This is a genomic window from Flavobacterium psychraerolatum, from assembly GCF_025960985.1.
Classification (GTDB): domain Bacteria; phylum Bacteroidota; class Bacteroidia; order Flavobacteriales; family Flavobacteriaceae; genus Flavobacterium.
Genome location: NZ_JAOQMX010000001.1, coordinates 114,491 through 172,161, shown reverse-complemented (window position 1 = coordinate 172,161; position 57,671 = coordinate 114,491). Strand labels below are relative to the sequence as shown.

Annotated in this window: 50 protein-coding genes (1 of these 50 cut by a window edge); 34 read left to right on the top strand and 16 right to left on the bottom strand. The window is 32.5% G+C overall.

Annotated features, from left to right (window positions below; genetic code table 11):
* The 24 genes from M2326_RS00830 to M2326_RS17560 form a co-directional block, all read left to right on the top strand.
* Positions 1-2,092, top strand: partial view of a TAT-variant-translocated molybdopterin oxidoreductase gene (locus M2326_RS00830; RefSeq protein WP_264617665.1) — the 3' portion only. The gene continues 965 nt to the left of window position 1, outside the view; 2,092 of the gene's 3,057 nt are visible here — the last part of the coding sequence; its start codon lies off the left edge, out of view; it ends in the stop codon at positions 2,090-2,092.
* Between the two features lie 37 nt (positions 2,093-2,129).
* Positions 2,130-3,533, top strand: a complete 1,404-nt coding sequence (nrfD, locus tag M2326_RS00825) for an NrfD/PsrC family molybdoenzyme membrane anchor subunit (RefSeq protein WP_264617664.1) — start codon at positions 2,130-2,132, stop codon at positions 3,531-3,533.
* Positions 3,526-4,050 (top strand): DUF3341 domain-containing protein, encoded by a 525-nt coding sequence (locus M2326_RS00820; RefSeq protein WP_264617663.1) that lies wholly within the window; start codon positions 3,526-3,528, stop codon positions 4,048-4,050. The genes nrfD and M2326_RS00820 overlap by 8 nt, the downstream gene beginning before the upstream one ends.
* Before the next feature lie 7 nt (positions 4,051-4,057).
* On the top strand, positions 4,058-4,603 hold the full coding sequence (locus M2326_RS00815; RefSeq protein ID WP_264617662.1) for a c-type cytochrome: 546 nt from the start codon (positions 4,058-4,060) through the stop codon (positions 4,601-4,603).
* A 27-nt stretch (positions 4,604-4,630) separates the two neighbouring features.
* Complete coding sequence (locus M2326_RS00810; protein WP_264617661.1) at positions 4,631-5,980, top strand: cation-translocating P-type ATPase; 1,350 nt, start codon at positions 4,631-4,633, stop codon at positions 5,978-5,980.
* A gap of 18 nt (positions 5,981-5,998) precedes the next feature.
* A complete protein-coding gene (locus M2326_RS00805) occupies positions 5,999-7,144 on the top strand; it encodes a cytochrome c oxidase subunit II (protein ID WP_264617660.1) in 1,146 nt (381 codons plus the stop codon).
* A gap of 31 nt (positions 7,145-7,175) precedes the next feature.
* Positions 7,176-8,972 carry a cytochrome c oxidase subunit I gene (locus tag M2326_RS00800; protein ID WP_264617659.1) on the top strand — a complete coding sequence of 599 codons (1,797 nt, stop codon included), beginning with the start codon at positions 7,176-7,178 and terminating at the stop codon, positions 8,970-8,972.
* A gap of 81 nt (positions 8,973-9,053) precedes the next feature.
* Complete coding sequence (gene ruvB / locus M2326_RS00795) at positions 9,054-10,076, top strand: Holliday junction branch migration DNA helicase RuvB (RefSeq protein ID WP_264617658.1); 1,023 nt, start codon at positions 9,054-9,056, stop codon at positions 10,074-10,076.
* A 93-nt stretch (positions 10,077-10,169) separates the two neighbouring features.
* Positions 10,170-11,087, top strand: coding sequence for a tRNA epoxyqueuosine(34) reductase QueG (gene queG, locus M2326_RS00790; protein ID WP_264617694.1), 918 nt, complete (start codon positions 10,170-10,172; stop codon positions 11,085-11,087).
* A gap of 106 nt (positions 11,088-11,193) precedes the next feature.
* Positions 11,194-11,628, top strand: a complete 435-nt coding sequence (locus M2326_RS00785) for a CBS domain-containing protein (protein ID WP_264617657.1) — start codon at positions 11,194-11,196, stop codon at positions 11,626-11,628.
* A gap of 153 nt (positions 11,629-11,781) precedes the next feature.
* Entirely contained in the window at positions 11,782-14,061 is a 2,280-nt protein-coding gene (locus M2326_RS00780; protein ID WP_264617656.1) for an NADP-dependent malic enzyme, read from the top strand.
* A gap of 68 nt (positions 14,062-14,129) precedes the next feature.
* A complete protein-coding gene (gene ruvA, locus M2326_RS00775) occupies positions 14,130-14,711 on the top strand; it encodes a Holliday junction branch migration protein RuvA (protein ID WP_264617655.1) in 582 nt (193 codons plus the stop codon).
* 11 nt (positions 14,712-14,722) lie between these two features.
* Positions 14,723-21,883 (top strand): T9SS outer membrane translocon Sov/SprA, encoded by a 7,161-nt coding sequence (gene sov, locus M2326_RS00770; RefSeq protein WP_264617654.1) that lies wholly within the window; start codon positions 14,723-14,725, stop codon positions 21,881-21,883.
* 80 nt (positions 21,884-21,963) lie between these two features.
* Complete coding sequence (gene gcvH / locus M2326_RS00765; RefSeq protein WP_264617653.1) at positions 21,964-22,344, top strand: glycine cleavage system protein GcvH; 381 nt, start codon at positions 21,964-21,966, stop codon at positions 22,342-22,344.
* On the top strand, positions 22,337-22,726 hold the full coding sequence (locus M2326_RS00760) for a VanZ family protein (protein WP_264617652.1): 390 nt from the start codon (positions 22,337-22,339) through the stop codon (positions 22,724-22,726). The genes gcvH and M2326_RS00760 overlap by 8 nt, the downstream gene beginning before the upstream one ends.
* 174 nt (positions 22,727-22,900) lie before the next feature.
* Entirely contained in the window at positions 22,901-25,000 is a 2,100-nt protein-coding gene (locus tag M2326_RS00755) for a capsule assembly Wzi family protein (protein WP_264617651.1), read from the top strand.
* A 117-nt stretch (positions 25,001-25,117) separates the two neighbouring features.
* The gene (cyoE, locus tag M2326_RS00750) at positions 25,118-26,020 is read left to right on the top strand and encodes a heme o synthase (RefSeq protein WP_264617650.1); all 903 of its coding nucleotides are present in this window, start codon (positions 25,118-25,120) and stop codon (positions 26,018-26,020) included.
* Between the two features lie 2 nt (positions 26,021-26,022).
* Positions 26,023-26,610, top strand: a complete 588-nt coding sequence (locus M2326_RS00745; protein WP_264617649.1) for a cytochrome c oxidase subunit 3 — start codon at positions 26,023-26,025, stop codon at positions 26,608-26,610.
* 42 nt (positions 26,611-26,652) lie between these two features.
* Positions 26,653-27,636 (top strand): cytochrome c oxidase subunit 3, encoded by a 984-nt coding sequence (locus M2326_RS00740; RefSeq protein ID WP_264617648.1) that lies wholly within the window; start codon positions 26,653-26,655, stop codon positions 27,634-27,636.
* A gap of 17 nt (positions 27,637-27,653) precedes the next feature.
* Positions 27,654-28,016, top strand: a complete 363-nt coding sequence (locus M2326_RS00735; RefSeq protein ID WP_264617647.1) for a cytochrome C oxidase subunit IV family protein — start codon at positions 27,654-27,656, stop codon at positions 28,014-28,016.
* A gap of 84 nt (positions 28,017-28,100) precedes the next feature.
* Positions 28,101-28,748 (top strand): hypothetical protein, encoded by a 648-nt coding sequence (locus tag M2326_RS00730; RefSeq protein WP_264617646.1) that lies wholly within the window; start codon positions 28,101-28,103, stop codon positions 28,746-28,748.
* A 4-nt stretch (positions 28,749-28,752) separates the two neighbouring features.
* Positions 28,753-29,439: an SCO family protein gene (locus M2326_RS00725; protein WP_264617645.1), complete on the top strand. Its 687-nt coding sequence runs from the start codon at positions 28,753-28,755 to the stop codon at positions 29,437-29,439.
* A gap of 5 nt (positions 29,440-29,444) precedes the next feature.
* Positions 29,445-29,987 (top strand): DUF420 domain-containing protein, encoded by a 543-nt coding sequence (locus tag M2326_RS00720; RefSeq protein ID WP_264617644.1) that lies wholly within the window; start codon positions 29,445-29,447, stop codon positions 29,985-29,987.
* A gap of 115 nt (positions 29,988-30,102) precedes the next feature.
* A complete protein-coding gene (locus M2326_RS17560) occupies positions 30,103-30,249 on the top strand; it encodes a hypothetical protein (RefSeq protein WP_413603251.1) in 147 nt (48 codons plus the stop codon).
* 10 nt (positions 30,250-30,259) lie between these two features.
* Here M2326_RS17560 and M2326_RS00710 read toward each other — a convergent pair whose 3' ends face one another.
* Entirely contained in the window at positions 30,260-31,669 is a 1,410-nt protein-coding gene (locus M2326_RS00710) for a DUF4403 family protein (RefSeq protein ID WP_264617642.1), read from the bottom strand.
* Positions 31,670-32,259: 590 nt separating this feature from the next.
* On the opposite strand from M2326_RS00710, the gene M2326_RS00705 reads away from it, so the two are divergent.
* The 3 genes from M2326_RS00705 to tsaB are packed head-to-tail and all read left to right on the top strand — an operon-like array spanning position 32,260 to position 35,633.
* Positions 32,260-33,627: a TolC family protein gene (locus M2326_RS00705; protein WP_264617641.1), complete on the top strand. Its 1,368-nt coding sequence runs from the start codon at positions 32,260-32,262 to the stop codon at positions 33,625-33,627.
* Positions 33,628-33,634: 7 nt separating this feature from the next.
* Entirely contained in the window at positions 33,635-34,921 is a 1,287-nt protein-coding gene (locus M2326_RS00700) for an efflux RND transporter periplasmic adaptor subunit (protein WP_264617640.1), read from the top strand.
* A gap of 43 nt (positions 34,922-34,964) precedes the next feature.
* The gene (gene tsaB / locus M2326_RS00695; protein ID WP_264617639.1) at positions 34,965-35,633 is read left to right on the top strand and encodes a tRNA (adenosine(37)-N6)-threonylcarbamoyltransferase complex dimerization subunit type 1 TsaB; all 669 of its coding nucleotides are present in this window, start codon (positions 34,965-34,967) and stop codon (positions 35,631-35,633) included.
* A 10-nt stretch (positions 35,634-35,643) separates the two neighbouring features.
* Here the strand turns inward: tsaB and M2326_RS00690 are convergent, their stop codons facing one another.
* Together M2326_RS00690 and M2326_RS00685 are read right to left on the bottom strand one after the other, a co-directional pair.
* A complete protein-coding gene (locus M2326_RS00690; protein WP_264617638.1) occupies positions 35,644-36,480 on the bottom strand; it encodes a mechanosensitive ion channel family protein in 837 nt (278 codons plus the stop codon).
* 248 nt (positions 36,481-36,728) lie between these two features.
* Positions 36,729-37,622 (bottom strand): NifU family protein, encoded by an 894-nt coding sequence (locus M2326_RS00685; RefSeq protein WP_264617637.1) that lies wholly within the window; start codon positions 37,620-37,622, stop codon positions 36,729-36,731.
* Positions 37,623-37,775: 153 nt separating this feature from the next.
* On the opposite strand from M2326_RS00685, the gene M2326_RS00680 reads away from it, so the two are divergent.
* Complete coding sequence (locus tag M2326_RS00680; RefSeq protein ID WP_264617636.1) at positions 37,776-38,774, top strand: PorP/SprF family type IX secretion system membrane protein; 999 nt, start codon at positions 37,776-37,778, stop codon at positions 38,772-38,774.
* A 16-nt stretch (positions 38,775-38,790) separates the two neighbouring features.
* Positions 38,791-39,309: a gamma carbonic anhydrase family protein gene (locus M2326_RS00675; protein ID WP_264617635.1), complete on the top strand. Its 519-nt coding sequence runs from the start codon at positions 38,791-38,793 to the stop codon at positions 39,307-39,309.
* 2 nt (positions 39,310-39,311) lie between these two features.
* On the opposite strand, the gene M2326_RS00670 is transcribed toward M2326_RS00675, so the two are convergent.
* The 5 genes from M2326_RS00670 to M2326_RS00650 all read right to left on the bottom strand — a co-directional run bounded on the left by M2326_RS00670 (position 39,312) and on the right by M2326_RS00650 (position 43,298).
* The gene (locus M2326_RS00670) at positions 39,312-40,022 is read right to left on the bottom strand and encodes a LytR/AlgR family response regulator transcription factor (protein WP_264617634.1); all 711 of its coding nucleotides are present in this window, start codon (positions 40,020-40,022) and stop codon (positions 39,312-39,314) included.
* 45 nt (positions 40,023-40,067) lie between these two features.
* Positions 40,068-40,877 (bottom strand): sensor histidine kinase, encoded by an 810-nt coding sequence (locus M2326_RS00665; protein ID WP_264617633.1) that lies wholly within the window; start codon positions 40,875-40,877, stop codon positions 40,068-40,070.
* 255 nt (positions 40,878-41,132) lie between these two features.
* On the bottom strand, positions 41,133-41,360 hold the full coding sequence (locus tag M2326_RS00660) for a DUF4907 domain-containing protein (RefSeq protein ID WP_264617632.1): 228 nt from the start codon (positions 41,358-41,360) through the stop codon (positions 41,133-41,135).
* Between the two features lie 121 nt (positions 41,361-41,481).
* Positions 41,482-42,474, bottom strand: coding sequence for a Kelch repeat-containing protein (locus M2326_RS00655; RefSeq protein ID WP_264617631.1), 993 nt, complete (start codon positions 42,472-42,474; stop codon positions 41,482-41,484).
* 14 nt (positions 42,475-42,488) lie between these two features.
* On the bottom strand, positions 42,489-43,298 hold the full coding sequence (locus tag M2326_RS00650) for a DUF6268 family outer membrane beta-barrel protein (RefSeq protein WP_264617630.1): 810 nt from the start codon (positions 43,296-43,298) through the stop codon (positions 42,489-42,491).
* Positions 43,299-43,561: 263 nt separating this feature from the next.
* Between M2326_RS00650 and M2326_RS00645 the strand changes: the two genes are divergently transcribed.
* Both M2326_RS00645 and M2326_RS00640 read left to right on the top strand, forming a co-directional pair.
* On the top strand, positions 43,562-44,884 hold the full coding sequence (locus M2326_RS00645; RefSeq protein WP_264617629.1) for a DUF4270 domain-containing protein: 1,323 nt from the start codon (positions 43,562-43,564) through the stop codon (positions 44,882-44,884).
* Positions 44,885-46,120, top strand: a complete 1,236-nt coding sequence (locus tag M2326_RS00640) for a PorV/PorQ family protein (protein WP_264617628.1) — start codon at positions 44,885-44,887, stop codon at positions 46,118-46,120.
* 1 nt (position 46,121) lies between these two features.
* On the opposite strand, the gene murI is transcribed toward M2326_RS00640, so the two are convergent.
* The 8 genes from murI to M2326_RS00600 all read right to left on the bottom strand — a co-directional run bounded on the left by murI (position 46,122) and on the right by M2326_RS00600 (position 54,756).
* Positions 46,122-46,898: a glutamate racemase gene (murI, locus tag M2326_RS00635; RefSeq protein ID WP_264617627.1), complete on the bottom strand. Its 777-nt coding sequence runs from the start codon at positions 46,896-46,898 to the stop codon at positions 46,122-46,124.
* A 215-nt stretch (positions 46,899-47,113) separates the two neighbouring features.
* Positions 47,114-47,614, bottom strand: coding sequence for an OmpH/Skp family outer membrane protein (locus M2326_RS00630; RefSeq protein WP_264617626.1), 501 nt, complete (start codon positions 47,612-47,614; stop codon positions 47,114-47,116).
* Positions 47,615-47,639: 25 nt separating this feature from the next.
* On the bottom strand, positions 47,640-48,845 hold the full coding sequence (locus M2326_RS00625) for an OmpH family outer membrane protein (protein ID WP_319800817.1): 1,206 nt from the start codon (positions 48,843-48,845) through the stop codon (positions 47,640-47,642).
* 32 nt (positions 48,846-48,877) lie between these two features.
* Positions 48,878-51,622, bottom strand: coding sequence for an outer membrane protein assembly factor BamA (bamA, locus tag M2326_RS00620; RefSeq protein ID WP_264617625.1), 2,745 nt, complete (start codon positions 51,620-51,622; stop codon positions 48,878-48,880).
* Entirely contained in the window at positions 51,555-52,295 is a 741-nt protein-coding gene (locus M2326_RS00615; RefSeq protein ID WP_264617624.1) for an isoprenyl transferase, read from the bottom strand. The genes bamA and M2326_RS00615 overlap by 68 nt, the downstream gene beginning before the upstream one ends.
* Positions 52,296-52,299: 4 nt before the next feature.
* Positions 52,300-52,986, bottom strand: coding sequence for a type IX secretion system protein PorG (gene porG / locus M2326_RS00610; RefSeq protein ID WP_264617623.1), 687 nt, complete (start codon positions 52,984-52,986; stop codon positions 52,300-52,302).
* Between the two features lie 176 nt (positions 52,987-53,162).
* Positions 53,163-54,047: an NAD kinase gene (locus M2326_RS00605; protein ID WP_264617622.1), complete on the bottom strand. Its 885-nt coding sequence runs from the start codon at positions 54,045-54,047 to the stop codon at positions 53,163-53,165.
* 52 nt (positions 54,048-54,099) lie between these two features.
* A complete protein-coding gene (locus M2326_RS00600; protein WP_264617621.1) occupies positions 54,100-54,756 on the bottom strand; it encodes a CBS domain-containing protein in 657 nt (218 codons plus the stop codon).
* 118 nt (positions 54,757-54,874) lie between these two features.
* On the opposite strand from M2326_RS00600, the gene M2326_RS00595 reads away from it, so the two are divergent.
* From M2326_RS00595 to M2326_RS00585, 3 genes are all read left to right on the top strand, one after another.
* Positions 54,875-55,588, top strand: a complete 714-nt coding sequence (locus M2326_RS00595) for a pyridoxine 5'-phosphate synthase (RefSeq protein ID WP_264617620.1) — start codon at positions 54,875-54,877, stop codon at positions 55,586-55,588.
* Positions 55,589-55,800: 212 nt separating this feature from the next.
* The gene (locus M2326_RS00590; protein ID WP_264617619.1) at positions 55,801-57,039 is read left to right on the top strand and encodes a glycosyltransferase; all 1,239 of its coding nucleotides are present in this window, start codon (positions 55,801-55,803) and stop codon (positions 57,037-57,039) included.
* Positions 57,040-57,091: 52 nt separating this feature from the next.
* Positions 57,092-57,670, top strand: coding sequence for a hypothetical protein (locus tag M2326_RS00585; RefSeq protein ID WP_264617618.1), 579 nt, complete (start codon positions 57,092-57,094; stop codon positions 57,668-57,670).
* The last annotated feature ends 1 nt before the right edge of the window (position 57,671 follow it).

Sequence of the window (57,671 nt, the reverse complement as noted above, 5' to 3'; positions counted from 1 at the left end):
TGTAACTTTAGAATCTACGTTTAAAGGTGAAATAACAAAAGCAGCTAATCAGTTGAAAATGTCTGGGACTCAAGGAGTTTTGGTTTCAGGTATTCAAGATAAAAATGCACAATTATTAGTTATTGCAATTAATAATGCATTAGGTAGTGAAGCTTTTATTACTGCTGGTTCAAGACAAATTAGAAAAGGATCTAACGAAAAAGTAGCACAGTTGATTAATGATATGAAAGCTGGTAGCGTTCATACATTATTAATGAGTGGTGTTAATCCAATATATACATTGGCAGATTCAGCATCTTTTGCTGAAGGGCTTAAAAAAGTAAAAACATCAGTTGCTTTTTCTTTGAAAGAAGATGAGACAGCTTTGTTAACTACCGTTGCAGCTGCAGTCCCTCATTATTTAGAATCTTGGGGAGATTTGAGTTTGACAAGAGGTACTTATAGTATTACACAGCCTACTATCCGTCCATTATTTGATACAAAACAGTTTCAAGAAGTTTTGATGTCTTTAAACGGTATAGCGGGATCGTATTATGATTATGTGAAAGGTACTGCTGCTATTGTTACTGCAGGGGCAACTTGGAATAAAGTATTACACGATGGGATTTTTGTTAGTGATTCACTAGCTGTTTCAGGAAATGCTGCAGATTATAATAGTGCTGCTTTAGCATTATCAAAATCAAAAGCGGGTCAAGGATTTGAATTGGTTTTATATACTAAAACGGGTTTAGGTGATGGTCAGCAAGCCGCCAATCCTTGGTTGCAAGAATTACCGGATCCGATTACAAGAGTGTCTTGGGATAACTACATTACTGTTTCTAATGCTGATGCAAAGAAATTAGAAATGACAAATGAGATTGTTGCTAATGGTGGTCTTAACGGAAGTTATGCAACGATTACTACTATTGATGGTGTTAAAATTGAAAATATTCCAGTCATTGTTCAACCAGGACAAGCGGTTGGTACTTTAGGTTTAGCATTAGGTTATGGACGTAAGGCAGCTTTAAAAGAAGAAATGCAAGTAGGTTTAAATGCTTACACTTTATATAAAGGTTTTAATGATATTCAAACGGTTAGTATTGAAAAAGCTAGCGGTGAACATGAGTTTGCTTGTGTTCAAGGTCAGAAAACGTTGATGGGTAGAGGAGATATTATCAAAGAAACTACTTTGGAGATCTTTAATACTGCAGATGCTAAAGAGTGGAACCCAGTTCCCATGGTTTCTTTAGATCATGAAGAAGTAAAATCTACGACTGTTGATTTATGGGATTCTTTTGATCGTTCAATTGGTCATCATTTTAACTTATCAATTGATTTAAATGCTTGTACTGGATGTGGAGCTTGTGTAATTGCATGTCATGCTGAAAATAACGTTCCGGTAGTAGGTAAATCTGAAATAAGAAGAAGTAGAGATATGCATTGGTTGCGTATTGATAGATACTATTCGTCTGAAGCTACATTTGAGGAAGATAATATCAGAAAAGATAATATTGCTGGATTGTCAGATTCATTATCTACTTTTAATGAAATGGAAAAAGCTGGGGATAATCCTCAAGTAGCTTTTCAACCGGTAATGTGTCAACATTGTAATCATGCTCCATGTGAGTCTGTTTGTCCTGTTGCTGCAACTTCCCATAGTCGTCAAGGTCAAAATCATATGGCATACAACAGATGTGTTGGTACTCGTTATTGTGCTAATAACTGTCCTTATAAAGTTCGTCGTTTTAACTGGTTCTTATACAATGGAAATGAGGAATTTGATTATCATATGAATGATGATTTGGGACGTATGGTGTTGAATCCAGATGTTGTTGTACGTTCTCGTGGGGTAATGGAAAAATGTTCAATGTGTATTCAAATGACACAAGCGACCATTTTGAAAGCCAAGAGAGAGGGTAGGACTATCGTTGATGGTGAATTCCAAACGGCATGTTCAAGTGCTTGTACTACTGGTGCGATGGTATTTGGAGATGTTAATGATAAAGAAAGTCATGTTGCTGAACTATTAGAAGATGACAGAATGTATCATTTATTAGAACATATCGGAACTAAGCCTAATGTGATTTATCACGTTAAAGTTAGAAATACCTAGTAAAAAATAATTATTAATTAGAAACATATAAAGGATTATGTCGTCTCACTACGAATCAAGCATTAGGAAACCTTTAGTTATAGGTGATAGAAGCTATCACGATGTAACAGTTGATGTAGCTGCTCCTGTTGAGGGAAAAGCTAATAAACATTGGTGGATTGTATTTACGATCGCGTTAACCGCTTTCCTTTGGGGAATAGGTTGTATAATTTACACCGTGTCTACAGGTATCGGTTCATGGGGTTTGAATAAAACCGTTGGATGGGCTTGGGATATTACTAACTTCGTTTGGTGGGTTGGTATTGGTCACGCAGGAACTCTGATTTCAGCAGTACTATTACTATTCCGTCAAAGATGGAGAATGGCTATTAACCGTTCTGCAGAAGCAATGACTATTTTCTCTGTTGTTCAAGCAGGTTTGTTCCCAATTATCCACATGGGTCGTCCATGGTTAGCTTATTGGGTATTGCCAATACCGAATCAATTTGGATCATTATGGGTTAACTTTAACTCACCATTACTTTGGGATGTATTTGCAATTTCTACGTATTTGTCAGTTTCATTAGTTTTCTGGTGGACTGGTTTATTACCTGATTTTGCTATGCTAAGAGATAGGGCGGTAACACCTTTTAATAAAAGAATTTATTCAATTGTTAGTTTTGGTTGGAGTGGTAGAGCAAAAGATTGGCAACGTTTTGAGGAAGTATCTTTGGTTCTTGCAGGTTTAGCAACTCCACTTGTTCTTTCTGTTCATACTATTGTATCGATGGATTTTGCTACTTCTGTAATACCTGGATGGCATACAACAATTTTTCCTCCATACTTTGTGGCAGGAGCTGTATTTTCTGGTTTTGCAATGGTGAACACTTTGTTAATCATTATGAGAAAAGTTTCAAACCTTGAAGCATACATTACATTACAACATATTGAATTGATGAATATTGTCATCATGATTACGGGTTCTATTGTAGGTGTAGCTTATATTACTGAATTATTTGTCGCATGGTACTCTGGAGTAGAATACGAACAATACGCTTTCTTAAACAGAGCAACAGGGCCATACTGGTGGGCATATTTATTAATGATGTCATGTAATGTTTTGTCACCTCAATTTATGTGGTTTAAAAAACTTAGAACTAGTATAATCTTTTCTTTTGTTTTATCTATAGTGGTTAACATTGGAATGTGGTTTGAGCGTTTTGTAATTATTGTTACTTCATTGCATAGAGATTATTTACCATCATCTTGGACTATGTTTTCTCCAACATTTATAGATATTGGAATTTTCATTGGAACAATTGGTTTCTTCTTTGTTTTGTTTTTATTATACTCTAGAACATTCCCAGTGATTGCTCAAGCGGAGATTAAGACAATTTTGAAAGGAACTGGAGATAATTATATTAGAGAAAGAGAAGCAAATAAAGATTCACACCATGAGTAATAAAGTAATATACGCCATTTATAATGACGATGATATATTGATGGATGCGGTTAAGAAAACCCGTGCAGCTCATCATCATATTGAAGAAGTTTTTACTCCATTCCCCGTTCACGGATTGGATAAAGCAATGGGACTTGCGCCTACAAGATTAGCTATTTGTTCATTCATATACGGTTGTATAGGTATTTCATTTGCTACCTGGATGATGAATTTTGTAATGATCCAAGATTGGCCACAGGATATTGGTGGAAAACCAAGTTTTAGCTATATTGAAAATATGCCTGCTTTTGTGCCTATTATGTTTGAGATGACTGTGTTTTTTGCAGCTCACCTTATGGTAATTACTTTTTATATGAGAAGTAGATTGTGGCCATTTAAAGAAGCTGAAAATCCAGATGTAAGAACAACTGATGATCACTTTTTAATGGAAGTGGCTGTTAATGGAAATGAAGAAGAACTAGTTTCTTTCTTCCAAGGAACTGGAGCTGTAGAAGTTAAAATAATTGAAAAGCATTAATAAAGATATGAAAAGGGTATATAAAACAGCACTTTTATTAGGCATCACTATTTTAGTGGCATCATGTCATAATGATAAAGCACCGAACTATCAATACTTTCCTAATATGTATGAATCAGTAGGATATGAAACTTATTCTGAATCTGCTGCTTTCAAAAATGGTAAAGAAGGTCAACTTCCTCCAGATGGTACTATTAAGAGAGGTTTTGAACCTTACGAATATGAAAATTCTACTGCAGGTTATGAATTGGCAAAAGCTAATTCAAAGTCTCCTTTGGATTCGTTAGATCGTAATTCAGGAAAAGGAAAAGAGCTTTTTGATATTTATTGTATCAGTTGTCATGGAGCAGCTGGAAATGGTAAAGGAAAGTTAGTAGAAAGAGAAAAATTTCTTGGGGTCCCAAATTATAAAGATAGGGTGATTACTGAAGGAAGTGTTTTTTTCGTAGAGACTTATGGTTTAAATGCTATGGGTTCTCATGCTAATCAATTAAGTGCACACGAACGTTGGTTAGTTGCTGACTATGTTTTGAAACTTAAGAGCCAATTATAATTGTTGAACAAACTGATCGTAATAGATATGTATACATTTTCAAGTAAATTAAAAACTTTTTCTTTTATCCTTATGGCCATTGGTATATTGGGGATAGGATATGGTTTTTTGAATGCACCTAAGGATATTCAAGAAGTTGAAACACTTCTTGCTGCTGAAAGTCATGATGGCCATGGTGCTGAACATCATGAAGAAACTAAAGTGGCAGATGAAGCACATGGTACTATTAGCCATGACAATGCTGAAGTTGCTCACCATGATGCTGAACATACTGAGCATTTAAATCACGTTTTGCACCAGTTGCAAAACAAACCATGGGCTGCATTATATGTTGCTTGTATCTTTTTTATGTTGATAGCAATGGGAACTTTAGCATTCTATGCTATTCAAATTGTAGCTCAAGCTGGTTGGTCTCCAGTATTGTTTAGGGTTATGCAAGCAATTACCGCTTATCTGCCTGTTGGTTCTGCTATATTTTTTATATTTTTAATTTTGTGTGGTTTACATTTTAATCATTTATTTATTTGGTTAGATCCCGAAGTAGTTGCACACGATGAACTTATAGCTAATAAAGTAGGTTATTTAAATTTTCCTTTTTGGATTTTAAGAGCAGCTATATTTTTGGCTGGTTGGAATTTGTATAGATTTTATACTGCTAAGTATTGTGTTGCACAAGACGGAGCTAATGATAACTCTTTTTATAAAAAGAATTTTAAAATAACAGCTGGGTTCTTAGTCTTTTTTATCGTTTCTGAGTCTATTATGTCTTGGGATTGGATAATGTCTGTTGATCCTCATTGGTTTAGTACATTATTTGGATGGTATGTTTTTGCTAGTTTCTTTGTTAGTGGTATTACTACTATAGCTTTAGTTACTGTTTATTTAAAATCTAAAGGTTTTCTAGAATATGTAAATACAAGTCATATTCATGATTTAGCTAAATTTATGTTCGGTATTAGTATCTTTTGGACCTATTTATGGTTTTCTCAATTCATGTTAGTTTGGTATGCTAATATTCCTGAAGAGATTACTTATTTTATTACAAGAATTCAATTATATAACTTACCTTTCTTCGGTGCTATCGTAATGAACTTTGTGTTTCCATTATTGATATTGTTAAATACTGATTTCAAAAGACTTAGTTGGGTTATTGTAATGGCTGGTGTTGTTATTTTAGCTGGACATTATATAGATTTCTTTAATATGATTATGCCTGGAACAGTTGGAGACCGTTGGTTTATTGGTGTTTCTGAAATTTCATCGGTTCTTTTCTTCCTTGGATTATTCATATTTACTGTGTTTACTGCATTAAGTAAAAATCCATTGTTGCCAAAGAGAAATCCATTTATAGAAGAAAGTAAACATTTTCATTATTAATTTTAAAGAGATAAACAGATGACAAGTTTGTTGGTAATTATAGTTTTAGTTTTATTAGCAGTTGCTTTGTGGCAATTGACCAAGATATTTGATCTTACTCAAGTAGGTTCAAATGTGGACAATTCGCAAGTGGCTAATGATAACGATAATAATGTTCAGGGTTATTTGATGTTTGGTTTTCTAGCTTTCATATATATACTTACCATTTATGGTTTGTTTACATGGGGTGGGTTAGTTCTTCACACTCCTGCTTCCGCACATGGTGCTTTAGTAGATAACTTAATGAATATTTCATGGGTTCTATTGTTTATTGTACAAGCAATTACACAAGTATTGATTCATTATTTTTCATTTAAGTATAGAGGTAAAGAAGGTCAAAAGGCAATGTATTTTGCAGATAACAACAAACTAGAGGCTGTTTGGAGTATTATACCGGCAGTAGTTTTGGCTGGATTAATCCTTTATGGTTTATATGCTTGGACCAATATTATGTTTATTGATGACGAAGAAGACACTGTGGTGATCGAGTTATATGCTCAACAATTTAAGTGGACTGCTCGTTATGCGGGTGAAGATAATGTACTTGGTAAAGCAAATGTTAGGTATATTGAGGGTATTAATACTTTAGGTGTTGATATGTCTGATCCTAATGCTCAAGATGATATTGTAGTTTCTGAATTGCATATTCCAAAAGGAAGAAAGATACATTTTAAAATGAGATCTCAAGATGTTTTACACTCAGCTTATATGCCTCATTTTAGAGCGCAAATGAATTGTGTTCCTGGTATGGTTACTGAATTTGCTTTTGAGCCAATCTTCACTACATCAGAATACAGAGAGTTACCTTACATGATTGAAAAAGTTGCTCATATAAACGATTTAAGAGCCAAGAAGTCTATTGAATTGGTAGCTAAAGGTGGTACTGCTTTGGATCCTTATACTTTTGATTATTTATTACTTTGTAACAAAATTTGTGGTGCTTCCCACTACAATATGCAAATGAAGATAATTGTTGATACTCCAGAGGATTATAAAAAATGGATTAAAGAGCAAACTTTATTAGCTGTACAAGTTAAAGATGCAAATACTCCAGCCCCAACTGTAGGAGGTGATACAATTTTAAAAGACTCAGTAATTGTTGCTCCAGTAGTAGCAGTTAAATAATATTTATTAAGAAAATTTAAAGTAAACTTATATGTCAGCAGAAGGTCACGATCACGTAGTGGATCACGAACACGAACATCATCATAAAGATACATTCATTACTAAATATATTTTTAGTATTGATCATAAAATGATTGCCAAACAATACCTTATTACAGGTATTATTATGGGAGTTATAGGGATTACAATGTCTATGCTTTTCAGGATGCAATTAGCATGGCCTGAAGAATCTTTCAAAATATTTAATGTTTTGTTAGGTGATAAATGGGCTCCAGATGGAGTTATGAAGAATGATGTCTATTTAGCATTGGTAACAATTCATGGAACTATAATGGTTTTCTTTGTATTGACGGCCGGATTAAGTGGTACGTTTAGTAATTTATTAATACCACTTCAAATTGGTGCAAGAGATATGGCCTCTGGATTCATGAATATGATTTCCTATTGGATGTTCTTTTTGTCTGCTGTTATTATGTTAAGTTCATTATTTGTTGAAGCTGGTCCTGCCTCTGCTGGGTGGACAATTTATCCTCCCTTGAGTGCTTTACCTCAGGCTATTCCTGGTTCTGGAATGGGGATGACATTATGGTTGATCTCTATGGCAATATTTATTGCTTCTTCATTAATGGGGTCGTTAAATTATATTGTAACAGTTATTAATCTTAGAACAAAAGGAATGTCTATGACTAGGCTACCTTTGACTATTTGGACATTTTTTGTAACTGCAATTATTGGTGTTGTTTCTTTTCCAGTTTTATTATCAGCTGCTTTATTGTTGATTTTTGATAGAAGTTTTGGTACTTCTTTCTTCTTATCTGATATTTATATCGCTGGTGAGGTTTTGCATTATCAAGGTGGTTCACCTGTTTTGTTTGAGCATTTATTCTGGTTCTTAGGACATCCAGAAGTATATATCGTTATCTTACCTGCGATGGGACTTGTATCTGAAATTTTAGCTACAAACTCTCGTAAACCAATTTTTGGGTATAGAGCGATGATTATGTCTGTTCTTGCAATTGCATTTTTATCTACAATTGTTTGGGGACACCATATGTTTATCTCTGGTATGAATCCATTTTTAGGATCAGTATTTACTTTTACCACATTATTGATTGCAATACCGTCGGCTGTGAAAGCATTTAACTGGATCACAACTTTATGGAAAGGTAATTTGCAATTGAATCCCGCTATGTTATTTTCTATCGGAATGATTTCTACTTTTATAACTGGTGGTTTAACTGGTATTATTTTAGGAGACAGTACATTAGATATTAACGTTCATGATACTTATTTTGTAATTGCTCACTTTCACTTGGTAATGGGTATTTCTGCTCTTTACGGTATGTTTGCAGGTATTTACCATTGGTTTCCAAAAATGTTTGGAAGAATGTTAAATAAAAATATGGGATATGTTCACTTTTGGGTTACTGCAGTTTGTGCTTATGGTGTTTTCTTCCCGATGCACTTTATTGGATTAGCTGGTTTACCAAGACGTTACTATACAAATACTAACTTTCCATTGTTTGATGATTTGCAAAACGTAAATGTATTGATAACAACCTTCGCATTAGTTGGTGGGGTTTTTCAATTGGTCTTTCTTTACAATTTCTTTAGTAGTATTTTTTATGGCGCAAAAGCAACACAAAATCCTTGGAGATCTAATACATTAGAATGGACTACACCAGTAGAACATATTCATGGTAACTGGCCAGGAGCGATTCCTGAAGTACATAGATGGCCTTATGATTATTCTAATCCAAATCATGAAGAAGATTTTGTTCCTCAAAATGTACCAATGAAACCTGGTGAAGAAGTTTTACATCACTAGAAATTAAAAATATTTTTAAAATGCCTTTCTGTAATAGAAAGGCATTTTTATTTAGTTGAAACTTTATTATATCTTTGTCAGATGAATGAAAATTTAGATCCTACAACAAGTGGTTACGGTTCAGAAGAATTTGATCTCGAAAAAAAATTAAGACCCTTGTCATTTGATGATTTTGCAGGTCAAGATCAGGTTTTAGAAAATTTAAAAGTTTTTGTTGCTGCAGCAAATCAGCGAAATGAAGCATTAGATCATACACTTTTTCATGGACCTCCTGGTTTAGGGAAAACTACTTTGGCTAATATTCTTGCTAATGAATTGGAAGTGGGGATTAAAATCACCTCTGGTCCAGTTTTAGATAAGCCAGGAGATTTAGCTGGTTTGTTAACTAATCTTGACGAACGTGATGTTTTGTTTATTGATGAAATTCATCGTTTGAGTCCTATTGTTGAGGAATATTTATATTCAGCAATGGAGGATTTTAAGATCGATATTATGATAGAGTCTGGTCCTAACGCTAGAACTGTTCAAATTAATTTAAATCCTTTTACATTAATTGGAGCTACAACTCGTTCTGGCTTATTGACTGCTCCCATGCGTGCTCGTTTTGGAATATCATCTCGTTTACAATACTATACAACTGAACTTTTAACATCTATTGTAGAACGCTCAGCGGCTATTTTAAAAATGCCTATCTCATATGATGCTGCAATAGAGATAGCAGGACGTAGTCGTGGTACACCTCGTATTGCAAATGCTTTGTTACGTCGTGTTCGTGATTTTGCACAAATTAAAGGTAATGGGACGATTGATATTGAGATTGCTCGTTACAGTTTAAAAGCACTAAATGTTGATGCTCATGGTTTGGATGAGATGGATAATAAAATTCTTGTCACTATAATTGATAAGTTTAAGGGCGGTCCTGTGGGCTTATCCACATTGGCTACAGCTGTTTCGGAGAGTAGTGAAACTGTTGAGGAAGTTTATGAGCCTTTTCTTATTCAGGAAGGATTCATCATGCGTACGCCTCGCGGACGTGAAGTTACAGATAAAGCTTATAGGCATCTTGGTAGAATCAAAACAAATACCCAAGGTGGTCTTTTTTAATTTTATATATTTCTTGCCTTTGCTTTATATATTTCTATTCATAAAAAGCAGTCAACTAATCAGATCAAATATTAAACCTTTAATCCCTATTTTATTTCTAAATTTAAAAATACTGAATTCATAAAATCTGAAGCTATGCGCCTCGGGTTTTTGTCTTGTGGTATATCAAAATCTATTTTTTTAGAGGATGAAGCACCTAGGTTGGAAGATTGGCTTAATAATAATCATAATGGTAAAATGTCCTATATGGAGAACCATTTTGATAAACGTTTAGATACAACCAAATTAGTAGAAGGAAGTAAATCTGTTATTTCTCTTCTATTAAATTATTACCCAGAAAAAGTTCAAGTTGCAAACACTTATAAAATCTCAAAATATGCCTATGGTACCGATTATCATTTAGTAATTAAGGATAAGCTTAACGAATTATTGTTTTCTATACAATCCGAAATTGGAGATGTAGCTGGTCGTGCCTTTGTAGACTCTGCTCCCGTACTTGATAGAGCTTGGGCTGCTAAGTCTGGTTTGGGTTGGATAGGTAAAAATAGTAATCTTATTACTCAAAAAGTAGGTTCTTTTTATTTTATAGCCGAACTTATCATTGATTTAGAATTAGACTATGATCATGCTGTAACAGATCATTGTGGTTCTTGTACTGCTTGTTTAGACGCTTGTCCAACTCAAGCTATTGCCTCACCGTATGTGGTCGATGGTAGTAAGTGTATTTCTTATTTTACTATTGAATTGAAAGAAAATATTCCTTTGGAAATGAAAGGTCATTTTGATGAATGGGCTTTTGGTTGTGATATTTGCCAAGATGTTTGTCCTTGGAATCGATTTTCAAAACCACATAATGAACCATTATTTAATGCTAAACCCGAAATGTTATCAATGTCTAAAAAAGATTGGGAAGACATTACTGAAGAAACTTTTCAGGTTATTTTCAAAGGGTCTCCTTTAAAACGTACAAAGTTTAGCGGGTTATCCCGTAATCTTATTTTTTTACAATAATTTTATTTAATGTATTAAGAAAGATTTTTAGGTTATTTTTTTATATTAATATTATCTCTTATTTGGTTTTATTTGTATAACTTTATAATCCTAATATATTTTCAATATGACTGTAAATCAAATAATAATTGTTAAGGGGGGTGAAGTTTTTTCAATAGTTTCTACTATTTCTGTTTATGATGCCTTAAAGGTCATGGGAGAGAAGAATGTAGGTGCTTTACTCGTTATAGAGGATGGTGTTATCGTCGGGATTTTATCTGAAAGAGACTATGCCCGCAAGATTGTATTGAAGGAGAAAACGTCAAAAGGTACTTTGGTTAAAGAAATTATGGGTACTGGTATTATTACCGTTAAATCTACTGATTCAATTGACTTTTGTATGGGCTTAATGAGTGGGAAAAGAATTAGGCATTTGCCAGTTGTAGATGGGAATGCTGTGTTGGGAGTGATTTCTATTGGAGATGTTGTGAAAGGAATTATTGAAAGCCAAAAAGAAACGATTAGTCATTTGGATTCTTATATTAACGGTACTCAACTATAAAGTTAACAAATAAACGTATCATAAAAGCCGCAAATTATTGTGGCTTTTTTTTTGTTATTTAATTCTAAATTTTTTTTAAGAAAAGATTAAGAGAAATGCTTCCTTATTAAACCAAGTCTTATATCTTTGTAAATTAGGATAAAAATCAAGTTTATGAACAAGGATAGTAAAAGAAGAGAGGCATTATTGTATCATGCAAAACCTACTCCAGGAAAAATACAGGTAGTTCCAACAAAAAAATATGCAACGCAAAGAGATTTGTCATTAGCTTATTCTCCGGGTGTTGCTGAGCCTTGTTTGGAAATTGCTAAGGATGTTAATAATGTTTACAAGTATACTGCTAAAGGAAATTTAGTTGCTGTGATATCTAATGGTACAGCAGTTCTAGGTCTTGGTGATATAGGGCCAGAAGCATCCAAACCAGTAATGGAGGGTAAAGGTTTATTGTTTAAGATTTTTGCAGATATTGATGTTTTTGATATTGAGGTGGATACGAAAAACATTGAAGAGTTTATTCAAACAGTAAAAAATATTGCACCCACTTTTGGGGGGATTAATCTAGAAGATATAAAAGCGCCCGAGTCTTTTGAAATTGAGCGTAGGTTGGTTGAAGAGTTGAATATACCAGTGATGCATGATGATCAACACGGAACAGCAATAATTTCGTCAGCAGCATTAATCAACGCACTTGAATTAGCAGATAAAAAAGCCGAGGATGTAAAAATGGTGGTGTCTGGTGCAGGTTCTGCAGCTTTGGCTTGTGCGGATTTGTATATGTTGCTTGGTGTTAAACTTGAAAACATATTGATGTTTAATAGTAAAGGTTTATTAACTAAAAATAATCCAGCATTATCAGAACTCCAATTGAAATATGCAAAAGATATGGATTCAATAGGTCTTGAAGAGGCACTTGTTGGAGCAGATATATTTTTAGGGTTGTCTTCTGGAGATATTATGTCGGCGCAAATGTTACTTGGAATGGCAGATAATCCTATTGTTTTTGCAATGGCAAATCCAAACCCAGAAATTGATTATAATTTAGCGATTGAGACTAGAAAAGATGTTATTATGGCTACTGGACGATCTGATCATCCTAATCAAGTTAATAATGTTTTAGGCTTTCCATATATTTTTCGTGGTGCATTAGACGTACGTGCTACCAAAATTAATGAGGCTATGAAAATGGCTGCAGTAAAAGCTTTAGCTTCTCTTGCAAAGGAATCTGTTCCTGAGCAAGTAAATGTAGCCTATGGTGCGACAAAATTAGTTTTTGGTAAAGAGTATATAATTCCAAAACCATTTGATCCAAGATTAATTGCAATTGTAGCACCTGCTGTTGCTAGAGCAGCAATGGAATCTGGTGTAGCTCTAAACCCAATTATGGATTGGGCAAAATATGAGGAAGATTTATTGGAACGTTTAGGAAACGACAATAAAATGCTTCGTATGATAAGTAATAAAGCGAAAATGGATCCAAAGCGTATTGTTTTTGCAGAAGCAGAACATTTAGACGTTTTAAAAGCAGCTCAGATTGTGTTAGAAGAAGGTGTTGCTATTCCAATTTTGTTGGGTAATAAAGAAATTATATCGGAATTAAAAGCAGAATTAGGTTTTGATGCTAATGTCGAGATTATCGATCCAAAAGATAAAGAGGAGACATCAAGACGAAATCGTTTTGCAGAAAATTATTTTGAAACACGAAAAAGACGAGGTATTACTTTGTATGATGCACAACGATTGATGCGTGAAAGGAATTATTTTGCTGCAATGATGATTAATACAGGTGAGGCTGATGGTTTGGTAACAGGTCATACAAGAAGTTATGCTACTGTTTTGAAGCCAATGTTACAAATGGTTAACAAAGCAGCAAGAGCATCCATAGTAGCTACTACAAATTTGATGATGACTGCAAGAGGACCAATGTTTTTGTCTGATACTGCGGTAAATATTGATCCAACTGCTATTGAACTTGCAAATATTGCTTTGATGACGGCGAAAACCGCAAGAATGTTTGGAGTAGAACCTGTAATTGCAATGGTTTCTTATTCAAATTACGGTTCTTCTACTAATGAAAAAGCAAATAAGGTAAGGGAGGCTGTAGCTTATTTACACGAAAATCATCCAGATCTAATTGTTGATGGTGAAATTCAATCCGATTTCGCATTAAACCCAGAGATGTTAAAAGAAAAATTTCCATTTTCAAAATTGGTTGGTAAAAAAGTTAATACTTTGATTTTTCCAAATTTAGACTCAGCTAATATCACTTATAAATTGTTGAAAGAATTGAATAAAGTGGAGTCAATAGGTCCGATTATGATGGGAATGGGCAAACCGGTCCACATCTTCCAATTGGGTGCTAGTGTTGAAGAAATGGTAAATATGGCAACGATTGCAGTGTTGGATGCACAGGAAAAAGGAAAAAGGAAAAAATAATTTAAGTAGTTTTTACAGTTACACCTATAGCTTACTTTTAAGCTATAGGTGTTTTATTTAATTGAAATATGATAGCACATTTACAAGGGAAGTTAGTTGAAAAAACACCAACAGATGTCGTGATCGATTGTGGAGGTGTAGGGTATCATATAAATATTTCTCTCCATACTTTTTCGTTATTGCCTAATGCTGATTTTATAAAATTATTTACCTACTTACAAGTAAAAGAAGATTCCCAAACTTTGTATGGCTTTGTTGAAAAATCTGAAAGAGAAATTTTTAAACTATTAATATCTGTTTCTGGAATTGGAGCGAACATTGCGAGACAAATGCTCTCTTCTATGGATCCTAAGCAAATAATAAATGCTATTGCATCAGGAGATGTGGCAACGATTCAATCTATAAAAGGTATAGGGATTAAAACGGCTCAAAGAGTGATTTTGGACCTGAAGGAGAAGATGCTTAAATTATATGATATAGATGAAGTTTCAATCTCGCAAAGCAATACAAATCGAGATGAAGCGTTATCTGCACTAGAGGTTTTAGGTTTTGTTCGTAAAGCATCTGAGAAAATTATTGAAAAAATTGTTAAGGAAGATCCAGATGCTTCTGTTGAAACGATTATTAAAAAGGCTTTAAAAAATTTGTAAACACGAATTATATGTGTAGGATTTGTACTCTTTTACTGATCTTGTTTTGTGGTTTTGTATCGGTGGCTCAAGTGAATGTTGTAGCTCAAGATACTGTTAAAAAAGGATTTTCTCTAGGGAAAGTCCAAATGAAAGAACCTCAAAGTATTTTATCAGCTTATACTTATGACCCAAAAACAGATCGGTATATTTATACTAATTCTGTAGATGGTTTTTCTATTAATTATCCAATTATATTATCTCCACAGGAATATGAAAGTTTGGTTGTGAAAGAATCAATGCGTGGGTATTTCAAACAAAAAGCGGATGCTATTGATGGAAAGAAAGAAGGTAGTGAAGAGGCAAAAAGGGATTTATTACCTAAATATTACGTGAATTCGGGCTTTTTTGAGACTATTTTCGGCGGAAATACTATCGATGTAAAGCCCACTGGTTCAGTAGAAATGGATTTGGGTGCTCGTTATTCAAAACAAGATAACCCTTCGTTTTCTCCTCGAAATCGCTCCAATCTAGCTTTTGATTTTAATCAAAGGATTAGTATGAGTTTAATGGGTAAAGTAGGAACCAGAATGAATGTAAATGCTAATTATGATACACAGTCTACTTTTGCATTTCAAAATTTATTAAAGTTAGATTACAAACCAACAGAGGATGATATCATTCAAAAAATTGAGGTGGGTAATGTGAGTATGCCTTTAAATAGTTCTCTGATTCGTGGAGCTCAAAGTTTGTTTGGTGTAAAAGCGCAATTGCAGTTTGGGAAAACGACTGTAACTGGAGTTTTTTCTGAACAAAAATCTCAAACTAAAAGTGTAGTAGTTCAAGGTGGTGGAACAATTCAAGATTTTGATGTTTATGCTTTAGATTACGATAATGATAGGCACTTTTTTTTATCTCAGTTTTTTAGGAATAAATATGATTCGGCCCTTAAAAACTATCCGTTTATTGATAGTAGAGTGCAAATTACTAGATTGGAAATTTGGGTTACAAATAAACAGAATCGTGTTACTACAAATTCAAATAACTTAAGGAATATTATTGCGCTTCAGGATTTAGGTGAAGGGCAATTTACAGGTGTATCAGACAATCAAATAGTAGTGAAGGAATCTTCAATTGGAATGTTTAATAATGCCACAGATTCTCCAGCAGATAATAGAAACAATAAATTTGACCCTGCGCAAATAGGTATTGGTTCAAGTTTGTTGAATGCAAATATTAGAGAGGTTGCTACTTCAAATTCAGGCTTTAATGGTTTTACAGCCAGAGAAGGTCAGGATTATTCGAAACTAGAAAATGCTAGAAAATTGCTACCGACTGAATATACTTATAATACTCAATTAGGTTATATTTCTTTACAACAACGTTTGTCTAACGACGAAGTTCTTGCAGTTGCTTATGAATATACCATTGGTGATAAAGTATATCAAGTTGGAGAGTTTGGTAATGATGGTGTAGAATCTACTGTAGTTTCGGGGACTTCTTCTGGTCAGGCTGTTATTACGCAAAGTTTGGTTCTTAAAATGCTAAAAAGTAATTTAACATACGTTCAAAATCCAATGTGGAATTTGATGATGAAAAATATTTATCAGATCCCTGGTGCTTATCAAGTAAAGCAAGGTGATTTTAGATTTAATATTCTTTATACAGATCCATCTCCTTTAAATTATATTACCGAAGCTAAAAATATAGCAGGTATTCCTGTACCGTTTCCTGACAATCCGGCTGCTGGCGATAAGATCGCAGAAACTCCATTGTTAAAAGTTTTTAACTTAGATAAATTAAATTATAATAATGATCCGCAGACTGGTGGTGATGGTTTTTTTGATTTTATCGAAGGCATAACAATGGACTCTCAAAATGGTAGAATTATTTTCACCTCTAAGGAGCCATTTGGTGAATTGTTATTTAATAAATTAAGTACAGATCCAGCTGTAACTTACGCAGGTGACGCGGAGTTGTATAATCAGAATCAGAAGAAATATGTTTTTAGAAGTATGTACCAAAGTACACAAGCTGGGGCTTTGCAAGATAGTGATAAAAATAAGTTTTTGTTAAGAGGTAAGTACAAATCAACAGGAAGTGACGGGATTCCAATTGGTGCATTTAATGTACCGCAAGGTTCTGTAGTGGTAACCGCTGGAGGTCGTACTTTGGTAGAAGGTATTGATTATAGTGTTAATTATCAGTTAGGTCGTGTGCAAATTCTTGATGCTTCTCTACAAGCATCAAATACTCCAATTAACGTTTCTTTAGAAAATAATTCAATTTTTGGACAACAGACAACCCGTTTTATGGGTGTAAATGTCGAACATAAAATATCTGATAAATTTGTGATTGGTGGGACTTTACTTAAAATGAGTGAAAGACCTTTTACAACTAAATCGAACTATGGTCAAGAATCTGTAAATAATACTATTTTTGGATTCAATACAAATTTTTCTACCGAAGTTCCTTTCTTTACCCGTTTGGTAAATAAACTTCCAAATGTAGATACCGATGTGCCTTCTAATTTATCGGTAAGGGGGGAGATTGCGTTTTTGAAGCCAAATGCATCCAAAATTGATAGTTTTGGTGGAGAATCAACTATTTATGTTGATGATTTTGAAGGATCACAGTCCTCCATCGATATGCGTTCTGCTTATGCTTGGAGCCTCTCTTCTACGCCAGAACGGAGTTCGACTAGCTTATATGATTTTGGTGCTGCGTCCAATGATTTGAGTTATGGTTTTAAAAGATCCAAATTGGCTTGGTATACAATTGATCCTATTTTTTATACATCAAAACCTCCAGGTATCAGTAATAATGATTTGTCATTAAATAAAACTAGAAGGGTGTATAGTCAAGAATTATACCCATTGACAGATATTGCTTTGGGACAAACACAAGTAGTAAGCACTTTAGATTTAACTTATTTCCCTACAGAAAGAGGGCCCTATAATAATAATGTTAATTTTGCCGTAAATCCAAAAGAGAATTTTGGAGGAATCATGCGAGCAATTAATTCAACCAATTTTGAACAAGGAAATGTTGAGTACATTCAGTTCTGGGTTCAAGATCCATACGTTGGTAACGGGGAGGTAGCAGCATCGAATACAGGGAAAGTATATTTTAATTTAGGAGAGATTTCCGAAGATATTTTAAAAGATGGTCGTAAACAATTTGAGAATGGCTTAGGTCCTGATCAAATATTAACGAATCCAAGACCAATCTGGGGGGATGTGCCAGCTTCACAATCTTTGATTTATGCTTTCGATACAAATGTAAATAATCGATCTAACCAAGATGTTGGTTTAGACGGTTTAGCTAATGGAACTGAAGCTGAAGTATATAATAATTTTGCAACAGAAGTCGATCCAGCTGCCGATGATTATACCTATTATTTGAATACAACTGGAAGTATTGTCGATCGCTATAAGAATTATAATGGACAACAAGGAAATTCAGCGGTTGATATTAATGATGCTAATCGTGCCGCTACTACAGCGCCAGATGTTGAGGATATTAATAAAGACAATACTATGAATACAATCAATGCTTATTATGAATATAGTATTGATATGAGAAAGGATATGCAAATTGGTGAAAATTTTATTACCGATATAAGGGAGACACAAGTTGATTTGCCAAATGGAGAAACGACTGCAGCAAGATGGATACAGTTTAAAATTCCTGTTGCACAACCTCAAAATAAGATTGGTGATATTACTGATTTTAGGTCTATTCGTTTTATGAGAATGTTTATGACAGGATTCGATCAAGAAGTAACCTTGCGATTTGGGTCTTTGGATTTGGTCCGTGGTGAGTGGAGACGTTATACCAATACGCTAGATTTTAGTGATACTAATGTAGTTGATGATGGTACAGATTTTGACGTGTTGGCTGTGAATATTCAGGAAAATAATACACGATGTCCAATTAATTATATTCAACCTCCGGGGGTTGTAAGAGAGCAATTATATAATAATAATACTATCATTAATCAAAATGAGCAATCTCTGTCGTTGAGAGTCTCTGGTAGTGGATTGGAGTCAGGGGATTCTAGAGCTGTATACAAAAATGTGAGTATTGATATGCGTCAATATAAGGAATTAAAAATGTTTTTGCATGCAGAATCTTTACCTAATCAAGCGTTATTAGGAGATGATCAATTGGTAGGTTTTATTCGTTTTGGAAATGATTTTACAGACGATTTTTATCAGATAGAAATCCCTTTGAAAGTTACACAGCCTTCTGGTTGTACAAAGCTTAGTGAAGAAGCTGTTTGGCCAGAAAGTAATCAAATTAACCTAACATTAAGTTTGCTAACAGCATTGAAAATTAAGTATAAATCAGTTGATATATCTACTTTGCCATTGGATGGGATTTATTATCAAGAGGAAGGAGAATTAGATGGTAGTTCGGGGTCTAAGATTAATAAACTTACATTAGGGGTTAAGGGAAATCCTAACTTTGGTATGGTAAGGAATTTAATGGTAGGGATCAAAAGTAAAGCAGCTATTACTGACGGTAAGGTTAAAGGTGAGGTATGGTTTGATGAATTACGTTTGGCAGGAATGGATAACTCTGGTGGAATGGCTGCTTTATTAAATGTCGATACTAATTTTGCCGACTTGGCTACTATTTCAGCTACTGGAAAGAAAAGTACATTTGGTTTTGGTGCTATTGAGCAAGGTCCAAATGAACGTAGCCGTGAAGATATTCAGCAATATAATATTGTAACCAATATTAATTTGGGTAAATTATTACCTAGTAAATGGGGGATAAATTTACCTTTCAATTATTCTGTAGGGGAAGAAACAATTACACCACTTTATGATCCTTTTAACTCGGATATTAGAATTAAAGAATTGTTAGAATATACTGCTAGTCAAGCTGAGAAAAATAATATTATCAATCGTGCTGTAGATTATACAAAACGTACGAGTATTAACTTTATAGGTGTTCGAAAGCAAAGAGGTGCGGAGCAAAAACAACATGTTTATGATCCAGAAAATTTTACGTTTTCACAATCTATTAATAAAGTAGAACGCCATGATTATCAAATTGAAGAGTATCTAGATCAACAGTCACTTACTGCAGTAGATTATTCATATAGTTTCCAAACGAAACCTATTGAACCTTTCAAGAAAACAAAGTTCATGAAAAAGAGTTCGTATTGGAAAATGCTAAGCGATTTTAATTTTAATTATTTACCCTCTAGTATTACGTTCAATACAAATATAAATAGACAATATAATCGCCAAAAATTTAGACAAGTTGATGTTGACGGTATTGGATTGGATCCATTGTATAGAAGGAATTTTGCTTTTAATTACCAATATGGAGTCAATTTTAATTTAACAAAATCACTTAAATTAAATTATACTGCCTCGTCTGCCAATATTGTAAAAAATTATTTGAATGAAAATAATGATCCAATAGATGACTTAAGTATATGGGATGGCTATTGGGATAGTGGTGATCCTTATAATCATACTCAGCAATTGGTGGTGAATTATGAAATTCCAATTAATAAAATTCCGTTATTTAGTTTTGTTAAAGCAAATTACACTTATACAGGTAATTATAGTTGGCAACGATCTTCTACCTTTTTAAAGGATTTAGAAATAGATAATATTACTTATAATTTAGGAAATACAATTCAAAATGCTAGATCACATACTTTGAATGGATCGTTTAATATGGATATGCTATATAAGTATTTGGGACTAACTAAAAAGCCTGCCGGAAAACAGTTGCTGAAGCCAAGAGCATTACCAAAACCAGGAGAGAAAGTAGTAAATATAGCTGCTAATAATGTTGCTAACAAAGAGAGCCCATTTAGAGATGGATTGATTGGTATCTTGACAAGTGTGAAAAATATACAACTTAATTATACAGATAATAGTGGTACAGTATTACCTGGTTATACTCCAGGATTAGGATTTTTCGGTTCATCAAAACCTACTTTAGGGTTTGTTTTTGGTAGTCAAGACGATGTGCGATATGAGGCTGCAAAAAATGGATGGTTGACTAGTTATCAAGATTTTAATCAAAACTTTTCTCAGGTAAGTACAAAAACACTTAAAGGTACAGCCAATGTAGATTTATTTCCTGATTTGAAGATTGATTTAACTGTTGATAGGTCGTATTCTAGCAACTATTCAGAGCAGTACGATGTTTCTTCAGATGGTACTTATAATTCTCGATCGCCATATACATACGGTATGTTCTCGATATCAACTGTAATGATCAAGTCTGCTTTTTCTACTAGTGATGAAAATTTTTCACAGGTATTTAATGAATTTAGAGAGAATAGATTAGTTGTAGCAAATCGATTGGCAACAGCCAAAGGTATAGATATAAATAATATTGCTAATATTGATGCTGATGGTTTTCCGATAGGTTTTGGTAAAAACAACCAAGCTGTATTATTGCCAGCTTTCTTGGCAGCCTATACTGGTGGAGATGCAGCAAGTAGTTCATTGGGGGCTTTCAGGAATTTTCCAATACCAAACTGGTCAATCAAATACAATGGTTTGATGCGTTATGGTATGTTCAAAAAACATTTCAAGCGTTTTTCATTACAGCATAATTATAGGGCTTCTTATACAATCAATCAATTTCGTTCTAATTTTAAATACGATGAGAATCCTAATGGTATTGATGACAGCGGTAATTTCTATAATAAGACCTTAATTTCTAATGTTAACTTAGTGGAACAATTCAACCCGTTGATTCGTGTTGATTTCGAATTGAAAAACGCTTTTAAATTTCTTACGGAAATAAAAAAAGATAGAGCTTTATCTATGAGTTTTGATAATAATTTGCTGACGGAGGTAAAAGGAGTTGAGTATATCGTTGGTTTAGGTTATCGCTTTAAAGATGTTATCTTCTCATCAAGATTAGCCGATAATCCAACCGGTGTAATCAAAGGAGATATTAATATGAAGGCCGATTTGTCTTACCGTAATAATCAGACAATTGTACGTTATTTAAATTATGATAACAATCAATTAGCAGGAGGTCAAAATATTTGGTCTTTGAAATTGACTGCAGATTATTCATTTAGCAAAAACCTTACAGCTATTTTCTATTACGATCATTCATTTTCTAAAGCTGTAATTTCTACTTCTTTTCCATTAACAAATATTCGATCTGGATTTACTCTCCGTTATAATTTTGGGAATTAATTTTAGAACGCAACAAAATTTAAATACAAGATTACTACATTTGTAAAATATATTAAATACTAATTATCAATTCATATAAAATGAACATACCATCAAATTTAAAGTATACTAAAGACCACGAATGGGTAAGCCTGGAAGGGGATATTGCAACAGTTGGAATTACTCACTTTGCTCAAAAGGAGCTAGGAGATATTGTTTATGTAGAAGTAGAAACTTTGGACCAAGTACTTGAAAAAGACGAAGTTTTTGGCACTGTAGAAGCTGTGAAAACAGTTTCAGATTTATTTTTGCCTTTGGCTGGTGAAATTATTGAGTTTAACGATTCTTTAGAAAGTACTCCGGAAGCAGTAAATTCGGATCCTTATGGTGCTGGGTGGATGATTAAAATAAAAGTATCAGATGTTACGGATTTCGATACGTTGCTTTCTGATGTTGATTATAAAGCATTAATTGGTGCGTAAAAATTTTTTTCTTGGAATTGCAATTGTTTGGACGTTAATTGTACTTGTATTGTGTTTGGTTCGGTTAGATGGTGCTCCAAAAGTTAATGTCATTAATTTTGATAAATACATTCATTCGTTTTTTCATTTTTCATTTACGACACTTTGGTTTTTGTATTTTAAATTGCATTTTAAAGGAAATAGTAAATTAAATCCTTTTCTATTTTCTTGGTTTTTTTCTGTTTTTATAGGAATATTAATAGAATTGCTGCAGAAGTATTGTACCGTAAGCCGTTCTGGAGATGTGCTAGATGTTTGTGCAAATGTATTTGGTGCTAGTTTAGCAATTATATTTTGCTATTACTTAGATAGAAATAATTATTTGAAACTAATTTTAAAATAATATAAGTCCCACTTAGGTGGGATTTTTGTTTTAATTATTAGAGTTATATTGTTTGTTTACAACAGCTTTATGCTGTAAATTTTGAAGTGTAGTTATTGCAAATAGTTACGATTGGTTCTGTTTTGCGTTGTCAATATATTAAATTCGAGTCTGTATTTTTTATTCATTATCATTATGAAAAAGGTTTTATTTATTTTTTTATTGTCAATGATAACTACTTTACTATATAGTCAAGATAGTAGTTATCATTATGAAGATCGTTTTCCTGTATTTGATAATTGTAATGGTAAAGACGGTCAGTTTTTAGAAAATTGTTTTTATACAGAGGTACAGAATTTTGTTTTTCAAAATTTTATTGTTCCAGAATCTTTAGTTGATAATAATTATAAAGGTATTGTAAAAGTGCTTTTTGAAGTTGATGCTAATGGTGTTTTTAAAGTAATTTTTGTAAACGCTGTTGATGAGGATTTGATTAAAGAGACCAAGCGAGTTTTTGGTAAGTTTAATAAAATACAACCAGCAACCCATAATGGTAGAGTGACTTATTCACAGTATAATTTTTCTTTTCCTATTCCCTTAAATAATAAAAATTTGGAAGTTCCTGCTGCTAAAGTTGTTGTAGCAGTCAATAAAAGAGATAAAGTTACAGAACTTGATAGTATTATTTATAAAAAATTTGAAAATCCAGAATTGCGTAGCCATTTAAATATTCCATTCTCACATAGCTATTATGCTCATTTTGACGCTGCAATGAATAAAGTAGGAAGTAATAATCATACGGCTTCGAAACCGTACACATATGCCGAAGTAGCAAAGTATTACAGTATTGAAAAGGAAAATAAAAAACTAAAAAAAAATGTTTCAGGATGGTTTGCTAGAAAATTATTGAATGAAAACATGGTTGCTATTCAAGGAGAAGATTATTGGTTTACATTAAATCCGGTGATGGATTTGCAATTGGGTAAGGCTAGTAATAGTACTTCATCTTACACATATGTGAATACTCGGGCGATTAACTTGAGAGGTGGTTTGGGTGAACAATTAAATTTTACCACAACTATTTACGAGAGTCAAGGAAGGTTTGCAGATTATTTTAATCAATATGCCGAATCTATAAAACCAGTTGGAGGTGATCCTGCTATCATTCCTGGTGTCGGAATAGCAAAGAGCTTTAAGGCCAATTCATTTGATTTTCCCATGGCCGAAGCAAATTTAACCTTTACCCCCAATAAATTTATTGATTTACAATTGGGGTATGGTCGTAATTTCATTGGAGACGGTTACCGTTCTCTGTTAGAATCTGATGGAGCCAGCCCTTATCCATATTTTAAAATTAACACTAATTTTTGGAAGATAAAGTATACAAATACCTATATGTGGTTGAAAGATGTTCGTCCAGATGTTTCTGTGGATAGAACTTATGCAACCAAATTTATGGCTAATCACTACTTAAGTTGGAATGTTTCTAATAGATTAAATTTAGGATTCTTTGAATCGGTTATATGGACTAATACGAATAATCGTGGTTTTGATGCCAGTTTTGTGAATCCGATAATATTTTATCGTTCGGTTGAATTTGCCTCTTCGGCTAGAACAGGAAATGCTTTGTTGGGCATGACATTTAAGTATAAGTGGAATGATAAATTAAATTTTTATGGGCAATTTCTCTTGGATGAATTTTCACTTGCGGAGGTTAAGAAGAGAGATAATAGTTGGAAAAATAAGTATGGTTATCAGTTAGGAGTTAAATATTATAATGCTTTTAATGTTGATAATTTATTAGTGCAATTGGAATACAACCTTGTGCGTCCATACGTCTATTCTCACAGCGATCCTATTACAAATTATGGGCATAATAATCAAAATATAGGCCATCAATGGGGCGGTAATTTTAAAGAATTAATTGCCATTGCAAGATATCATAAAGGACGTTTTTATGCTGATGCAAAATTAACTTTAGGAATTCGCGGTTTTGATTTTTCAGATTCTGGAGCAAATTCAAATTATGGTGGTAATATTTATCGAGATTATGATATTGATCGTTATGCCGATAGTGGTGTAAAAGTTGGTCAAGGAGATAAAAGTAAGATTTTCATAAGTGATATTCAGACAGGTTACTTGGTTAATCCTTCGACAAACTTAAAGATTTTTATGAGTTGTATTTATAGGAGCTTTAATCCAATTCAAAATACGGCTACTGTTTTTAAAGAAAATACGAATTGGTTTAGTGTGGGATTGCGTACAGATGTGTTTAACTGGTATTTTGATTATTGAAGCTTAGGTTATGTTTTTTTTAACGATTTAATTTAGAAAATTCTAAAATCTAGATTCTGAATTCTCCAATCTAATTTTGTACATTTGCCGAAGTTTAAAAAATCTAATATAGTTCTCTTGAATTCTATACCAAATACTTTTTCTGTTAAATCTCTTTTTTCTGATTTTAAAGAAATTACTAAGGCTGGATTGGCTATTAGTGTTTTATTTTCTTCGATTGCGGGATATCTTTTGGGTTTCAGTGAGGAGCATCCTTTTCAGTGGTCAGTTTTGGCGATGCTAATGGTTGGTGGTTATTGTATGGTTGGTGCGTCAAACGCATTTAATCAGGTGATTGAAAAAGATTTAGATTTATTGATGGATAGGACAAGAAATCGTCCAGTACCATCCGGTAGGATGTCTCCAAATGCTGCTTTGATAGTGGCGAGTTTGTTGACTGTAATTGGAATTACATTATTGTATCTAATCAATCCTAAAACAGCAATGTTTGGAGCGATATCGATTTTTTTATATACCAGTGTTTATACTCCTTTGAAAACGATTACATCATTATCTGTTTTTGTGGGGGCGATTCCAGGAGCTATTCCTTTTATGTTAGGATGGGTTGCTGCAACTGGAAATTTTGGAATTGAAGCTGGTACTTTATTTTTGATACAATTCTTTTGGCAGTTTCCTCATTTTTGGGCAATAGGTTGGTTTTTGTATGAGGATTATGAGAAAGCTGGTTTTTTTATGTTACCTACTGGAAAAAAAGATAAAGGAACAGCATTGCAAGTAATTTTATATAGTGTTTGGTTGCTTATTGCATCTTTACTACCTTCGCTTGGATATACGGGGCAATTGCATATCGGTCTTTACGCGTCGATATTAGTTTTTATTTTGGGATTGTGGATGCTGTATTATGCAGTTCAATTATATAAGATAAGAACAGCTAAAGCAGCAAGAACATTAATGTTAGTTAGTGTTTCGTATATATCATTATTGCAGATTGTTTATATTGTGGATAAATTTTTAAGATAATTATGGAAATAACAATGACTACAGAGGAACATCACTCAAGGACAAATAGATCATATAAGATGATCTTGATGTTTGCGATGATTAGTATGGTTATGATGTTTGCAGGGCTTACGAGTGCCTTTATTGTGAGTAAATCAAGAGTGGATTGGTTAAAGGATTTTGATTTCCCTTCTGCTTTTTTTGGTAGTACCTTGGTTATTATTGGTTGCAGTGTAACTATGTTTATGGCTAAGAAATCTATTCAAAAAAATAATCATGGTGCAACTACAGCATATTTGCTGGGTACACTAGCGTTAAGTTTGTTATTTGTAGCCTTGCAATTTGTTGGGTTTAATCAAATGATAGAAATGGGATATTATCCTACTGGTGCTTCTAGCGTAATTACTACAACTTTCTTGTATGTTATAGCTGTTGTGCACTTGTTGCACCTAGCTGGAGGTGTGATTTCGTTAATAATTGTAATTTATAATCATTTTAAACAAAAATACAATTCTACTCAAACTCTTGGTATAGAACTAGCTGCGATGTATTGGCATTTTCTAGATATATTATGGGTGTGTTTATTTGTATTTTTATATTTCTTTAAATAAGAAAAAAACGTAAATTTGGAAACTTTTTAATGAACAATTTTTATGGGAGCGACAGTTACTACTGCGAATAGTCAGGACAAAACATGGGGTGGCGGCGATAATGAGCCAATGGGAGCCAATTATGGTAAATTAATGATGTGGTTTTTTATCGTATCAGATGCCTTAACATTCTCGGGATTTTTAGGAGCCTATGGTTTCTCTAGATTCAAATTTATTGAAAGTTGGCCTTTGGCCGATGAAGTGTTTACACACTTTCCATTTATGCATGGGGTATCAGCTCCGATGTATTATGTGGCTTTTATGACTTTTATTTTGATTTTTTCTTCGGTAACAATGGTTTTGGCTGTTGATGCAGGACATCAAATGAATAAAGCAAAAGTTACTATTTACATGTTTCTTACCATTATTGGTGGTTTGATCTTTGTGGGTTCTCAAGCTTGGGAATGGAAAAATTTCATCAAAGGAGAGTATGGTGCAATTGAAACTCAAGGGGGTAGTATACTACAGTTCGTTGACAAAGATGGCAAGCGTGTAGCTTTGGCTGATTTTGCGGCGAGATTACCTGAAGAAAGAGTTACAAGTACTGCCAATAAATCACCTTGGTTTGTAAGTGAAGCTAAATTGCCAACGTACTCTATAGCAGAAGTACAAGCAGGTTTTAAATCACATCCTGAATTATTAATTAGGACTGAGGTTATTAACGAAGCAACAAAACAGAAAACAATTTTGAGTAGAACGGATTCTGATACACGTTTAGCTGATGCTAAGTATGTGGTTGAAGGAGCTAATCTAATCAGGAATGAATACGGTAATAAGTTATTTGCTGATTTCTTTTTCTTTATAACTGGATTTCACGGTTTTCACGTATTCTCTGGAGTTATAATAAATATTATTATTTTCTTTAATGTGCTTGTTGGAACTTACGAAAAACGAGGAAGCTATGAAATGGTAGAAAAGGTTGGATTGTATTGGCACTTTGTAGATTTAGTTTGGGTGTTTGTATTTACAGTTTTCTATCTAGTTTAATTTTTAAAAATATTATTATGTCACACGTACATGAATCTAATACTGGTAAAATCTGGAAAGTTTTTGGAATTTTATCTGCCGTAACAATTGTTGAAGTGATCTTAGGTATTATCAAACCAGATTTTTTACATCATAATTCTTTGTTTGGGGTACTTTGGGGTTTAAGCTTATTGAATATTATTTTTTATGCTTTAACTGTTTTTAAAGCGCATTATATTGTTTATTCATTTATGCATATGGAGGGTGAAACTCCATGGTTAAGGAAGGCCGTTGTGCTTCCTTTTATTTTCTTGTTAATTTATTTACTTTTTATCCTTTTAACAGAGGGTCACTATATTTATGGGGTTTTTAGAGATTCAACAATTAAGTGGAATTTTTAACACTATATTAATTCAAACTAGAGGTATTCGTTTTTCGGATACCTTTTTTTTTGCTTACTTTTGTAGTATTAAATAATAGTATTGATGAAGAAAAATATAGTTCTTTTTGTTCTTTTCGTTTTGCCCATTGTTGCTTATTTGTTTTTTGCTTCGGGGGTAAACAGTTTTACCAAATTACCTGTAATTACTAACAAAATACCTGATCTAGGAAATTGGAAATCTTTTAATAATCAAAAGGTAAGTTTGGATAATAAAATTACCATTTTAGGTTTCGGTGGTTCTGAAATTTTGAAAAATAGAGGTAATCTCTTTAATTTAAATGAAAAAATTTATCAGAGATATCATACTTTTCAAGATCTTCAATTTGTGATGGTTTGTACAGATGGTACTCAGGAAGATATTAGGAGTATAATGGATGCTTTAGATGAGTTTACGGATGTGTCAAATTGGCATTTTGTTTTCGCTTCTAAAGAAGAAATAAAAAATTACTATAGTAAACTTCATTTGAAAGGGAAGATTGGTGATGATGCAGGTACACCAAATGTCTATATAGTTGATAAACTAAGAAATTTAAGAGGCCGTAAAGAAGTAAAAGATTATAAAGAAGGATATAATACGTTTCATCCTGCTGAATTAAGTAATGAGATGTTGGATGATTTTAAGGTCATTCTATATGAATATAGAGCGGCTCTAAAAAAGAATCACAATGCTACTAAGCAACTTTTAAAATAAAATTATGTTTAAAAATAAATCCTATATTGGAATTTCTTTTATTATTTTGATTTTTGGTATATATGCTGTTCCAAAAATTGTAGATCGTTTAAAAGATGGCGAGGTTGTAGTCGGTGATCGTTTGGATAAGGTTTCTGGTGTTTCTCATTCAGAAGCTAAATTAGTTGAAGTCGGTCCGGCTCCTAAGTTTGAATTAAAGAATCAGGATAATATAATTATTAGTAATGATAATTATAAAGGAAAAGTGTATGTGTTGGAGTTCTTTTTTACTACCTGTCCATCTATTTGTCCAAAGATGAATCAAAGTATGTTGGGTATTGAGAATAAATTTTTTGGTAATCCAAATTTTGGAATTGTTTCTATAACTATTGATCCATCACATGATACTGCTAAAGTATTAAAAGATCATGCCGCTTTGCTTGGTGTTAAATCTTCAAATTGGAATTTCTTAACTGGAGATAAAACTGTTATTATGGATCTTGCAAATAAAGGTTTTAATCTTTATGCTGCAGAAAATGGTAATGTCGCAGGTGGCTTTGAGCATTCTGGATTGTTTGCTCTAGTGGATAAAAATGGAATTATTCGTTCAAGAAAAGATGACTTCGGAAATCCAATTTTGTATTATGACGGTCTGGATAAAAAAGGAGTTAGAGATTTACAACAAGATATTAGTATATTATTACGAGAATAAATATAATGAAAAATCAAAATTTAGAACAGAAATATAATAAATGGATTGTGACATTATCAGTTGTAATTCCTTTATTCGTCGCTTTGCTTTTCGGTGTTAATCTACGAAAGTTGGGTTTTGATGTTTCCCCACTCTCTTTTTTACCTCCAATATATGCATTTATAAATGGTGTTACTGCGGTTGTTTTAATTGCTGCTGTAATCGCAGTAAAAAAAGGTGATTTAAAATTACATGAGAATCTGATGAAAACTGCTATTGGATGTTCTTTAGCTTTCTTAGTTATGTATATAGCTTATCATATGACTTCTGATTCTACAAAGTTTGGTGGTGAAGGCATTATTAGATATGTATATTACTTTATTTTAATAACTCACATTGTTTTGTCGATAGTTATTATTCCGTTAGTTTTGATAACTTATGTTCGAGCACTTGCTCAGGTTTTTGATAAGCATAAAAAAATTGCTAAAATTACTTTTCCTATTTGGTTGTATGTTGCCGTAACCGGCGTTATTGTCTATTTAATGATTTCTCCTTATTATGCTAATTAAATTTAAAGGTTCTAGTTTACAGTTTACATTATCTAAAGTTTTCCTTTTTAAAAAACAGCTGTGCTTTTTTTTAGTTTCTCTCTTTATTTCTTTTTCAGCCAATGCTCAATGTGCTATGTGTAGGGCTTCATTAGGTGGTGAAGCTAATAAAGTTCAAGCCGAAGCCGTAAATGACGGAATTGTTTATTTGATGATGATACCTTACTTACTTGTCGCGGGTGTTGCCTATGCTGTATATAGAATGAAAAAAAATAGTAAATAGATTAATCTTGCTACTTTAGACCGTTAATTTTAATATTAATTGTTCCACTGATTTCTAGTGATGCTAATATGGCATTATTTGTTAATTGGATTTTTGTAAAATTAACGTTATCTGTTTTTCCATTTATGTACACACCTTCCATAGGTGAGTAATTATTGAGGTAGGTCATTAGAGTGTCTTTTCCTTCGTCCAGATTTGTTTTGATGGAGTATCGACAATTTTCTTGAATTTTTCTTAGTACATATGATTGCCCAAGCCAATTTGCAGTTTTCATTATGTGATTTTTAGTATCTAATACATATTCAAGGTTATCAAAATATATTTCCTTAGTATTGTCATCATATTTTGGGAAACCAGACAAATATATCGAGCCATTAATTGTACCTGTGACCTCTAGCGCTACAACTATTTTACCGTTTTTGTGCCATAAGTCTACCTTTTGAACTTTTATTTTCTTATTTCCTGAGCTAAATTCTTGTCCATAAAAATTCTTTGTCATTATTTTTGATGCGTCATTATAGCTTGAGACTGCGATAATATTGACTTTAACTTGATCAGGTATTTTAGTTACGGGTTTTAAAATTATTTTAGTAGAATCAAATTTCGTTGGTGGTTCATTTCCAATAAGAGTTTCTATAGTGCATTTTAAACCCATATCCATCAATAAAGATTCTTTCAGTATTTTTGCATCAGTAACATAGAGTTCAGTAGGATTAATTCTCAACCAACTTTTGTAATTTTGATTTATTAGAAAAGGCTTACTTATTTTTTCTAATGCAGTTATGACTTTAGGTTTGAAATTCATTGAGTTCTCAATTACTTCATCTATCTTTTTTTCAATTTTTGATTTAAACAGTTTTAGTGTAGGAGTAATTAAGTATGTAATAGGCATGTTTTTACCTATAATATTCATAGTAGGGCTTTCGTTCCAGTTGATCGATGTTAACTCTGTACTTGTTGTTAATTTCCAGTTAGTTAAGTGTATACTACTAGTTAGAGATACGATTCCGTTCAAATTGAATAGTCTTGTATTGTACATTTCTACACCCATTGTTTTTGTGCCTACTCGATATTTTATTTCTACTTTCAAAGGTAAGAGAACTTGTATTCTATCATCATTTGAAGATTCGTTGCTCTGTATTTTAATAGGAGCCATTTTCCAAATTTTCATTTCAATATCATCATCTTCAATGTTGTTATCCTCATATATTAAGCCATTCAAATAAAAATTGGTTTGATTTTCGATATCCTTAATTTTTATACTAATTGGAAGATTGATATAAGATGGTGTTGTATTGTAAACAATAGGACTAGCGTCATCTGGTGCTGGCTTTAGGTTATCTATTTTTTGTGTAGTACTACATGATGTAATCAGTATGGAGATACATAATGTTAAGTGTATTAGTCTTGAGTATTGCATTTTGATATGAATTTATAAATGTCAAAATTACTTAATATTAAGGTAGTGAATCTGTCCTATTGTAGTTTTATAAAATAATAACAATATATTCACATTTTAGGTGCGGTAAATTCTTATATTTGCATCAATCGTATAATTAGTTAAAATTTTGTAACTAAAAGCTGAATTGTTGTTAAAATAATTAAAAAGAACTACTTTTTAGCTTGAAATATACAATATATACATTTTTGTTGTATTTTGATTACGTTCATAATGTCTTATTGATAGTTGTAGGGTTTTCAAAGTATTTAAATTTAATTTTGATTGTCTTGGTAAATTAATTTTGATTAATTGAGGGTTTCCTTAATTTGTTTTGTTGTAAAGAGTATTGTTTTAGTATAATAATTTTGTGTAAAATATTTTAAAACCATTTTGAATTAGTAAGCATATTAATACCCGATTTCATAATAAGGTATTTGGTTGGTTTTAGGTCCCGTCTATTCTTTAGGCGGGTTTTTTTGTGTTGTTTTGTGTTTGTAAAAATAGATTAGTCATTTGATTATAAAATTCCTAAATTTGTTTGGTAATAGAATCATTTCTACTTTAAAAACATGAAAAAAGTCATTTGGTTATTTTTGTTTTCTCTTTTAGTATTTCATTATACATTAAATGCACAATCAAAGAAGTGGTCTCTTGAGGATTGTGTTAATTATGCTTTATCTCATAATATTTCAATTCAACAATCAGACCTGGATGTTAAGTTGGCTACAATAGATAAGAGGCAGGCAATCGGTAGTTTTCTGCCTACTATAAACGTAAATTCATCACATTCTTGGAATATTGGTTTGAATCAAGATATTACTACTGGCCTTTTACAAAACAAAACAACTCAGTTTACATCTGCTACGGGTGCTATAGGAGTTGATATTTATAAAGGTTTACAAAATCAAAATACGCTCCGTAAAAATAATCTTGCTATTGTTGCTGCACAATATCAACTAACAAAAATGAAGGAAGATATTTCATTAAATGTTGCTAATGCTTATTTGCAAGTGTTATTTAATGTTGAGAATTTAAAAGTGCAAAAAGTACAATTGGAAATTGATACAAAGCAAAATCTACGTACTCAAGAATTAGTAAATGCAGGAACAATTGCGCGAGGTGATTTATTAGATAGTAAAGCTACTATTGCTGCAGATAATCAAAAAATAGTAAATGCAGAAAATGTATTGTTAATTTCAAAATTAAGCTTAGTGCAATTGTTGCAAATTGATGATTTCATGAATTTTGATATTGTTGAAGATAGTATTTTTAAAGTAGATTATAGTATATTGTCAGAAACACCACAATCTATCTTAGCTGTTGCGAAAGAAAAAAGAACAGATTTGAAAATTGCAGAAACAAATTTGGCCATTGCGGAAAAAAATATTGCTATTGCAAAAGGGGCCTTTCAACCAACTCTAAAAGGTTTTTATAATTATAATACTAGGATTTCTTATGCTGATATCGCCCTTCGTGATGCAACAGGTAAAGTTATTGGATTGGAAGGAGCTCCACCATTTTTCCAGCAGTTTAAAAATAACAAAGGACAGACTTTTGGGTTGCAGTTGAGTATCCCTATCTTAAATGGGATATCGGTTAGGAATAATGTAGAGCGATCTCTTGTTAATTTTTCTAAATCAAAGATAGCATTAGAACAACAAAATCAGACTTTAGAACGAACTATTTACACTGCTTTTACGGATACCAAAGGAGCTTTGAAATCGCATGAGTCTGCTGTAGAAACTCTTGAAGCAAGGCAGGAATCTTTCAGGTATTCAAAAGAGAAATTTGATGTGGGGCTTATGAATTCCTTTGAATTGAGCCAGTCGCAAACCTTGTTGTCCAATGCGCAGTCTGAAGTGTTAAGAACGAAGTACGATTATATATTTAAAATTAAGATTTTAGAATTCTATTTTGGAATTCCAATTGTAAACTAGCCGAAAAATGTCAAAGAAAAGATTGTATTATTTACTAGCCCTCGTAATTGTTGTTATTGGAGTCTCGATTTTTCTTGTAAAAAAAGGAATAATCGGTGGTGGTGACAAAGGTAAAGAAGTGGAAGTTGCCCTAGTAACGAGTAAAACTATTGTGGAAACGGTTTCTGCAACGGGTAAAATTCAGCCCGAAATAGAAGTGAAGATTGCTTCAATGGTATCGGGTGAAATTATAGCACTACCCATAAAAGAAGGTCAAACTGTAAAAAAAGGTGATTTGTTGGTTAAGATTAATCCAGACTTGTATACCTCTAGTTTGGATAGAACCAAGGCAGGATTGTCGGGTTCTAAATCTAGCTTGTCTCAAGCTGATGCTCAGTTTAATGAATCAAAATTAAGTTATGAACGAAATAAAACCTTGTTTGGTAAAGGTATAATTTCTAAGTCTGATTGGGATAAATCCATAGCAACTTTTGAGGTTGCAAAGGCAACAAAACAAACAGCATATTTTAATGTAAAAAGTGCATTGGCATCTGTTAATGAAGCACAAGACAACTTGGGGCGTACTATGATTTACTCTCCTGCAGACGGGACTGTTTCTATGCTTAATGTAGAATTAGGTGAACGCGTGTTGGGTACACAACAAATGGCTGGAACCGAATTATTAAGGGTGGCTAATTTGAATAATATGGAAGTTGAAGTAGACGTGAATGAAAATGATATTGTAAAAATAAAAGAAGGTGATGTTGCGAATATAGAAGTGGATGCTTATTTGAAAAAACGATTTAAAGGTGTAGTTACGAGTATTTCAAATTCGGCTAGTAGTAATTTAACAGCAGATCAAGTAACTAATTTTAAAGTTAAAGTTAGAATTCTAAAAGAATCGTATGAGGATTTAGTAGTAGGAAAGCCTAAGACTTACTCTCCTTTTAGACCTGGTATGACTGCGACAGTAGATATTGTGACCAAAACAAAGCAAAATGTTTTGAATGTACCAATAAGCTCTATAGTAGTGAAGTCTGATACTCTGTCTACTAAAGATGTTGTTGTTGAAGAAGTAAAAGATACTGATAAAGTAGTTAAGAAAGATAGGAAGTTAGAGTGCGTATTTGTGAAGGTCGGTGAGAAAGCAAAAATAAGAATTGTTAAGACGGGAATTCAAGACGATGCAAATATAGAAGTGATTAGTGGTTTGAAAAAGGGTGAAATGGTTATTACTGGGCCATATAATACTGTTTCGAAAGAATTAAATTCTGGTGACAAAGTTGTTTTGAAATCTGCTAAAGAATCCAAATAGCTATATATTTGTTCCTTTATCCTGTCATAATTTTAATTTACTAATGAGTTATATTTTAAATATTGAAACAACTACCAAAAATTGTTCGGTAGCTATTGCTAATGAAGGCAAAACTCTGGTATGTTTGGAAGCCGCTGAACAAGGTTTTTCTCATGCTGAAAAGTTACACGTTTTTATAGCGCAAGCTTTAAAAGAAGCTTCTATTACTTTTCATGATTTAGCTGCAATTGCTGTAAGTCAAGGGCCTGGTTCTTATACCGGTTTGCGTATTGGTGTTTCTACTGCTAAAGGACTTTGTTATGCATTAGAGATACCTTTAATTGCTGTAGACACCTTGCAATCTTTAGCCTCACAGGCAAGTGTAAAACAAGGTTGTATAGTCCCAATGCTAGATGCAAGAAGGATGGAAGTGTATAGCGCAATTTTTACTTCTGATTATATAAAAATAAGAGAAACTAAGGCAGAAATTATTACTGGAAATTCATTTGAAGAGATAGATGGTCCCATTTATTTTGTTGGTGATTGCGCTGAAAAGTGTAAAGAAGTTTTAACTAGTGATAAATTTATTTTTCTAGATAAATTTGTATATCCTTCAGCAAAAGAAATGTGTGTCTTGAGTTACGAACAATACAAAAATAAAGCCACAGTAGATGTGGCTTATTTTGAACCTTTCTACTTGAAAGATTTTCTGATTACAACTTCAAAGAAATAATGTTTATAGTCTAATTGTTATTGTTGTTATTTGCTGATTTTTCTTTTACAAATGGCTGGAAAGTGATTCCTGCTTGGTCAAAGGCATTTTTGCAGCTCTCTAAAGTTTCTGTGAATACTGCACCAAAATCTGCTTTGTTTGCCCAAGGTCTTACAGCAAGTTCGACAGCACTATCGGTCAGGTTTTTGACAAAAACTTCAGGTTTTGGATCTTGAAGTACTTTTGGATTACTGTTCAAAATATCCATTATTAAATCTTTTGCTTGCTTGATATTGGACTCATAGGAGATAGAGAATGTTAAATCTGCTCTTCGATTTCCTTGAATTGAATAATTGGTAATAATTCCATTAGATAAAATCCCGTTTGGAATAAAAACAATTTGATTGTTTGGAGTTATTAATTTGGTTGTAAAAATCTGGATATCGCTAACTGTTGCAACCATGCCTTGTGCTTCAATAAAATCTCCGTCTTTGAAGGGCTTGAAAATAATAATCAACATTCCTCCAGCAAAATTAGATAATGAGCCTTGTAATGCTAGGCCAACAGCCAATCCCATTGCTCCTAATATGGCGACAAAAGAAGAGGTTTCTATACCTAGTTTTGAAATAAAGGTCACAAATAATAGGACGCGCATTGCCCACAATAAAATGTCTCCTAGAAATTTTGTTAATGTAACTTCAATTTTTCTCTTCAACATTATTTTACGAACTAGTCTGTTGATAATTCTGATGGCGTACAAACCAACAAATAAAATGATAAAGGCAGAGATCAATTTAGGGGAATACTCAATTATTTCTTTGATGATTGTGCTACCGTAACTTGTAATGTAATTTGGATCTAAATTCATAGTTTTGTTTTAATAAAAAACCTTCTACTGGAGAAGGTTTTATGTTGTTTGTAAAGGAGTAATTTTTAATTCCTTCATTTTTTGAAAAGCATTCAATGGTATAAGTCATTTTTGTTTTAACATACACGATCAATTCTTCTGCTTTGTCAACATCATTTGAGGTTTTTTTTCATTGGCCAAACCAAATAAGTTTTTGACGATAAAAGGTATGGGAAATGACAAATAGTTAATTATTCTAATTAGAAAAACTATACAGCTTCAACATTTATTTTTTCATCATTAAGCATGCTTTTTAACATGTTTTCTATTCCGCTTTTTAAAGTAAAAGTAGAAGAGGGGCAACCGTTACAGGCACCTTGCAAAATAACTTTTACAGTTCGAGTCGTTTCGTTAAAGGAATCAAACGCAATGTTTCCTCCATCTGCTGCTACTGCGGGTTTTACATATTCCTCTAGTATGTTAATGATTTTTTGTGAGGTTTCATCAAGAGAGTCAAAGTTTGCTTCTTTTGCAGCATCAGTTTTGACTTCATTAGGTATGAAATTTTCATCCAAAACAATTCCGCCATTTTCAATATAATGTTTAATAAAAGTTCTAAGTTCAAGAGTGATTTCTTCCCAGCTATTCAATTCGTATTTGGTTACAGAAATATAGTTTTCATCAATAAAAACTTCCTTTACGAAAGCAAATTTGAATAATTCTTTAGCTAATGGTGAGGCAGCTGTTTCGTCTATGTTTTTGAATTCAATAGCATTTTTGGTCAACATTTTGTTAACTACAAATTTAAGCGCAGCTGGATTAGGGGTTGATTCTCCGTAAACGGTAACTGGTTGTTTTTTAGTTTTATTGTCTTGAATGGTAATGATTGTCCCTCCGTTGTTTACAAAGAGTTCAATTTGTTCAGCAATATCATTTTGAACATCTTTCCATTCAACAATGCTGAACTTTTCTATAGCAACAAAATTCCCCGAAATATAAACTGTTTTTACAAACGGAAGATAGAATAATTGTTGAGCAAGGGGAGAAGATTTGGCTTCGTCAATATTTTTAAATTCAAAACTTTCATTTTGTGTAATGAAGTCTTCAAATTCAAATTTTAATATAGTTGGATTTTGTGTTTCTTTTATAAGAACTTTTGTCATGATTATTTAAATTTCTACAAATTTACTAAAGTTATTTTCTATGATTAACTATATTTGGTATATTAATAGATAAATTAACTTTATTTTAATTTTTGCTAAGTTTTTATTTGTTTTTGTTTAATTTGAAATAGTCATATTTTTAAAATATTTTCAATGTTAGTTAAAATAAAAATAGCGTTAATTTTTTTGTTATCAGTCAGTTATGGTTTTTTTCAAGAAGGTCTTGCGGTTTATTCAGATTATTTATCAGATAACTATTACCTTATTCATCCTTCAATGGCAGGTGCATCTAACTGTGCTAAGTTAAGACTAACATCTCGTAAACAATGGTTTAATCAAGCTGATGCACCTTCATTGCAGACATTAAGTTTTAATGGTAGAATAAGTGAAAAAGCAGGTGCCGGAATCATTGTTTTCAATGATAGAAATGGATATCATTCGCAACAGGGTGTTAAGTTGAGTTATGCTTATCACTTGATGTTTTCTAGAGATGATTTAGATTTAAATCAACTATCATTTGGTATTAGTGCAGGATTGATTCAAAGTCAACTTGATGAAACCAAATTTATTCAATCGGGTAATTTTGACCCTATAATTAATGGGACAATTATTCAGAAAGCTTCCTATCCCACTTTTGACATTGGTACTTCTTATAATTATTTAGATTTTTATGCTCATGCCACTGTGAAAAATTTATTAGAAGTGAGAAGAAATATTTATTCTGATTTTGAAAGCGACAATTTAAGAAAGTACTTGCTGAGCGTAGGTTATGTTTTCGGGAATAAAAATACAATTTTATGGGAACCTTCTGTTTTGTTTCAATCTATTGATAAAACGAAGGAAAGTACTTTAGACCTCAATATGAAAGCATACAAAAATATGGATTTTGGATCTCTTTGGGCAGGGTTATCCTATCGTCGAAGTCTTGATGGAGCACAGTATTCTACTGGTAGTGGTGTCGCAACACAACATTTACAATATATAACTCCAATTTTGGGGGTTAATTACAAAAACTTTATGTTTGCCTATACTTATTCTCATTTGTCAGGAGCAGTTAAATTTGATAACGGAGGATACCATCAAGTTACTCTAGGTCTTAATTTATTCTGTAAACGTGAGAAATATGAGTGTAATTGTCCAGCCATAAATTAACTAAATTTACTTTATAATGTTGATTAAAACAATAAATGGCAAAACGCCACAAATTCCGGGAGATTGTTATGTAGCTGAAAATGCTACTATTGTTGGTGATGTTACGTTTGGGGAATCTTGTAGTGTTTGGTTTAATGCTGTTATTCGTGGGGATGTGAATTATATCAAAATTGGGAATAAAGTAAATATCCAAGATGGAGCTATTGTTCATTGTACTTATCAAAAGTATCCCACTATTATTGGCGATAATGTTTCAATTGGTCACAATGCAATGGTGCATGGTTGTACGATACAAGATAATGTTTTGATCGGTATGGGAGCTATTGTTATGGATAATTGTGTTGTTGAAAGTAATTCAATTATAGCAGCAGGGGCAGTATTAATGCAAAATACAATAGTTACATCAGGTACAATTTGGGCGGGTATACCTGCCAAAAAAGTAAAGGACTTAAGCCAGTCTGATTTTGCTGGTGAAATTGAGCGTATTGCTAATAATTACATCTTATATTCAAGCTGGTATAAAGAAGAGGAGTAATATTATAACTTTATTTTTTCAAAGAAAGCAGTCTTATAGCTTTCACTAATTGGTATTCTCTTCTCGTCAATAATTACTTTGTTTTTTTGGATTGATTTTACATGTTTTATATTAATAATGTAAGATCTATGAATCCTTGAAAAACCTTTTGAAGCTAAGTTTTGCTCTAGTTTTATTAAACTTATTAACGTAAGAATGTATTTGTTTTCTGTAGTGTATATTTTAACATAGTCCTTAAGGCCTTCAATGTATAATATATCTGAATAGTTCAACTTGATATTCTCATAATCTGCTTTCACAAACATAAAATCTTGTTCCAATTCGGGAGCAGAAATGATACTAGGTACTGGAATTATTGTAGGATTAAAAAGTTGTTGTGCTCTTGCTATAGATTTTAAAAAACGGTTAAAAGGAATTGGTTTTACCAAATAATCAACCGCTCCTAGGTTAAAACCTTCAACGGCATAGTTTTCATATGCAGTGGTAAAAATGATTAAAGGTCTTTTGTCAATGGCATTAAGAAAATCAATTCCAGAAAAATGAGGCATTTCAATATCCAAGAAAATGAGATCAACAGGAGTTTGATTTATAACAGAAATGGCATCAATTGCATTGTTGAAAGTTTGTACTAGCTCAAGAGTTTCGACTTTGCTTACAAACTCTTTGATCAAAGCGACTGCCAATGGTTCGTCATCAATAATTACACATTTCATATTTTTTTTTTAAGGATGAATTTGATGGTATTAGTTATTACGAATTTACTTTTTTAATTGGTCTAGTGTTAGTTTTAAATGAACACTGTAGGTATCATCCTTTTCCAATGTAGTTAACTGGTGTGAATTAGGATAAAGTAAATTCAATCTATTCTCAATATTATTAATTCCAATTCCAGAATTTTCAGGGTCCTTATGGAAATCTTGTACTTTATTTTCGATATAAAAATCTAAAATAGTATCTACGATTTCTATTTTTATTTTAACATATGCTACGCCTTTATAATCAGTTCCGTATTTAAAGGCATTCTCAACAAAGCCAATTAATAGAAGTGGTTCTATGTGGATATCCTTTGTGTTTCCATGTATGTTTAGAAAAATATTTTCAATATTATTAAGCCGAAGCTTTTGTAATTCAATATAATTCTTAATATAATTAATTTCTTTTTCTAAAAAAACCGTTCGATTATCCGTTTCATAAAGCATATAGCGCATCATTTCAGATAAAGTGACAATAGCATCTGGAACTTTGTCAGATTTTTGATAAGCCAAAGAGTATATGCTATTTAACGCATTAAACAAAAAATGAGGATTAGTTTGTTTTCTTAAATAATTAAGCTCATTTGTTGTACGATTAGATTCTGCAATCAATTTGTTTTGTTGATCGGTATAGAATTCCGAAAGTGTTTTGATAATTGAGCTGCCTGCGGCGATAAATAGGTAAAATAAAACGGGGAAGAACTTCATAAAAAATGGAGGCCTTCTTTTTGGAATAAAAATTCCTATTTTATTTTTGAAGTTAGGGCGTACATCAAGGTGAAGTTCATGAGGGAAAAATGTAGTTCTGGTGATCATGAAAAGCGAAATTATCGCAATAAGAATCATCAAATATTCCCAGAGTTTTTTTTGTAAAAGTAGTCGCGGTACTAGGTAATAAAAATTGAGATAAAATAAGCTTATGCCTGAAATCCACTGAAAACAAAAATCACTATTGATGTACGATTTATTTTCGTAGAAAGGAATTAAAGCTGCCAGAATAAATAAACACCAGATAATACTATGAATTAGTATTCGTTTTGAAATAGTATTTTTAATTTGTTCTAGTTCCATCTATAATTTTATCGACAATAAATTTAAGTCATTTTTTGTTACCGTTGGGGATATATTATTATTCAATTTTTCGAGGACTAATTGTCCAACCTTTAAAGCATCACTTTCTGTTTTGAAACTGCTATTGTTTTCTATCACTGGAATAATAGTTTGTTTGATTATAATTTTCTTATTTTGACTGATAGTATATCCCCATCCTGTTGAAGTTTTGAAAGAATTAAGCGTCATTTTTGGTTGTTGATTGCAAGAGGTGAAACTGATGCAAATAGCCAAAAATAGGAGGTAATTAAGTTTGGGGAATAATCCAAATTGCTTCTGATTTTTATTCCAGAAGCAATTTGTAATACTATTAATTATCATCATCAGACTGTTCTTCTAAAGGTTTGAACTCCCAAGCATCATCAAAATAGGATGTTCCAGACTTTCCAAGAAGAACAAAACCTCTTTGGTTGATAGCGAAACCTATAGCATCTGTTCTTGCAGATCCTTCTAAAGCTGTTTTTTCGTTCCAAAGATCGGTTGTAGGGTTATATTCCCAAATGGTCTTGGAATATTCACCACAAGCGATATATCCTAATCCATTCATAGAAAAAGCAACAGCATTTGATCGAGTTATTAAGTACGTATCATGGTCATCTTCATCATCATCTAAATCTCTTTTCTTAGTCCATGCTTCTGTATTTGGGTCAAATACCCAAAAATCGGTTTGATTTACACCGCTATTTACACCAGTTCCTAAGTATGCTTTATCATCAATTACAAACACGGTAGCATTTCTTCTTTTATTTCCTCCAAATCCACTTACTAGTGTCCAACTGTCAGTAGTAGAGTTGTATTGGTAGAAATCTTTTAAATAATTTCCGTCATATCCTGTTCCGAAATAAGCTTTTCCACTCACTTGAAAACCAACTGCTGAGTAACGAGCAGATCCACCAAAGTCAGCTTTTTGAGTCCAACTATTTGCAATTGGATCGTATTGATAAAAATCTTTCAGTTTATTCGTACCATCATATCCTAGTCCAACATATCCTTTAAGATCCATTGCAAAAGCAGATGCTGCACTTCTGGCGGGTCCAGTAAAAGCAGCCTTCTGTTCCCAATAATCTCCAGTTGAATTATAAGCCCATAAATCATTAAGGTATTCATCCCCTGTGTATCCTGTTGTAACATATGCAAAATCACCTATTACAAAACTTGTGGCATTGGATCGTGCTGGTCCATCAAAGGATGACATTTTTGTCCAGTTACCCAGCAATTCTGTCGCATCATCTGAACTACAACTGATAAAAGTAATGCTTATTAAAAGCGTTGTTAAAAGAAAATTTTTTCTAAAAATAGTCATAATTATTAATTGTTTTAAAGTTTGTATTTAATGCCTAATGATAGTTTATATCCTTGAGTATTATTAAAGTTCTGTGAAGTGGTAGTGCCTATTACCTCAAATTTTTTATTATTTTCATATCCACCTTGAAAGCTTAGAAACCAGTTAGAATCTATGTTTCTTTCAAATTCTACTAAGGAACTTAAGGTTGAAAACTGTACTTCTGATTTGCTAATTACAGTATCAAATAATCTTGGTTCATATAGGATGTAGCTATTTCCTTTCAGAGAAGTTATAAGACGAAATTGATTTCTGGTATTATTCGAATATGATACTTTGGTTGATGGGAAACCAACATCATAATATAATTTTTGATTCACTTGATGATGAAATGTTACCGTTGGAACTATTTTTATTTCACCAAAGAAAGTATTCCTTTCGATACCCAAAATTAAATGTTGATTTGGGTTAAAAAGGTATTCAACTGCTATTCCTCCTAATAAATCGATATTCGAAAATTTTAAATCAGTTTTAAACCCAATAAATGGATTTACGTTAGCTACTAACTTTACTTTTGAATATAATTGATATTCTAATTCAAAATTGTAAGCAACTCTTTTTAAGTTATTCAGTTGGTTTAAACGGGTAAAGTTGTTTTTTTTATAGTTTAATGTTGTATTCTGGTACTCTAAAGTATTTTTTATAGTTATAGTAGAACTTGTTTGGTTTGCAGTAGTGATATTAATAGTATTCTCGTTTTTATCAAAATTTGTGGTCGACTGAGTATTTAAACTAACACCTATTATATAACTATTTTGTGCCGAGATATAAGATGTTACTAGCATAAATAGAATGTTTATAAAAGTCTGTTTTGTCATAAATTCTGATATTGGTTCAAAAATAGATGTATAATTATTTTTAAAAAAAGAATATATATAGAATGCCATTTTTCATAGACAAAATGGCAATTCAGCAAGTTAAATGAATAAGAGTTCCTAGTTTTAAGATTATAGTATTATTGAAGGGTTTGATAGAGGTAATAGGTTCGTTAGTATAACTTATTAGGTGTCGTCAATGTGTCTCATTTATATTTGTTAAAAAACTTTTTATGCACAAAGCATTCTTACTATTTGTTCTCAGTATTCTTATGTTTTCCTGTGATTCAGATATTGATACCGGTAATTTTGTTGTAGGCTCAGAGTATCTTCAGGTTAATAATAATGTCATATTGGTAGATACATTGGCAGTAAATATGGCTACGGTTCAACTAGATTCTCTTGTTACTTCAAATAATTTACGATTAACAGTTGGTAGTTATAGTGATCCTATTTTTGGTAAAGTGGAAGCCAATAGTTATTTTCAACTTACGGGTACTAGTTACTCAATTAACTCAATTACTACTGATACTGAAGGAAGCAGTTATGTTTTTGACTCTATTAGAATGGTAATGAAATTGGATAGATATTATTATGGAGATACAACTCAGGTTCATTCTTTTAGCATCCATCGATTACAGGAAAAAGTGAAGACGTCTTTGGAAGATGATACATTTCATAATGATTCTAATTTGATTTATGATACCGAAAGTTTGGGTACAGTTTCGTACAAACCAAGGCCGAATAGTCAAGACTCGGTTAGTGTTGTTTTGAGTAATGATTTTGGGAAAGCACTTTTTCAAAAAATAAAAAGTAATGAAATCACCAATTCAGATGAATTTATTGAGTATTTCAAAGGATTTGTAGTGAAACCAATTGCAGCCAATTCGTCATCTGTTATAGGATTTAGTTTGTCCAGTGAATTACGTTTGTATTATTCGAAAAACTTGTCCGAAAGTGAAACGTCATATGTTCTTAGTTTTGGAATTTATGATAGTTCTAAGCAGTTTAATAATTATACTTTAGATAAAAGTGGAACAGTAATTAAAGACTTGCCTACTTCTAAGTTTGCTTTGTCAAGTCTCATTACAGGAAATAGGGGATATATTCAATCTGGGACTGGAGTAGCTTGCCGAGTTGATATTCCGAATATTAAACAATTAAAAAGACTTTATACCAATGGGGTAATTGTAGATGCGCAGTTAATAATTAAACCAGTCACTGGTACCTATCCAGATAATTATCCACTACCAGATTCTTTGCAGGTTTATGTTTGTGATAACTTAAATAGAATCAAACGCACACTTACTTCCTCATCGGGTGCTACTTTATATGCTGTCTTAAATGGTAAAAAGGATGAGTTTAATGAAACAATTGGTTATAATCTATCCGTTGGTACTTTTCTACAAAGTGAATTAATTAAAGCTACAGACGAGAAATTGTCTTTGATTTTAGTGTTACCAAATTTAGCTAAGGGTGTTGATCGTTTGGTAGTGGCAGATCAAAAAAGTATCCAAAATAAATTACAGTTAAAACTCTATTATATTTCTTATTAGATGAAAATTAAAATAATGTTGATTGCGTTTTTATTAATTATAAGTAATAAAAGTATTGCGCAAAGTGTTTCTAGCTCACCATATTCCTTATTCGGTTTAGGGTCAGAATACGATGCCAATTTTGGTTCTATATCTGCAATAGGCTCTTCAGGTATTGCTTTGCCTACCAATAAGTTTATAAACAATCTTAATCCAGCTTCTTTAGGGTTTATGTATCTTAATCATTTTTTGTTTGATGTAGGTGGGAAAGCTATTGTTACAAGTTATCAAGATATTTCTACCAAAGAGTCTCGCAATAATATGCAATTTTCACATATTGCTGTTGCTTTTCCAATTAGTAAAAAAACAGGCATAAGTTTGGCTTTAAAACCATATTCTAGTAGTGCATATAAAATATCTAATCTATCTTTAGGAGTGAAAGATAGTAATGAGTTTTATACCTATAGCGCTACGGGAACAGGAGGATTAAATGATTTTGATTTGTCCTATGGCTATAGAATGAACAATAAACTTTCATTGGGAGTAGAAGGTTCTGTTTTATTTGGAAATACTACAGTTGATGAAAATTATATAGTAGAGAATTCTTTGTTGAATAATTTAAAAACAACTAATTATTCAGGTGTTCGAATGACTTTGGGGTCTCAATATGTTGTAGATTCAAGTTTTACTATTGGTGCTACCATAAAATCACCCACAAAGATTAATGCCTCCAAGGTAGGTACTATTTCCATAACTGATGTATCTGGGTCTTCTATAATTGAAACAGATCTAACGCTAGATGTTGATGATTATATTATGCCTGTTGAAATAGGATTAGGGGTTAGTAAAATTTTTGCTAGCAACTATAATTTTTCCTTTGATTATCATAAAAGTTTCTGGTCTGATACTAATCAATCTGATTCTTATGGGGTTTTTACCAATCAAGATAAATTTTCAATAGGATTAAGTTTTGAAAAATTTAATAAAAATAGATCTTATTTTGACCGTATTAAATACTCGACAGGTCTTAATTATGATACTGGTTATTTGGAGGTAGATAGTAAAAAAGTTAAAAATGCCTCACTATCCATAGGTGTTTCTTTACCTTTAGACAATATGTTTTCAATGTTAAATATCTCTTATTCTTATGGGCAAAAGGGGAGTGTTACGAATGGTTTAATCAAAGAGAATTACCATAAACTATCTTTAAATTTAAGTCTAGACGCAATTTGGTTTGTGAAAAGAAAATTTGAGTAGATTAAAAGTTTTTTTCGAAAACATCATGTTTATTTCCCACAATTTCTTTTAAAACCTTAGGATTAGTATTCGTATAAAAAAGATTTTTCGATGCTATTTGGTTGGTGAATCCTACTTCTTTTTTTAATAAATTTTGCGTCTGTCTAGCAACTGCTTCCCCTGAATCAATAATATGTATATGATCTGGTAGTATTTTCTGTATTTGAGGTATTAAATAGGGATAGTGGCTGCAGCCTAGAACTAGATAATCAATGCCTGCTGTAATCATGGGTTGAAGGTAGGAGTGAAGTAGTTCGTCCATTTCTGGAGAATTGATGTCGCCTGCCTCTATAAGTTGAACCAATCCGTGCCCCACCTGTTCAATTATTTTTATAGTTTGAAATTTCTCAGCTGTTTTGTTAAATAGGTCACTTGTAAGAGTGCCCTGAGTAGCCAAAATGCCAATAACTTTTGTTTTAGAACTTAATGCAGCTGGTTTAATGGCAGGTTCTATACCTATGAAGGGGATTTTGTATTTTTCACGTAATTCTTTGATAGCATTTGTTGTTGCGGTGTTGCAAGCAACAACAATTAATTTACAGTCCATTTGGAGTAAATAATCTGTATTCTTGATACATAAAGCAATTATTTCAGCTTTAGATTTCTGTCCATATGGAGCATTTCTACTATCTGCTAGATAGATTGTTTTTTCATTAGGTAATAAATGGTGAATAGCATTCCATATAGAGGTACCACCAATTCCCGAATCAAATATGCCTATAGGTTTATTATTGTCCATTTAATACTAAACTAATTTATATTGTATGATCAAAAATTATAAGGTTAATAGCTATTTAGTCCATATAATAATAAGCTTTTACTTCCTTAAATAAGCGAACAGTGAAAGCAAAGTTAAGCGCTCTTATTTGATTTTCCTAAATTGTATTACAAAAAAAAACGTTCTATCTCAATTATTGAAATAGAACGTTTTTAATGTTATGTAAAAGATGTTTTTTAAAATCCTAAATCTTTTTTTACGTCAGCAGTAATGTTTGGACCATCTGCAAGTAATAAAGTAGATCCGTCAAGTACATATTGGTAACCTTTAGCTTTTCCAACTTTTTGGATAGAAGCTCTTACTTTTTCCATTAATGGTTTTACGATATCTGATTCTTTTTGTTGTAATTCTTTTTGAGCATTATCTCTAAAATCAACAATTCTTTTTTGCATATCCTGAACTTCTTTTGAACGATCACCGTTTATTGCGTCAGTTACAGTAGCAGATTCTGCTTCGTATTTTTTTAATTTTCCTTGGTATTCTTCTACCATTTTTTTGTAATCAGTATCATAAGTACTGCTTAATTTTTCTAATTGCTTTTGAGCTTCCAACATTGCTGGCATTTTGGCCATGATTTCACTTACATCAACGTGAGCTGTTTTTGCTTGTGCGTTCATTGTTTGACTTGCTCCGAAAATAAATAGTGCAGCAATTAATAAAGTTTTGATCTGTTTCATCGGTTTTTAAATATTAAGTAATTATTTATTGTTTTAATTGTAATTCTCTTGCGCTTTTAATTGAATCTCTCACTTGAAGTGCTTTTTCTCTTCTAGCTTCTAATTCTTTTTTACGTTCTTCAATTATTTTTGCCCGGGCTTCAAGTGCTTTTGCACGTGCATCTTCGGGGCTAATAGTCTCCACTTCTTCAACAGCTTTTGTAGTAGTGGTTACCGTTTTGCTAATTTCTGTTTTTACCTCCTCTGCTTTAGGAGAGGCAGAAACCGTGCCATTTTTTCTAGCTTCTCTTTCTGCAAGTACTTTTGCTCTTTTTGCTTCTAATTCTCTTTTTCGGTCTTCAACCAATTTCTTTCTGTCAGCTAATACTTTTTCATTTGCTTCGATTTGCTTTTGACGGGCTTCATCTGCTTTTGCTTTTGCATCTTCTTTTGCATTTTCAGTATTAGATTCAGCTGTAGAAGAAGAAGTAGTGCCATTTGCCTTCGCTTCTCTATCTGCTATTAATTTAGCCCTTTTGTCCTCAGCTTCTTTTTTCTTCTGTTCAGCAGCCAATCTTCTGTCTTCTATAATTTTATCTCTTTCTGCTTTTCTAGCCTCCAGAGCATTTTGTCTCTCCACCAAGTTAGGATTGACATCAACTGCATCTTGTTTTTTTTCTCTTTCCAATTCAGCTTCTAGTTGTTTTTTTGACAACTTTTCTCTTTTGTCAGATCGGTTTAGTATGCGCAATACCAAATCACTAATGTCATATCGCTTAGCAGCAAAAATCATTGTAAAGTCAGACGTTTTGTCAAAGATGAAATCGTATTTCTGTTGTTCTGCTATATCTTGTATGGCAGTGAAAACTTGATCTTGAATAGGTTTTATTAAATCTGTTTTTTGTGTCGTTAAATTTCCGTTTGGTCCAAAACGAAGCTGTTGTAGGTCTAATAGTTCTTTTTCAAGAAATTTTATTTCAGTTTCTCTTTCTTCTATAAGTCCTTTTGTTAATAATGGTTTTTCAGCATTTAATGCTTCCTTGGCTTTATTAACGTTATTTTTCTTGATTTCAATTTCTTGTTTCCATTTTTGCGCTTTAATTTCTAGTTGTGCATTGGCTTCGGTATAGTTGGGGACGTTTTGTAAAATATACTCCATGTCAATATAGCCTATTTTCGTTCCTCTTGTTTGAGCGTTTATCGTATATAGATTAACTAAAACTAAAACTAAAGCTAGATAATGTTTTCTCATATCTTATAATATTAGAAATGTTAAGTTCTTTTTTAAAATTGTTGCCCAATGATAAAGTGAGTTTGCCATCCACTTATTTGAGTTTGCCCTGTTGAATTATCAAAACCATGACCAAAATCAATCCCTAATAATCCAAATGCCGGCATGAAAACACGTAATCCAATACCAGCTGATCTTTTTAAATCAAAGGGATTATAGGTTTTGAAATCAGCAAATGCATTTCCCGCTTCCAAAAAGCCAAGTGCATATATTGATGCAGACGATTTTAAAGTGATTGGATACCTCATCTCCATAGAGAATTTATTATAAATTGTACCTCCAATTTGCTGTCCAAATCGACTACTTGTCTTGTCAGTAATGATAGGTGTCAATGAGTTATTAGTGTATCCTCTTAATTGAATAGTTTCCCTACCGTCCATAGAATAATTGGCCATTCCGTCTCCACCAACATAGAAACGTTCAAAAGGAATTACTCCTCTAGATTGATTGTAGGCACCCAAGAATCCAAATTCGGTTAAAGTTCTTAAAACTAATTTTCCGTAAATTTTAGTATACCAATCTGCTTTAAATTTAACTTTATAATATTCTAACCATTTATATCTTTCTTGATCGACTTTTGCAGCATCAGCTCCTGCTTCTTGATAAGTTGAAACTGCAGTTCCATTTGAACTCAAATAAGTACCAGCAGGAGTTGTTAAATTCCCACTTGCATCATAGGCATTTGCCGTAGTTTTAAGTTTATAAGCCTCCAAGTCACCAAGACCACTATAATTAATTCCATTTATCAATGAGTATGGGAATGTAAATTTAGCCGATATACTTACTTCTGAACCATAAGTTGGAAAAATAGGGTTGACTCCTTTATTGTTTCTTGTTAAACCAATAGTATAGGCTAGATTTCGTGATTGTCCGTTACCAAAAGTAAATAATCCAGTGTTATAGTTGTTTAAATCATAATGTTGGTAACTTATACTTTGTGAAAGTACGAAGAAATCATCTGGCACTGTAAGTCTTTTTGCTAAACCTACAGACAAAGTCAATATGTTAAAACTTTTACTCTTATCAACTCCAGATGCAGATTGGAAGTTGGTTAAAAATTGTTTACTGTATGATAAGGATGAGCTAAACTGAACGGGCTTTTTCTGTCCAAACCATGGTTCAGAAAAGGATAAGCTATACGTTTGAAAGTAAGTACTCGCTTGCAAGCGTAATGAGACTTTCTGTCCATCTCCCATTGGAAGTGGTTTGTATGCGTCTTTATTACCAATGTTTCTGGCCGAAAAGTTGTTAAAAGAGAGTCCTAAAGTACCAATAAAACCACCACCACCATAACCACCTTGAAGCTCAATCTGACTAGATCCTTTTTCGACTAAATTATATTCAATATCTACAGTTCCTGCGCTAGCATCAACATTCTTAAATTTTGGATCAATGGCTTCAGGGTCAAAAAATCCTAATTGACCAATCTCACGAATTGTTCTAACTAATAATTCTTTACTGTATTTTTCTCCTGGTTTGGTTCTTAATTCTCTATAGATTACACGGTCATTTGTCTTATCATTACCAACAACAGTAATTTTATTGAAATAAGCTAATGGTCCTTCTGTAACTCTAATTTCAAAGTCGATACTATCATTAACTGTTTTTACCTCTACGGCATTGATAGTAGAGAATAGATACCCGTTATTTTGGTATAGATTAGTAATATCTTCACCATCAGGTTTTGTTTTATCAGCAATCCTTTTTTCTAAGAGTACACCGTTATAAGTCTCTCCTTTTTTAACACCAATAATTCTGCTTAAAAAATTGTCAGGGTAGACTGTGTTTCCAAGAAATTTAATATTTCCAAAGTAATATTTGTTTCCTTCCTCAATATTAATCTTAATCGCTAAAGCATTTTTCTCTTTGATATAGGTAACTGAATCAGATACAATTCTGGCATCCCGATATCCTTTTTCTTTATATGAAGCAATTACTTTTTCTAGATCCTCTTTGTATTTTGATTTAATGAATTTTGAAGCTTTTAAAATACGAAAAATATTTTTTTGCTTGGTATTCTTCATGGCTTTTCTCAATGTCTTGTCAGAGATTTTATCATTACCAATAAAGTCAATTTTATTTATTTTTATTTTTTCACCTTTATCAATATTTACAAGCATTTTGACTTGGTTTACTGTTGTGGTATCAGTAATCGTTTTAATATTGACTTTGGTGTTGAAATATCCGTCTTTTTTATATTTGTTTTCAATATAGTTTTTGGTTGTAGTGATCAAATTTTCATTTACTACTTTACCTTGTGTAAGGCTATTGTCTTTTATTAATGCATCAACTTTATTTTTCTTTACCCCTACAAATTTTACCTCACTAAGTTTAGGTAGCTCTTTGATATCAAGGTCTAAATAAATGCTGTCGCCTTCAATTTTATTAATGTAAAACGAAATTTCATCAAAAAGGCCTAGTTTACCTAGCTTTTTGATGGCGCTACTAATCTCTTCGCCGGGTACTGTTATAGTTTGTCCTTTTTCTAATCCAGAAAAAGTAACTACAGTTTGGTCGTTAAAACTTATTTTGTTTGTTAGAGCTACTTTTGCGATGATGTATTTTTCACCCTTATCAAAATCAACTCTCTTTTGTGCTTTGACTTGCGAAAAACTTGCCAAAAATAAAAAGGTTAATACTGCTTTTATACTGTTGTTCAACACTAAAAATTTATTTAATTTGTTCACTTGTTTTTCCAAATCTTCGTTCTCTTTTTTGATAACTAATAATAGCCTCATATAAATCATGTTCTTTAAAATCAGGCCATAGTATATCAGTAAAATATAATTCGGCATAGGCTATTTGCCACAATAGAAAATTGCTGATGCGATGTTCTCCGCTAGTTCTAATTAATAAATCTACATCTGGTAAGTCATGCGTGTAAAGATGCTCATTAATAACTGAATCGTCAATAGAGTCAATTGTAATTATATTATTTTTAACTTTGTCACTTATGGTTTTCACTACGTCAACTAGTTCTTCCCTAGATCCATAGCTTAATGCTAGTGTTAAGGTCATCTTGGTGTGGTCCTTAGTTCTATCGACTACTCCTTTGATAACTTTTTTTGCATTGTCAGGCAATTTGTCAAAATTCCCAATGGTTGTCAATCTTATTTTTTTCTCTTCAAGCAACACTAATTCTTTAGTTAGCGATTTTACTAAAATTTTCATCAAAGTATCTACTTCAAGCTTTGGTCTATTCCAGTTTTCAGATGAAAAAGTATATAGAGTAAGGTTTTGTATTCCCAATTCAAAACAGGTTTGAATAATTTCTTTTACAGATTCACTTCCTCTTTCATGTCCAAATGCACGAAAAAAACCTTGTTTTTTTGCCCATCGACCATTTCCATCCATAATAATGGCGATATGGCTAGGAAGTCTGTTTTTATCTATGTTTTCTAGTAGATTCATTTTTTTATTGTGCGCAATAGCATGGTTTTTCTCCAAAGGTGTAAGTTAATGTAACCCCCGAAAAAACATACCAATCATTGTTATTAATATTTCCAAAACTCGGTGCGCTTAGATTTGCGTTTGCTGGTTTGCTACCGTCGATGTCGTCTGCAAATGTATATCGTGCTCCTGCCTCTAATCCTAATACAAACATATGACCTAATCTTGTTTTTATTCCTAATATAATAGGAATCCCTAATGTTCCTTTTCGTGAATCATCAACTTGTTCACCTGATGTGTTAAAATATAAACTGCTATATCTCGTATAGGTTATACCACTATAAACATAAGGTGTCGTTTTATTGCCTAATTCATGTAAATTGAAATCAAAAAAATTGAATTCAAGGCCTAAAGATAGTTCTTTTATATTATTTTCAAAATTGTAACCTCTCACATTGCGACTGCCTTCTTTCGAATTTAAGTCGTTTGAAGCTAGCTTTGATTGTGTGTACGATATACGATATGCATGTCTTGGGCTCTTGTTCCATTTGTACAAAATCCCTAATGCAGGTTCATTTGGTGCGATATAGGTTGTTGGTCCGATATCTCCAATATAATTACTTCCTCCCAAAAAAACTCCTACCTCATGTATTTGTGAATACAATGAAGTGCTCAGTAATAAGCAAATAAATAAGCTGATTTTATATGTCATTTTATTTGAAATAGCCTGCAAATATAATAATTATCACTACCAAACAATATGGTTTGTGTTAAATGTATGTTTGTATTTGATTATTAGGCGTTTTAATTAATATTTTATCCTGATATAATGCAATTAAAACGAAAAATAATACATATTCGTATAGATTATTTTAAAATAAATTTGCTTTAGTTGCGCTTGTCTTCTCCCCAAAGTAATTTAGAACGTAGTGTTTTTAGGAACGTCTCGTCGGGTATTTCAATCATGTTGATTTGGAAAGGTGTTTTCTTGATACTTAAAATTGAATCGTTTCCAACTGAGGTAATTCTAGAATCTAATGATACTAAATAGTTTTCCTCTCTCCCAGAAACTTTAAGACGAATTTCAGTATTATCCGGAATTACAAGTGGTCTTGCGTTTAAATTATGTGGGGATATAGGTGTGATTACTAGGCTTGTAGTGTCTGGAGTCAGAATTGGACCTCCACAGCTCAATGAATACCCCGTAGATCCAGTAGGTGTTGAGATGATTAATCCATCTGCCCAATAGGAGTTAAGGTATTCCCCGTTGAGGTAAGTATCGATTGTTATCATCGATGTTGTATCTTTCCGGCTTACCGACACTTCATTCATAGCAAAATTTATATCCTCCAAGCTTTCATTTTTGGGCAAGCAAGTCAAACTTAATAGTGTTCTTTTTGATAATGTATGGTTTTTGTCAATAACCACTTGTAAAAATTCGCTGATATTTTCCTTTTGTACGGTTGCCAAAAAACCTAGCCTTCCAGCATTAATTCCTAAAATTGGAACCCCAGAATCTCTAACGTAAGTTGCAGCCCTCAAAATAGTACCATCACCACCAATGCTCACAAGCATATAGTAGCTAGGGTCTATATCCTCATGGGAAACAAAAGTTTGATATGTAGTAGTGATAATTTTATGCTCTAGAAGTATTTCTTGATACTTCTCTTCCATTACCAATTCGACTTTGTTTTTAGTAAAAAACTCCAAAATCTCCAAAATGATAGGCTCTGTGTTATCTTGATAATATTGACCGTAAATGGCTATTTTCATTGCTTTTGAATCGATTGTAAGTGTTTTAAAAGTAGTTTGATACTTTGTAAACTTATATGTTTAAATATTTGTCTAAATAATCTGAACGTTCTTTTAGATTATTGATATAATTGTCTTCAATGTGTTCAGAGGTAATTTCATAATTATATCTTCTAAAAGATTGTACGATTTCATTTATTGCTCCAAGACTAATTTTCAGGGTAATTTCTACACTATCCACTTCAGATTCAGAGATGAAAAGACCTAATAATTTACCATTATTACTCTCTACAATTTGTGTAATTTGACTCATTGAATAATCCAAAATTCCTTTTTTTATCTTAATGATGCGTCCAGGTTCTTTTAAAAATGGAGTCTGATGAAAAAAGGTCATGATTTCTTCAATCTCATAATAACCCACATAGCGATTCTCCTCGTCAAGCACCGGAATTAAATTACTATGATTCTTCGCAAATACTTCTAGTACTTCCAACCAAATCGCTGTCGATCTAGTAAAAAATGTTTCTAGCGTGTATTTATAATCAATTACTTTTTTATCATTATCAAATGTTTCAAGATCATCAGAAGCAATACTTCCTATATATACGCCTTCTTCCACAATAGGAAAATGTGAGAAATGCAATTCCGCAAAAAAATCCTTCACGGTGTCAATAGTCTCTTGACAGTCAAGTGGTTTGTAGTCGTTTGTTATGTAGTCTGTAATATTCATGGTAAATAAATCCTCTAATGTTATGCAAAATAATCAAAAAAAGGCAAAAACACCTACCTTTTACTTTGTATTTTTGTACTCATTATTGTTTAATAATAATGAAACAAAAAGTATTCCAATGACAAAGTTAAGTGTAAATATTAATAAAATAGCAACTTTACGAAATGCTCGTGGTGGTAATGTGCCAGATTTGCTAAAAGTAGCCACAGATATTCAAAAATTTGGAGGCCAAGGTATCACTATTCATCCTCGTCCAGATGAACGTCACATTAGGTATCAGGATGCACGTGACCTGAAAACGGTCGTGTATACTGAATTTAATATAGAAGGAAATCCTCAACACAATTTTATCGATTTGGTTTTAGAGTGTAAACCCGAACAAGTGACTTTAGTTCCAGATGCTATCGGTGCCATTACCTCGTCTGCAGGTTGGGACACAGTAAAGCACCAAGCCTATTTAACCGAGATGATTCAGGAGTTTCAGCGGAACAACATTCGTACTTCGATTTTTGTAGATCCACAACTCGATATGATAGAAGGAGCCAAATTGACAGGAACTGACCGAATAGAATTGTACACCGAAGCTTTTGTACACCAATACAGCTTGGGGAATAAAAAGGGGATTGATCCTTATGTTAAAGCAGCTGAGCTGGCAATAGAAATGGATCTTGGGATCAATGCTGGACACGATTTGAGTTTGGATAATATTCAGTTTTTTAAACAAAATATTCCAGGATTATTAGAAGTGTCTATAGGTCATGCATTAATTGCAGAGTCCTTATATTTAGGTCTCGAAAATGTAGTGAATATGTACTTGCAGAAATTAAAATAATTGGGGCGTGACCCGCAGAAAAAGCGGGTCGGGCTTTCAGCTATATCTTTTTACACTGGCAAAAAGCCAGCCCAAAAAGGATACCGCTTCAATCCCTCACGCGAGAATCACGAGGGTAAATCTTTTTCTATTCCAGAGGTTATTTCGAAATATCAAGTTTAAACGTATTTCATAATAATGGTTTTTCATCAAAATACACTTATTTCACACTAATGGAAAAAGATAGCAATACAGTTTTAATTATAGGTTCAGTTTGGCCAGAACCCAATTCCTCTGCTGCGGGATACCGAATGTTGCAACTCATTACTTGTTTTCAGGAAGAAGGATATCACGTTATATTTTCGAGTCCAGCCATGGATAGCGATTTCATGGTTAATCTTGAGGATTATAAAGTCGAGAAAAAAAACATCAAACTCAATTGTTCCTCTTTTGATGAATACATAAAAGAATTAAATCCAACAATCGTTCTTTTTGATCGGTTCATGATGGAAGAGCAATTTGGATGGCGCGTAGCCGAAAATTGCCCACAAGCTTTACGATTGCTTGATACCGAAGATTTACACTGTTTGCGTCTTGCCAGGCAAAAAGCTTTCAAAGAAAAGAGAGTTTTTGAAATCGATGATTTATTAATAGAAGAAGTTTCTAAACGTGAAATTGCTAGTATTTTAAGATGTGATTTATCATTAATAATTTCCAAATTTGAAATGTATGTTTTAGAATCTGTCTTCAAAGTGGATGAGAAATTATTGTTTTATCTCCCATTTTTATTAGATACTAATGCTATTTCGAATTTTGTTCCTTTCGATCAAAGAAAGAATTATGTATTTATCGGTAATTTTTTGCATGAACCCAATTGGAATGCAGTTCAGTATCTCAAAGAGACGATTTGGCCGCTTATAAAACAGCAACAATCGGATGCTGAACTACATATTTATGGTGCTTATCCATCACAAAAAGTCTTGCAACTTCATAACCCAAAACAAAGATTTCATGTTCAAGGACGTGCTGTAGATGCTCAAAAAATTATTTCCGAAGCTAGGGTTTTAGTAGCCCCTTTGCGTTTTGGTGCAGGGTTAAAAGGAAAACTGGTCGAATCGATGCAATATGGAACCCCAACAGTAACGACAGCCATTGGTGCAGAAGCTATGCACGAGGATTTGCCTTGGAATGGTTTTGTAGAAAACGATGTAGACCTTTTTGCTCAGAAAATGGTTGAATTGTACAATAATGAAAAACTTTGGCTTCAATCACAACAGTATGGAGTTGAAATCATTACCCAATGTTATGATAAAAGTCTTTTTGAATCCCAATTCAAAACACAGATATCAAATTTATTAGTCAATTTGTTCCAACACCGGAAAACTAATTTTTTCGGTAACCTTTTGCAACATCATAGTTTTAATAGTACAAAATACATGTCAAGATGGATTGAAGAAAAAAATAAAAAATAGGTTTTTATTATCAATAAAATATATTTTTGCAGTTGAATACTAAAACTGTTATATGAAAAAAATTACTTTTGGTTTGTTACTTCTTTTATTAGGTATAACTGCTGGTGCACAAGAGATTAGCGTTGAAGATAAAATCTACGGTGTTGAGCTTGGAATTATAAAAGCAGATATCTTTTATGAATTTAAAATGGATAGAAAGTGGGCTCTTCGTGCCGAATTAGCTGCTGATTATATGACTTATAGATATGATATTGCACCAGATACTAGGATCTCTGGCACCATTATACCTTTCAGTTTTGTAGTTGAACCACGCTTTTATTATGGAATAGACAGAAGAAATCGTTTGGGTAGAAATATTGGATTTAATAGCTCTAATTTCTTTTCCTTGAAGACTTCTTTTAATGCTAATCGATTTCCGATTTATAAATCGGATGATAATATCCGAATCGTTAATACTATTAGAGTACTTCCTAGCTTTGGTATCAGACGCAGTTTTGCAAAGAAGTTTAGTTATGAGTTTTCCGCTGGATTTGGACTTGACTATACTATTTTTAGTAAATCGAGTGGTTGTAATTGTGACCATTTAAAAAATTATGCTGATATTCAAGCTAAAATTGGATATAATTTCTAAA

Coding starts and splice junctions, on each gene's coding strand:
- M2326_RS00605 (WP_264617622.1), bottom strand. CDS start 54,047: ATGAAAATAGCCATTTACGGTCAATATTATCAAGATAACACAGAGCCT.
- M2326_RS00665 (WP_264617633.1), bottom strand. CDS start 40,877: ATGATCACCAGAACTACATTTTTCCCTCATGAACTTCACCTTGATGTA.
- M2326_RS00705 (WP_264617641.1), top strand. CDS start 32,260: ATGAAAAAAGTCATTTGGTTATTTTTGTTTTCTCTTTTAGTATTTCAT.
- tsaB (WP_264617639.1), top strand. CDS start 34,965: ATGAGTTATATTTTAAATATTGAAACAACTACCAAAAATTGTTCGGTA.
- ruvA (WP_264617655.1), top strand. CDS start 14,130: ATGATAGCACATTTACAAGGGAAGTTAGTTGAAAAAACACCAACAGAT.
- M2326_RS00600 (WP_264617621.1), bottom strand. CDS start 54,756: ATGAATATTACAGACTACATAACAAACGACTACAAACCACTTGACTGT.
- M2326_RS00780 (WP_264617656.1), top strand. CDS start 11,782: ATGAACAAGGATAGTAAAAGAAGAGAGGCATTATTGTATCATGCAAAA.
- M2326_RS00735 (WP_264617647.1), top strand. CDS start 27,654: ATGTCACACGTACATGAATCTAATACTGGTAAAATCTGGAAAGTTTTT.
- M2326_RS00655 (WP_264617631.1), bottom strand. CDS start 42,474: ATGACTATTTTTAGAAAAAATTTTCTTTTAACAACGCTTTTAATAAGC.
- M2326_RS00730 (WP_264617646.1), top strand. CDS start 28,101: ATGAAGAAAAATATAGTTCTTTTTGTTCTTTTCGTTTTGCCCATTGTT.
- M2326_RS00740 (WP_264617648.1), top strand. CDS start 26,653: ATGGGAGCGACAGTTACTACTGCGAATAGTCAGGACAAAACATGGGGT.
- M2326_RS00725 (WP_264617645.1), top strand. CDS start 28,753: ATGTTTAAAAATAAATCCTATATTGGAATTTCTTTTATTATTTTGATT.
- M2326_RS00595 (WP_264617620.1), top strand. CDS start 54,875: ATGACAAAGTTAAGTGTAAATATTAATAAAATAGCAACTTTACGAAAT.
- M2326_RS00675 (WP_264617635.1), top strand. CDS start 38,791: ATGTTGATTAAAACAATAAATGGCAAAACGCCACAAATTCCGGGAGAT.
- ruvB (WP_264617658.1), top strand. CDS start 9,054: ATGAATGAAAATTTAGATCCTACAACAAGTGGTTACGGTTCAGAAGAA.
- nrfD (WP_264617664.1), top strand. CDS start 2,130: ATGTCGTCTCACTACGAATCAAGCATTAGGAAACCTTTAGTTATAGGT.
- M2326_RS00800 (WP_264617659.1), top strand. CDS start 7,176: ATGTCAGCAGAAGGTCACGATCACGTAGTGGATCACGAACACGAACAT.
- M2326_RS00590 (WP_264617619.1), top strand. CDS start 55,801: ATGGAAAAAGATAGCAATACAGTTTTAATTATAGGTTCAGTTTGGCCA.
- M2326_RS00805 (WP_264617660.1), top strand. CDS start 5,999: ATGACAAGTTTGTTGGTAATTATAGTTTTAGTTTTATTAGCAGTTGCT.
- M2326_RS00615 (WP_264617624.1), bottom strand. CDS start 52,295: ATGAATCTACTAGAAAACATAGATAAAAACAGACTTCCTAGCCATATC.
- M2326_RS00710 (WP_264617642.1), bottom strand. CDS start 31,669: ATGCAATACTCAAGACTAATACACTTAACATTATGTATCTCCATACTG.
- M2326_RS00685 (WP_264617637.1), bottom strand. CDS start 37,622: ATGACAAAAGTTCTTATAAAAGAAACACAAAATCCAACTATATTAAAA.
- M2326_RS00625 (WP_319800817.1), bottom strand. CDS start 48,845: ATGAGAAAACATTATCTAGCTTTAGTTTTAGTTTTAGTTAATCTATAT.
- M2326_RS00755 (WP_264617651.1), top strand. CDS start 22,901: ATGAAAAAGGTTTTATTTATTTTTTTATTGTCAATGATAACTACTTTA.
- M2326_RS00815 (WP_264617662.1), top strand. CDS start 4,058: ATGAAAAGGGTATATAAAACAGCACTTTTATTAGGCATCACTATTTTA.
- M2326_RS00745 (WP_264617649.1), top strand. CDS start 26,023: ATGGAAATAACAATGACTACAGAGGAACATCACTCAAGGACAAATAGA.
- M2326_RS17560 (WP_413603251.1), top strand. CDS start 30,103: ATGTGTAGGGCTTCATTAGGTGGTGAAGCTAATAAAGTTCAAGCCGAA.
- M2326_RS00690 (WP_264617638.1), bottom strand. CDS start 36,480: ATGAATTTAGATCCAAATTACATTACAAGTTACGGTAGCACAATCATC.
- murI (WP_264617627.1), bottom strand. CDS start 46,898: ATGGACAATAATAAACCTATAGGCATATTTGATTCGGGAATTGGTGGT.
- M2326_RS00785 (WP_264617657.1), top strand. CDS start 11,194: ATGACTGTAAATCAAATAATAATTGTTAAGGGGGGTGAAGTTTTTTCA.
- M2326_RS00650 (WP_264617630.1), bottom strand. CDS start 43,298: ATGCTAGTAACATCTTATATCTCGGCACAAAATAGTTATATAATAGGT.
- sov (WP_264617654.1), top strand. CDS start 14,723: ATGTGTAGGATTTGTACTCTTTTACTGATCTTGTTTTGTGGTTTTGTA.
- M2326_RS00820 (WP_264617663.1), top strand. CDS start 3,526: ATGAGTAATAAAGTAATATACGCCATTTATAATGACGATGATATATTG.
- bamA (WP_264617625.1), bottom strand. CDS start 51,622: ATGAGGCTATTATTAGTTATCAAAAAAGAGAACGAAGATTTGGAAAAA.
- M2326_RS00645 (WP_264617629.1), top strand. CDS start 43,562: ATGCACAAAGCATTCTTACTATTTGTTCTCAGTATTCTTATGTTTTCC.
- M2326_RS00660 (WP_264617632.1), bottom strand. CDS start 41,360: ATGACGCTTAATTCTTTCAAAACTTCAACAGGATGGGGATATACTATC.
- M2326_RS00670 (WP_264617634.1), bottom strand. CDS start 40,022: ATGAAATGTGTAATTATTGATGACGAACCATTGGCAGTCGCTTTGATC.
- M2326_RS00700 (WP_264617640.1), top strand. CDS start 33,635: ATGTCAAAGAAAAGATTGTATTATTTACTAGCCCTCGTAATTGTTGTT.
- M2326_RS00680 (WP_264617636.1), top strand. CDS start 37,776: ATGTTAGTTAAAATAAAAATAGCGTTAATTTTTTTGTTATCAGTCAGT.
- M2326_RS00630 (WP_264617626.1), bottom strand. CDS start 47,614: ATGAAACAGATCAAAACTTTATTAATTGCTGCACTATTTATTTTCGGA.
- M2326_RS00720 (WP_264617644.1), top strand. CDS start 29,445: ATGAAAAATCAAAATTTAGAACAGAAATATAATAAATGGATTGTGACA.
- M2326_RS00585 (WP_264617618.1), top strand. CDS start 57,092: ATGAAAAAAATTACTTTTGGTTTGTTACTTCTTTTATTAGGTATAACT.
- porG (WP_264617623.1), bottom strand. CDS start 52,986: ATGACATATAAAATCAGCTTATTTATTTGCTTATTACTGAGCACTTCA.
- M2326_RS00810 (WP_264617661.1), top strand. CDS start 4,631: ATGTATACATTTTCAAGTAAATTAAAAACTTTTTCTTTTATCCTTATG.
- gcvH (WP_264617653.1), top strand. CDS start 21,964: ATGAACATACCATCAAATTTAAAGTATACTAAAGACCACGAATGGGTA.
- M2326_RS00640 (WP_264617628.1), top strand. CDS start 44,885: ATGAAAATTAAAATAATGTTGATTGCGTTTTTATTAATTATAAGTAAT.